Below are 57,671 nucleotides of genomic sequence, written 5' to 3'. Positions count from 1 at the left end.
CGGGCAATTCGGGCATCAACCGCAGCGCCCGGGATTTCACCCAGAAACAGTTCCGGCCGGTGAGCACGGGGTTCGATAACACGCTGATTATCGCGCCTTACTTTGAGCTGGCGGCCGTGGCGCTGGCTGGCGTCGAGTCGCGTAACGACCGCATCAACACCCTGCTCATCATTGCCAAGGGCGAAGCCATTATGCTGGCCAGCACGTTTGCGGTAAAATATCTGGCCAACGAAACCCGCCCCAACGGCGCTGATAACCTGTCGTTTCCGTCGGGCCACACGGCGCAGGCGTTTCTGGCGGCCAGCATCGTGCACACCGAGTTTCGCGACAAAAGCCAGTGGTATGGCGTGGGGGCTTACACCATTGCCACCAGCGTGGCCGCCCTGCGCATGATAAATGACAAGCACTGGCAGAGCGACGTGGTGGCCGGCGCGGGCTTCGGCATCCTCTCCGCCCACCTGGCCTACCTGAGCCACCGCAACCGCTGGGGCCGCAAAAGCATCGGGCGTGACATTGGCATGTCGCCCGCCTATTTCGGCAGCGGCGCCACGGGCATGACGGTGACCTGGCAGCCGAAAAAGTAGCGTCTGTCATTGCGAGTGGAGCGCAGCGGAATGCAGCAATCTTTCCTCTCGATGCGACGAACTTAAAAGATGTGAAAAGGCCCCGGCACTCTGCAGTGTCGGGGCCTTTTTATTTTCAAAAAAAGGACTTGTCATGTTGCTTGGCTGGTTGCGTTGAGAGGAAAGATTGCCGCGCTCCACTTCGTCCCGCTCGCAATAACAGATGCCCGCTCCTACCCTGCTGCCTCCACCCACACCGGCACGGCCGACAGCGCGGCATTGCCTGTCAGCTCATCGAGCCGGGCGTCGTCCGTCAAATCGTTGATACTGACCCCGGCGTGGAATTGCGCCACGGCCAGTTGCGTGCCGGAGCGGGCGTGGCCGTAGCCGTGGGGCATGCTGGCCACACCCGGCATGAGGATGGGCGTGATTTCGACGGGCAGTTCCACCACGCCCACGCGGGAGCGCACGCGCACCGGCTGGCCATCGGTGAGGCTGCGGGCGGCCGCGTCGGCCGGGTTCATTTGCAGGGTGCAGCGGTTGCGGCCCTTGATGAGGCGCGGCAGGTTGTGCATCCAGGAATTGTTGGAGCGCAGCTCGCGCCGGCTGATGAGTAGCAGCTGACTCTCGGCCGCGACGGGGGCGGCGGCCAGCGTGTGGCGGGCGCGCTGCAGGTCTTCCAGAAAGAGCGGGGCAGCCAGGTTGATGCGTTGGTTTTCGGTACGCAGGGCGGCGGGCAGGCGCGGCTGTAAGGCACCAAAATCAAGGCCGTGCGGGTTTTCGCGCAGCTGTTCCAGCGAGAGGCCGGTGCGGCCGTAAGCGCCGTAGCGCAGGCCGAGGTCGAGCTTGGTTTCGGGGTTTTCGGGGGCGGGCGCGGTGGCTGCATCAAAAGATTCGCCGGCTTCGAGGCGCTGGCGCAGGCCTTCGAATATCTCCCAATCGTAGCGCGCCTCAGGGCCTTTGTCAAACAGCGGCTCGGAGTAGCGGCTGGTGTTGCGGATGGCCAGGGCGTGGAAGCTCACGTCGTAATGCGCGGTTTCGAGGCCGGTGGCGGGCGGCAGGATGTAGTGGGCGTGGCGCGTGGTTTCGTTGAGGTAGATGTCAATTGAAACCATAAAATCGAGCTCCGCCAAGGCGGCATCGAGCTGCGCGCCGTTGGGCGTGCTCAGCACCGGGTTGCCGCAACTCGTCACCAGCGCCCGCAGCTGGCCCGCGCCGGGCGTGAGGATTTCCTCGGCCAGACAGGCCACCGGCAGCTCGCCCATGAACTCGGGCGCTTGCCGCACGCGGCTGCGATACCGGTCGTACTTGGTATAGATGCCCGGCTTGCCCAGAATATCCAGCGCGGGCGTGGCAAACATGTAGCCGCCCGGCTCATCGAGGTGGCCCGTGAGCAGGTTCAGCGCATTTATCAGCCACAGGCACAGCCCGCCAAACTCCTGCACCGACACCCCGACCCGCCCGTAAATCACGCCCCGCCCGGCCGCCGCCAGCTCCCGCGCCAGCGTGCGGATTTCATCCGGCGCAATGCCCGTGATGGGGCTGACGTGCTCGGGCGTGAATTCGGCCACCGCCGCTTCCAGCTCCACAATGCCATCGGTGAATTCCGCCAAACGGCCGGGGTTCACCAGTTGCTCGGCGAAGAGCACCTGCGTCATCGCCAGCAGCAGAAATACGTCGGTGCCGGGCCGGATGAAGTGGTGGGCATCGGCTTTGGCCGCGGTTTCGGAGCGGCGCGGGTCCACGACTACCACCTTACCGCCGCGGGCCTGGATGGCCTGTAGGCGCTTGGCCACATCGGGCGCGGTCATCAGGCTACCATTGCTCACCAAGGGGTTGCCGCCGAGAATGAGCCAGTGGTCGGTGCGGTCCAAATCGGGCACGGGCAGTAGCAGCGGGTGGCCGTAGAGCTGCCAGGCCGCGAAATGGTGCGGCAGCTGGTCGACCGACGAGGCAGAAAACAAGCTGCGCGAGCCCAGCGCCCGCAGGAAGCCCGGCGCGGCCAGCTGCGTGCCGGAGTTGTGCACGCTGGGGTTGCCGGCGTACCAGGCGGTGGCGTGCGGCCCGTAGGCATCGCGCTGGCGGCGCAGGCCGGCCGCCACCTCATCGAGGGCGGTTTCCCAGTCAATTTCCTGCCAGCCGGCGGCGGTGCGCTTCAGGGGGCGGCGCAGGCGGTCGGGGTCTTCGTAAATATCCTTCAAACCCACCGCCTTGGGGCAGATGTGGCCCCGACTGAACGGGTCCTGCGCATCGCCGATAATGCTGAGGACCTGGCCGTTTTCGTGTTTGATTTGGAGGCCGCAGATGGCTTCGCAGAGGTTGCAGGCGCGGTAGTGGGTTTCGACAGGCATGGCGGGTGGGAAAAGGAAAGAGCGAAAAAAGAACGTCATGCAGAGCGCAGCGAAGCATCTTTACCGCAATAGTAAATGATTACTGGTGGCGGGCAAGATGCTTCGCTGCGCGCTGCATGACGTTCAAAATTCTTTCAGGCGACAAACGCAACGTTACACCTACGCATCTGTCTTTTTGATTAAGATTCCGTCCCATCTTTACGAATCTGCTTTCCCTATCACCCGAATCCCTACGCTCTTTTGAAACGACGTGACTTTGTGGGACTATCCGGCCTGGCCGCCGGGGCCCTGTTCCTGCCCAACTTTCCCAGCCTGGGCGGCACGCCCGTCGATGCCGCCCGCCTGCTGGAGCCCGGCCTCGACCCCGCCCAGAAAAAACGCCTGGCCGACGCGGCCCTGAACGCCGCCAAAGCTGCCGGCGCCAGCTACGCCGACGTGCGCATCGGCCGCTACCTCAACCAAAGCATCTTCACCCGCGAAAAGCAGGTGCAGAACATCGCCAGCGGCGAGAGCTTCGGCTGCGGCGTGCGGGTGCTGGCCAACGGCACCTGGGGCTTCGCCGCCACCAACAGCGTAACCGAAGCCGGCCTCGCCAAAGCTGCCCAGTTGGCCGTGGCCATCGCCAAAGCCAACTCGAAAGTGCAGAAGGAGAAGGTGCAGTTGGCCCCGCAAAAAGGCTACGGCGAGGTCACCTGGCGCACGCCCATCAAGCAAAACGCCTTCGAGGTGCCGGTGGCGCAGAAGGTGGAATTGCTGCTGGCGGCCAATGCCAAAGCCACCGACAACGGCGCCAGCTTCGTGAATTCCTCGCTGTTTCAGATTAACGAGCAGAAGTATTTTGCCAGCACCGACGGCTCCTACATCGACCAGGACGTGCACCGAATCTGGCCCACGTTTTCGGTCACGGGCATCGACCGCAGCAGCGGCAAATTCCGCTCGCGCGACGCGCTAAGTGCCCCGATGGGCCTGGGCTACGAGTACCTCACGCCCCAGGCGGCCGACAAAATTCCGGGGGCCAGCGGCACCGGCCTCATCGGCTACCGCAACTCCTACGACATGCTGGAAGATGCTGCCCTGGCCGCCAAGCAAGTAAAGGAAAAGCTGACCGTGAAATCCGTAACCGCCGGTAAGTACGACCTCGTGCTCGACCCCAACCACCTGGGTCTCACCATCCACGAAAGCATCGGCCATCCGCTGGAGCTCGACCGCGTGCTGGGCTACGAGGCCAACTACGCGGGCACTAGCTTCGCCACGCTGGAGTGGAAAGCCAAGCAGATTCCCTACGGCTCGAAGCTGGTGAACATCGTGGCCGACAAACTGCAACCGGGCTCGCTGGGCGCAGTGGGCTACGACGACGAGGGCGTGAGAACCAAGCGCTGGGACCTCATCAAGGACGGCGTTTTGGTCAATTATGAGAAAATCCGCGACCAGGCCCACATCGTCGGCCAGACGGAATCGGACGGCTGCTGCTACGCCGATTCCTGGGATTCGGTGCAGTTCCAGCGCATGCCCAACGTGAGCCTGCAGCCCGGCAAAGCCAAGATGAGCGTCGACGACATGATTAAGAACGTCGACAAGGGCATCTACATCGCCGGGCGCGGCTCCTACTCCATCGACCAGCAGCGCTACAACTTCCAGTTCGGCGGGCAGGTATTCTACGCCATCGAAAAAGGCCAGATTGCGGGCATGATTGAGGACGTGGCCTACCAGGCCAACACCCAGGAATTCTGGAACTCCTGCGCCGCGATTTGCGACGAATCGGACTACCGCCTGTTCGGTTCTTTCTTCGATGGCAAGGGCCAGCCCAGCCAGGTTTCGGCCGTGAGCCACGGCAGCAGCACGACGCGCTTCAACGGCGTGAACGTGATAAATACGGCCCGAAAAATCGGGTAATAGAACGTCATGCTGAGCGCAGTCGAAGCATCTCTACTGCGCAAGTAAATCAAGGCTATTGCAACGAAGCGGTAGAGATGCTTCGACAAGCTCAGCATGACGTTCTGAAATCATCCAGCATTTCTATACAAGAAACTCATGGCCATTCTCTCCAAAGACGAAGCCCAGACCATACTTAAGAAAGTCCTCAGCTTCAGCACTGCCGACGAGTGCGAGGCCACGCTGAACGGCAACACCGGCGGCAACGTGCGCTCGGCCCGCAACACCATCAGCACGGCGGGCGCGAGCGAGAACGTGGCGCTGGCGGTGCAGGCGCGCTTCGGCAAGCGCAGCGGCACCGCGACTTGCAACGAATTTGACGAGGCCTCGCTGCGCCGCTGCGTGCAGCGGGCCGAGGAAATTGCGCGCCTCGCACCGGAGTCGCCGGAATACGTGCCGCTGCTGGGGCCGCAGACCTACCTGGCCTCGCCGGGCTCGTTTGCCCAGCGCACGGCGGCTATTACGCCCGATTATCGGGCCGAGCAGATTGGGGCCAGCATGGCGCTGTGCGAGCAAAAGAAGCTGAGTTCCGCGGGTTTCTTTAATGATTCGGCGGGCTTTGTGGCCAAGCGCAACTCCAAGGGGCTGGAAGCTTACCAGCAGGTGAGCAGCGTTGATTTCTCCATCACGGTGCGCACGGCCGATGGCACCGGCTCGGGCTACGCCATTGCCAACTACACCGATTTGGCCAAGTTCGACGCGGCGCGCCTGACACGCGTGGCGGCCGATAAGGCGGCTTCGTCGGTGGGCGCCAAGGCCATTGAGCCGGGCAAGTACACCGTGATTCTGGAGCCGGCCGCGGCCATTGATTTGCTCAACAACATGATGGGCGCAATGGATGCCCGCAATGCTGACGAAGGCCGCAGTTTCCTGAGCAAGAAGGGCGGCGGCAACAAGAAGGGCGAAAAGGTATTCGACGAGCGGGTGACCATCTATTCCGACCCCACCAACCCCGACGTGCCCGACCTGACGTTTGCCAACGACGGCCGGCCGCAGCAGAAAGTGACGTGGGTGGAAAAGGGCATCGTGAAAAACCTTTACACTTCCCGCTTCTGGGCGCAGAAATCGGGCGTGCCCGACATCCCGCCCCCCGGCGGCTGGATTATGCAAGGCGGCACCCAAAGCACGGCCGAACTCATCAAGGGCACGGCCAAGGGCATTTTGGTCACGCGCCTCTACTACATTCGGGCCGTCGACCCGCAAACGCTGCTCTACACCGGCCTGACGCGCGACGGGACGTTCTACATTGAAAACGGCGTCATCAAATTCCCGGTGAAAAACTTCCGCTTCAACGAAAGTCCCGTGATTATGCTGAATAACCTAGAGGCGCTGGGGAAGCCGGTGCGCCTGAACGGCAGCCTCGTGCCGCCGCTTAAAATCCGGGATTTCACCTTCACCAGCCTTTCGGACGCGGTGTAGCAGAACGTCATGCAGAGTGCAGCGAAGCATCTCGCGTGCCACCACTACTTATTGGTCTGCAACGATTGAATTACTCTTGCACGCGAGATGCTTCGCTGCGCTCTGCATGACGTTCTAAAAATCTTCTCGACCTTATGAAAAGACGCGACTTTGTGGGCCTCACCGGCCTGGCTACCGGGGCCCTGTTCCTGCCCAGCTTCCCCAGCGTGGGCGGCATCCTCGTCGACCCCGCCCGCCTGTTGGAACCCGGCCTCGACGTGGCCCAGAAAAAACGCCTGGCCGATGTGGGCCTGAACGCCGCAAAATCGGCTGGCGCGAGCTACGCCGACGTGCGCATCGGCCGCTACCTCAACCAGAGCATCTTCACCCGCGAGAAGCAGGTGCAGGGCATCGCCAGCACCGAAAGCTTCGGCTGCGGCATTCGGGTAATTGCCAACGGCACCTGGGGCTTCGCCAGCACCAACAACGTGACCGACGCGGGCATCGCCAAAGCCGCGCAGCTGGCCGTGCAGATTGCCAAGGCCAACTCGAAAGTGCAGAAGGAAAAGGTGCAGCTGGCTCCGCAACGCGGCTACGGCGAAGTGAGCTGGAAGGCCCCGATTCAGACCAATGCCTTTGAGGTGCCCATCAAAGACAAGGTGGACTTGCTGCTGGGCGTGAACGCCAAGGCCCTGGATTTGGGCGTGTCGTTTGTGAATTCGATTTTGTCGCAGGTGAATGAGCAGAAGTACTTTGCCAGCACCGATGGCTCCTACATCGACCAGGACATTCACCGGATTTACCCCTCGTTCGGCGTTACGGCCATCGACCGGGCCAGCGGCAAGTTCCGCTCGCGGCAGGCGCTGAGTTCGCCCGTGGGCATGGGCTACGAGTACCTCACGCCCAAAGCCGCCGACAAGGTGGCCGGCCCCGCCGGCTCCGACATCATCGGCTACAAAAACAGCTACGACATGCTGGAGGACGTGGCCGCCGCCGCCAAGCAGGTGAAGCAGAAGCTGACCGCTAAGTCGGTAGTGCCCGGCAAGTACGACCTCGTGCTCGACCCGCACCACCTGGGCCTGACCATTCACGAATCGGTGGGCCACCCGCTGGAACTCGACCGCGTGCTGGGCTACGAAGCCAACTATGCGGGCACTTCGTTTGCCACGCTGGAATGGAAGGCCAAGGGCATCCCCTACGGCTCGAAACAGGTGAACATTGTGGCCGACAAGGTGACGCCCGGCACGCTGGGCGCGGTAGGCTACGACGACGAAGGCGTGAAAACCAAGCGCTGGGACCTCATCAAGGAAGGCCGGCTGGTGGACTATGAGAAAATCCGCGACCAGGCGCACATGGTGGGCCAGAAGGAATCGGACGGCTGCTGCTACTCGCAGAGCTGGCAGGACGTGCAGTTCCAGCGCATGCCCAACGTGAGCCTGCAGCCCGGCAAAGACCGGCTGAGCGTGGACGAGTTGGTGAGCAAGGTGGATAAGGGCATTTACATCGCCGGCAACGGCTCGTTCTCCATCGACCAGCAGCGCTATAACTTCCAGTTTGGGGGCCAGGTGTTCTACGCCATCGAAAAAGGCAAAATCACCGAAATGCTGGAAGACGTGGCCTACCAGGCCAACACCCAGGAATTCTGGAACTCGTGCGCCGCCACCTGCGACGAGCGCGACTTCCGCTTCTTCGGCGCCTTCAACGACGGCAAGGGCCAGCCCAGCCAGAGTTCGGCCGTGAGCCACGGCTCGGCCACCACGCGCTTTAACGGCGTGAACGTGATAAATACGGCGCGGAAAATCGGGTAAATCATTAAGCTGTTAGCTTGTAGCTGTTGGCTGTTAGCTTCGTTTCAGAAGCCCAGTCACTACGAAAAGCTAACAGCCAACAGCTACAAGCTAACAGCTCTAATAACATGGCCATTCTCTCCAAAGACGAAGCCCAAACGATACTTAAGAAAGTCCTCAGCTTCAGCACTGCCGATGAGTGCGACGCGACGCTGAGCGGCAATATTGGCGGCAACGTGCGCTCGGCCCGCAACTCCATCAGCACGGCTGGCGCCAGCGACAATGTTTCGCTGGCGGTGGAAAGCCGCTTCGGCCGCCGCGCCGGCGTGGCGACGTGCAACGAGTTCGACGACGCCACCCTGCGCCGCTGCGTGCAGCGCGCCGAAGAAATTGCCCGCCTCGCCCCCGAAAGCCCCGAATACATGCCGCTGCTGGGGCCGCAGCAGTACCTCGATGGCAGCCGCTCTTACTCCGCTGCCACGGCCGGCATCACGCCCGATTACCGCGCCAACCAAATCGGAGCCAGCATGGCGCTCTGCGACCAGCGCAAGCTCAGCTCGGCGGCTTTTCTGGACGATTCGCACGGCTTCGTGGCCAAGCGCAACTCGAAGGGGCTCGAGGCCTACCAGCAGACCAGCAACGTGACCTTTTCGGTGACGGTGCGCACCCCCGATGGCACCGGCTCGGGCTACGCCTCGGGCGACTACGTGGATGCAGCCAAGATGGACGCTGCCCGCTTTACTAAAGTGGCCGCCGACAAAGCATCTTCCTCAGTGAAGGCGCGGGCCATTGAGCCCGGAAAGTACACCGTGATTCTGGAGCCAAACGCGCTGCTCTCGAACGTGGATACTTCGCTGCTCGGCGCACTCATGGGTTCACTCGACGCGCGCAACGCCGACGAGGGCCGTAGCTTCCTCAGCAAGAAGGGCGGCGGCAACCGCAAGGGCGAGAAGCTGTTCGATGAGCGGGTAACGATTTACTCCGACCCGCTGAACCCGGATATCAGCGACCTCACCTTCAGCGGCGACGGCCGGCCGCAGCAGCGCACCACCTGGATTGAGAAGGGCGTGGTGAAGAACCTCTACTCCAGCCGTTTCTGGGCCCAGAAGGCCGGCATCCCCGACCTGCCCCGGCCCAACGGCTGGATTATGGAAGGCGGCACGCAAAGCACGGCCGACCTCATCAAGGGCACGGCCAAAGGCATTCTCGTCACGCGCCTGTGGTACATCCGCCCCGTCGACCCGCAGACGCTGCTCTTCACCGGCCTCACCCGCGACGGCACGTTCTACATCGAAAACGGCCAAATCAAGTTTCCGGTGAAGAACTTCCGCTTCAACGAAAGCCCGGTGATTATGCTCAACAACCTCGAAGCCATCGGCAAGCCGGTGCGCCTGAATGGCAACCTGGTGCCGCCGCTGAAGATTCGGGACTTCACGTTCACGAGCCTGTCGGACGCGGTGTAAACTGAACGGTCTTGCCAAGGAACGTCATGCTGAGCGCAGCCGAAGCATCTCTACCGCCGCAGTAATCCTTTTGATTGGATTGCATTGCGCGGTAGAGATGCTTCGGCTGCGCTCAGCATGACGTTCTGTTTTAAGGAGGCCTGATGCTTTTAGCGCCACCGCGCTTTGCCAGGCAACGACCGGTTCATCTGCCGCATCTGCCGGCTTGCGCACGCGCTGCACGCCCTTATCTTGCGGTCTCCTCTTTTCTGCTATGAAACTTCTTGTATTTGCCGGCCTGCTACTAGCCGTTTCCATCCGGCCCGTAGCCGCACAACAGCGCCTCAACGGCAAAATTCTGGATGCTGCCACCGGCCAGCCGGTGCCCTACGCCAGCGTTGCGGTGCTGAATACCACGGCCGGCACCACCAGCAACGCCGAGGGCGAATTTGAACTGAAAGCGTCGCTGCCGGGCCGGCTGGTAATTTCGGAGCTGGGCCACCGGCGCGACACCGTGGCCGTGGCGGCGGCTACCGCGACGCCCCTGCTGGTGCGGCTGCAGCCGGCGGCCGTGGCGCTGCCGGAGGTGACGACGGGCAGCTACCTCAACGAGCTCATTGCGCAGGCCTACCGCCAACTGCGCAAAACCTACCCCCAAAAGCAGTACGGCCAGGCATTCTACCGCCAGGTAACGCGGCTCGAAGGAGATGCCACCGAAGTGCAGGAAATGGTGTGGGACGCGGCCAGCAGCTGCGCAGGCGTCGAGGGCACGGCCCTGGCCCAGGCCCGCTTCGCCAAAAAAAAGGCGCTGCTGAGCTTCAACAATTTTTCGGTGTACACCAAGCAATACGTTGTGTACAACCCCGCCGATGACAGCACTCAAAAAAGCCTTATTGGCTTACACAGCGACCAATACCTGCGTTTGAAGTTACTGGGCGTGACGCAAAGCGGCCCGCAGGAGCTGGTCGAAATTGGGTTCGAGAGCAAGGCCGAAAGCACCACCCGACGCGCCCGCGGCAGCATGGTTATCGACCAAGCCACGCACCAACTGCTGCGCCTGCGACTGGAAACGACAGGGCTGAAAACCAAGTCGAACAACCCCATGTTCAAATTCAAGGACGAAGTGGTGCAGTTGGAATGGGTATTTCAGCCCCAGCCGGGCGGCGCGGCCACCCTTGACCACCTGAAAGTGGATTACACCACTAATCTGGGCCGCGTAATGAAGCCCGACCTACCGATTCACGTGGCCTCGTTTGCTTATTTTTATAACGGCCGGCCCACCCCAAAGGCGGACATCACCTACGCCCCCGCCAAAGGCGGCGAAGTGGACCTGGCAACCATCAAAAAAACCACCTACGACCCCGCTTTCTGGCAAAACAACGCGGTGGTGAAACGCACCCCGCTCGAAGAGCAGGTGATGAAATCCTTCGAGCAGAAGGGCGCTTTCGGCACCATGCTCACGCCGTAGCTGTAGCGTGGACTTTTAGTCCGCGCGTTGGCGAAAGGCTTACTCAACTTTCAAACCCTGCGCGGACTCGCAGAGTCCACGCTACACTTTTTTCTCTGCAATCTATGAAAAGACGCGATTTTGTGGGCCTCACCGGCCTCGCCGCCGGTGCCCTGTTTCTGCCGAGCCTGCCGGGCTTCGGCCACACGCCCGTCGACCCCGCCCGCCTGCTGGAGCCGGGCGCCGATGTCATCGTGAAAAAACGCCTGGCCGACGCGGCCCTGAACGCCGCCAAAGCCGCCGGGGCCGACTACGCCGACGTCCGCATCGGCCGCTCGCTGAACCAGTACGTGTTCACCCGTGAGAAGCAGGTGCAGAACATCGTAAGCACCGAGAGCTACGGCGTAGGCATTCGGGTGCTGGTAGCGGGCTGCTGGGGCTTCGCCTCCACGAGCGTGGTGACGGAGGCCAACCTGGCCGCCACCGCCCGCGAGGCCGTGAGCATCGCCAAAGCCAACCGCCTGGTGATGAAGGAGCCCGTGCAGCTGGCGCCCCAAACCGGCTACGGAGAGGTTAGCTGGAAAACGCCCATCCAGCAAAGCGCCTTCGAGGTACCCATCAAGCAGAAAGTGGATTTGCTGCTGACCGCCAACGCCGCCGCGCTCGATGCGGGCGCCAACTACATCAACTCGGCCCTGTTTCAGGTAAACGAGCAGAAATATTTCGCCAGCACCGACGGCTCCTACATCGACCAGGACATTCACCGGCTCTGGCCCACGTTTTCGGCCACGGCCGTGGATACGAAGTCGGGCAAATTCCGCTCGCGCGAGTCGCTGAGCGCGCCGGTGGGGCTGGGCTTTGAGTACCTCACGCCCAGCGCGGCCGAGCAGGTGCGCGGGCCGCAGGGCACCGATACCATCGGCTACAAGCTGCGCTACGACATGCTGGCCGACGCGGCGCTGGCCGGCAAGCAGGCGAAAGCCAAGCTGACGATGAAATCGGTGACGCCCGGCAAGTACGATTTGGTGCTCGACCCCGGCCATCTGGGCCTCACGATTCACGAATCGGTGGGCCACCCCACGGAACTGGACCGCGTGCTGGGCTACGAGGCCAACTTCGCGGGCACCAGCTTCGCCACGCTGGAGTGGAAGGCCAAAAACCTGCCCTACGGTTCCAAAGCCGTGAACATCGTGGCCGACAAGCTGCAGCCCGGCTCGGTGGGCAACGTGGGCTACGACGACGAGGGCGTGAAAACCCGCGAGTGGGACCTCATCAAGGAAGGCAAGCTGGTGAACTACCAGAAAATCAGGGACCAAGCGCACATTGTGGGCCAGAAGGAGTCGGACGGCTGCGCCTATGCCCAGAGTTGGGAAGACGTGCAGTTCCAGCGCATGCCCAACGTGAGCCTGCGCCCCGGCACCGCCAAAATGAGCCCCGACGAAATGGTGAAGGGCGTGGACAAAGGCATTTACATCGCCGGCGCCGGCTCGTTCAGCATCGACCAACAGCGCTTCAACTTCCAGTTTGGCGGGCAGCTGTTCTTCGCGATTGAGAAAGGCAAAATCACCGAGCCGCTGGAAGACGTGGCGTATCAGTCGAACACCCAGGAATTCTGGGGCGCCTGCCAGGGCTCGTGCGACCAGTCGGACTACCGCCTGTTCGGCACCTTCTTCGACGGCAAGGGCCAGCCCTCGCAGGTGTCGTCGGTGAGCCACGGTTCGGCCACCACGCGCTTCAACGGCGTGAACGTCATCAATACGGCCCGCAAAGTTTAGCCTTCCCTTTCCCCACATTTCTGCAAATCATTATGGCTATTCTCTCCAAAGACGAAGCCCAGGCTTTACTGAAAAAGGTCCTCAGCTACAGCACAGCCGATGAGTGCGCGGTGTCGCTGAACGGGCGCACCACCGGCAACATCCGCTACGCCCGCAACAGCGTGAGCACGGCCGGCTCGCAAAACTCCGTGTCGCTGGCCGTTGAAAGCCGGTTTGGCAAGCGCAGCGGCGTAGCCACCTGCAACGAGTTCGACGATGCTACCCTGAAACGCTGCGTGCAGCGCGCCGAGGAAATTGCGAAGCTCGCTCCCGAAAGCCCCGAATACGTGCCCCTGCTCGGCCCGCAAACCTATGTGAGCCCGCCCTCGGCCGCCACCACCCTGCTCACGGCTGCCACCCGCGCCCAGGCCGCCGCCGACAGCATGGCCCTGTGCGCCGCCAAGAACCTCACCGCCGCCGGCTTCCTCGACGGCGGCACCCGCTTCCAGGCCCTGCGCAACTCCAAGGGGCTTGAAGCCTATCAGCAGAGCACCAACACCGACTTTTCGGTGACGGTGCGCACCGCCGACGGGCGCGGCTCGGGCTACGCCATTGCCGACGTGACGGACCCCGCCAAGCTCAATGCCAAAGCCCTGACCCAGCGCGCCGCCGACAAAGCCCTGGGCTCGGTGAACGCCAAGGCCATCGAGCCGGGCAAGTACACCGTGATTCTGGAGCCGGCCGCGCTGATGGACGGCGGCGACCTTTCGCTGCTCGGCGGGCTGATGTATGGGCTCGACGCCCGCTCGGCCGACGAGGGGCGTAGCTTCATGACCAAGAAAGGCGGCGGCAACCGCAAGGGCGAAAAGCTGTTCGATGAGCGGGTGAACATCTACTCCGACCCGATGAACGCCGAGGTGCCCGGCAGCGCCTTCGACGGCGACGGCTTGCCCACGAAGCGCCTGAGCTGGATTGAAAAAGGCGTGGTGAAGCAGCTGTACTACTCGCGCTTCTGGGCCGAGAAAAACAAGGTGGCCGCTACGGCCTTCCCCAGCGGCTTCATCATGACGGGCGGCACCCAAAGCACCGCCGAGCTCATCAAGGGCACCGCCAAAGGCATCTTGGTCACGCGCTTGTGGTACATCCGCGAAGTCGACCCGCAGACGCTGCTCTACACCGGCCTCACGCGTGACGGGACGTTTTACATCGAAAACGGGGCCATCAAATTCCCCATCAAGAACCTGCGCTTCAACGAAAGCCCGATTATCATGCTCAACAACATCGAAGCCATTGGCCGGCCCCAGCGCCTGGCCGGCTGCCTGGTTCCACCGCTGAAAATCCGGGACTTCACGTTCACGAGCCTGTCGGACGCGATATAGGGAAGCTCGTTTGTCATCCTGAGCGCAGCGAAGGACCTTCTCACGTCAGAACAACGCGTTCACACGTGAGAAGGTCCTTCGCTACGCTCAGGATGACAGCCGGGCGACGCAACTTTCCGGCCGCTTTCTGCGACTATAACTGCGCAGCCGCTTCATCTGCCACTGCTATTTTTGCTTAATGCCCGCTGCCCCGTTCACTTTTGTGCGCCTGAAATACCACTCCGGCGACTGGGACGCGGTGGACGAGCGCATGCCCGCCAACCTGCTGCACTCGCTGGTGCAATACACCAAAGTGCCCGTCGACCCCAAGGAAAAAGTGGTGGCCCTGGACAGCCCCGAACTGTTCAACTACCCGTTCTGCTATTTGAGCGGGCACCGGCTGGTGCAGTTCTCGGGCGCTGAAAAACAGAATTTTATCCAGTACGTGCGCAACGGCGGCTTCGTGTTCGTCGACGACTGCAACCACGACATCGATGGGCTTTTCGCCCGCTCCTTCGAGGAGCAGATGCGCCAGTGTTTCGGCGCCAATGCCCTGAAGAAAATCCCCAAAACCCACCCCATCTACTCCCAGTTTTTCACCTTCAAAGACGGTCCGCCCAACACCGGATTTGAGTTGAACGGCTGGGGCGACGACCTCGTGCACGACTACCTAAAAGCCGTGGAAATCAAGGGCCGCATCGGGGTACTGTACTCCAATAAAGACTACGGCTGCGAGTGGGACTACGACTTCCGCAACAAGCGCTTTCTGGCGGAGGATAACACCAAGTTTGGGGTGAATATTTTGCTGTACGCTTTGACGTGATGTAGTTGTCAGTTGCTCGTTGTCAGTTATTAGTCCCGACTAAAATTGAACGACCTGACAACTGACAACGAGCAACTGACAACTAACCAATGACCGAACAAGAAGTAAACACGCTCCTCGCCAAGCTGCCGGTGCTGAAGGCTGAAATCGCCAAGGTCATCGTGGGCCAGGAAACTGTGCTTGATGAAGTGCTAGTAGCCCTGCTGGCCGGCGGCCACGCCCTACTCGAAGGCGTGCCCGGCCTAGCCAAAACCTTGCTGGTGCGCACGCTGGCCGCCGCTACCGATTTGCCCTTTCGCCGCATCCAGTTCACGCCCGATTTGATGCCGACGGACATTCTCGGTACCGAAGTGCTGGAAGAGGACCACGGCACCGGCCGGCGCTCGTTCAAGTTCAACCCCGGCCCCATCTTCGCCAGCCTGGTGCTGGCCGACGAAATCAACCGGACGCCGCCCAAAACCCAGGCCGCCCTGCTGGAAGCCATGCAGGAAGGCCACGTCACCTACGCCGGGCAAGAGCACGCGCTGCCCAAGCCGTTTTTCCTGCTGGCCACCCAAAACCCCATCGAACAGTCTGGCACCTACCCGCTGCCCGAGGCCCAGCTCGACCGGTTCCTGCTGTACGTGCGCATCGGCTACCCCACGGCCGAGGAGGAGCTGGCGGTGCTACGCGGCACCACTGGCGCGGCCGGCCAAACGGTGCAGCCGGTGTTGGGCGGGGCCGATATCCGGGCACTACAGACGCTGGTGCGGCAGGTGAGTCTCAGCCCCGAGCTGATGGACTTTGTGAACCGCTTGGTGCGCGCCACCCGACCGGCCACGTCGGAGGTGAAGTTTATTAAGGACTACGGGCGCTGGGGCGCGGGGCCGCGCGCCGGGCAGGCGCTCATCCTGTGCGCCAAGGCGCGGGCGCTGCTGCACGGCCGCTTCGCCGCTACGCTGGAGGATATCCGGACGCTGGCCCCGCCGGTGCTGCGCCACCGGGTACTGTTGAATTTCAACGCCGAAGCGGAAAACCTGACGCCTGATAATGCGGTGGCGGAACTGCTCAAAGCGGTACCTGTTTAATTTTCACGCCGTGTTTCGCCGTGTTGACCGCAGTGCTTCGCGGTGGGCCGTTGAACGACACTGCGGAACACTGCGATTTTAACACTGCGAGACACTGCGTGAAATGCCGTTGCTGACACCTGAACATCTGCACCACCTGCGCAACCTTTCTCTCGCCGCCCGGCAAGCGGCCGAGGGCTTCCTCAACGGCGCGCACGCCAGCCGGCGGCACGGCGCGGGCATGGAGTTCAGCCAATACCGCCCCTACCAGCCCGGCGACGACCTGCGCCGCCTCGACTGGCGCCTGGCCGCCCGCTCGGACCGGTATTATTTGCGCGAGTCGGAAATTGATACCAGCCTGACGGTGCACCTGCTGCTGGATGCCAGCGCCAGCATGAACCACCGCGACGACAACGGCCTCACCAAGCTCGATTACGCCCGGCTGCTGCTCGGGGCCCTGGCCTACCTGGCCACGCAGCAGGGCGATGCCGTGGGCCTGAGCATTCTCAGCCCCGGCGGCCTGCGCCACCTCGCGCCCCGGGCTGATGCCCGCCAGCTGCCCCGCATCTACCACGCGCTGGAAACGGCCGAGGCCACCGGCCACTTTCCCGCGCCCGAAACGCTGGCCCCGCTCACGGCCCGCCGACAGCGCGCCCTTACCGTGTGCGTGAGCGACTTGTACGAGGAAGGCACTGAAATCAACAGCCTGCTCACGCGCCTGCGCGCCACCAGCGGCGATGTGCTGCTGCTGCACCTAATGGCGCACAATGAGTTGGCCTTCAGCTACCAGGGCGCGGTCACGTTTCGGGATTTGGAAACCGGGCAGACTTTGCAAATCGATGCCGGCCCGCAGCGCGCCGCCTACCAGCAGCAGTTGCAGGAGTGGCTGCGCATCACCGCCCAGCAGGCCCGCCGCCAGGGGTTCGACTACCATTTGCTGGATACCGCGCAGCCGTTGGATGCGGCGATGCGGGAATTTCTGCGGCGGCGCAGACTCAGTTAAGAGTTAGAAGTTAAAAGTTAAAACCTCCCAAGCTTCAAGCTCCACCTCGAAACGCAACTCTTAACTCCTAACTCTTAACTTTTAACTCCCTTTGCTCGCTCTGCTTAACCCTGCCGCGCTGCTGGCCCTTGCGGGCTTGCTGGTGCCGGTAGCCATTCATCTCTGGAACCGCCGGCCCGGCCGCGAGGTGGCCGTGGGCAGCCTGCGCTGGCTGGCCGCGGGCGCCAACCGCCGCCTGCGCAACCTGAAGCCGGAGCAGTTGTGGCTGCTGCTGCTGCGCGCCGCGCTGCTGGCGGTGCTGGCGGTGGCGGTGGCCGGCCCGGTGTGGCGCACGGCGCAGTCCAGCAGCCGGGGCGTGGTGCTGCTGAGTCCCGAAGCGGCCAGCCTGCCCGCGTTGGCGGGGTTGAAACCTACCATCGACTCGCTGCGCCGCCGGGGCTACGCGCTGCACTGGCTGGCCCCCGATTTCCCCCGGGTGCCGGGCAAGGCGTGGCAACAGCTGAAAGCTGGTGAAGCTGGCGCAACCACCGATTCTATTGCTGCGTTGGCTGCGGGCCAGGCTTTTGCCTGGGCGCGGGTGCAGCAGGCTACCGCCGTTTTCCCGGGCCAGCCGCTTTACGTGGTCACGAGTGCGGCGCTGCGCAACTTCGGCGGTAGTCACGCACTGCTGCCGGCGGCCGTGACCTGGCAGGCGCTGCCCGATACCACGACCACCTCGTGGGTGGGTGCGGCCGAATTGGTGGGCGACAGCCTGCAGCTGCTGGTGGGCCACAGCAGCGAAACCCGGACGACTTATCAACGAAAAAAGGTACCGGAGGCGCACAACGGCCAACCGTTCCGGGTGCCCGGGCTGGCCACGGTGCGCTTTCAGCCAGATGGCAAAGGCGGCGAATATCTGGTAATCGTGCCGGCCGACAGAACCGCAAAGCCCATTGACCAAATCGGGGTCGATGTTGTGCCGAAGGTCATCGAGATTTACGCCTCCCCGGAATATGCCGCTGATGCCCGCTACCTGCAAGCGGGCCTGCGGGCGGCGGGCGGCGCACTTCCGATTGTGCCGCAGCTGCGCCAGGTGAAAACGCGACCGGATGGCCTGCATGCCGATTGGGTATTCTGGCTGTCGGATGAGCCCCTGCCGCCGGGCTGGCGCGAGGATATGGCCAGCAGCAAGCACCGCATTTGGGTAGAAGCCGCCGCGCCGGGCAGGGCCGATACGGCGCATCTGGCCACCAACGAGCCGGGCGCGGCGGCCGTCGCCGTGTTTCGCCGAGGCGGCCATGCGGCCTTCCAGGGTGGCGAAACGGTGTGGGCCGATGGCCAGGGCCGCGCCATTCTCGCACGCCAGACGCTGGGCCGGGGCAACGTGTACCAATTGCACACCCGGCTGCACCCCGCCTGGAGCACGCTGGCCGACGACCCGCAGCTGCCCGCCCGCCTGCTGGAGCTGCTGCAACCCGAGCCGACCGACAACTTCGGCAGCCAGCAGACCCGGCTGGCGGAAGTAGAAGCCGCGCACGACCGCCGGGCGCTGGCTCCGGCCCAGCTTCCTGCCGTATCGGCAACCCCTGCCGTGCCAGCTTCCACTCTAGCCCGGCCAGCAACTTTCCGCCAAACCGATTTGCGGCCGTGGCTGGTGCTGCTGGTAGGCCTGCTGCTCTTGCTTGAACGGCTGCTGGCCCGTCGTCGGGAAACCCTGGCCCAATCAGTCAATTTATGAGACAGCCGACTGATTTAGTGACTAGTGTCGAGGTGGCCGGTGCCCGGGAGCAGCTGCGGGCGGTGGGACGGCGCTTTGTGCTACGCCGGGGCGTAGCGGTGTTGCTGCCGGCGCTGGCAGCCGCCGTTGTGCTCGTAGCCGGAGCCCGCCACTGGCCGGCCGGCGCGCCCGTGCTGGCAGTGTTAGGCGGCCTGGGTGTGCTGCTGGCAGGCTGGCGGCTGTGGCCGTTGCGGCAGGTATCGCCCACTACCACCGCGCCCCGGCTCGACCGGCAGTTTCCGGAATTGGAGGACAGCACCGGCCTGCTGCTGCGCGATGCTACCGGGTTGAACCTGTTGGAAAGCCTGCAGCAGCAGCGCGTAGCCCGGCAGCTGGCAGCACTGCGCGCCACCGATTCACTTGTGCTGCCCGTTGATTTCCGACCCGCTGGCTGGCTCACGGGTGGTTTGCTGCTGCTGGCGGCAGGGCTATGGTGGTGGCCCGCCGGAATACCCCATCAGGCAAAGCCAACCCGTGTGGCCGTGCATTTTTCTGAACCAGCCAGGCCCAGCAAACCCGGCCAAACGCCGCCACGAATCAGCGAAACCGCACTACGGGTGACGCCGCCGGCCTACACCCGTTTGGCCGCATTTGCACCCGTGCAGGCTTCGTTCCAGTGCCCGCAGGGGGCACGGGTGCGCTGGCAGGTGCGCGTGCGCAATGGCGCGGGCCAAGCGGCCCCGGTACTGGAGCTGGGCCCGCGGCGGCTGGAGCTGCGACCGGTAGCCGGGCAGGCGGGCACCTATTTCACCGAGCAGATTCTGAATGCTTCCACGCTCTACCGGCTACGCTACGCAGGCACGGTGTCCGACGATTACGCCATCGACGTGCGGCCCGACCTGGCGCCGGTGCTGCGCATCACCACGCCGAAGCCTTACACGCTGGTGGCAGCGCTGGGCCAGCGGCCGGAGGTCTCCATCCGGGCCACGGTGCGCGACGATTATGGCCTGAGCCGCGCCGAGCTGGTCATCACCGTGGCCCAGGGCCAGGGCGAGGCCGTGAAATTCCACGAGCTGCGGCGCGATTTGAGCGCGGGCCTGAGCGGGGCGCAGGCCAACCTGAACAGCCTGCTGAACCTGCCCAAGCTGGGGCTGACTTACGGCGACGAGCTGTACTTCTACCTCCTGGCCCGCGACAACAACGGCCACACGGCCCGCACCGATTCTTACCTCGTGCAGTGGCAGGACACCGCCGTGGCCGACAGCGCCCCCGACCTAGGCATGGGCGTGAAGGTGGCCCCCGCCTACTTCCGCAGCCAGCGCCAGATTATCATTGATACCGACAAGCTGCTGGCCGAAAAGCCCCGGCTTGATGCCGCCACCTTCGCCGCCCGGGCCAACGCCCTGGGCTTCGACCAGCAGAGCCTGCGCCTGCGCTACGGCAAATTTCTGGGTGAGGAATCAGAGGCCGGCATCGGGGCACCCGCGCCGCACTCGCCCATTGCCGAAGACGAGGACGCGCCCGCCACCACCACAGCCGAAGCGCCCGAGCACGACGACCACGACCACGCGGCCCCGCCCGTTTCACCATCCAAAACCTCGCCTACGGCCGAAACCGATGCCCTGATGGAGCCTTACATTCACAAGCACGACGATTCGGAAACTGCTGATTTTCTGGAGCCCGCCGTAAAAACCAAGCTCCACGCCGTGCTCGACCAGATGTGGGCCGCCGAGCTGCGCCTGCGTACCGGCCAGCTCGCCGCAGCCCGCCCCTACGAGTACCGCGCCCTGCGCCTGCTGAAGGAAGTGCAGCAGCAAACCCGCGTCTTCGTCAAGAAAGCCGGTTTCACCCCGCCGCCCATGCCCGAGGCCACCCTGCGCCTGACGGGCGAGCTGGCCGGAGCCGCTGCGCCCCAGCGCCAGCAGATGCTGCCCGCGCCCAACCCGCAGCCCGCCATTCGGGCCGCGCTGCGCTGGCTGGCTTCCGCCGAGCAGGGCCAGCCCACCCGCCCCGCCGATGCCGTGGTGCTCGACCAGGCCGGCGCAGTGCTGGCCGGAGCGACCCTCACCCGGCCGGGCTTCTTCCTGCCGGCCCTGCGTGCGCTGCGTGAAATGAGCCAGGCCGTGCGCGCCGGCCGCCCCACCCGCGCCGCCAGCCGCGCGCCAGCCGCCCGCGCCCTCACCGAGCTGCTGGCCACCCCGGCCCCCACCCCCGCCGCCCCGCCCGCCGCCGACCGCCTGGCGCGGCGCTATTTTCAGGAATTAGCCCGCTAGCCCGTTGCCCAGTTTGTCCCCCGCTCCTGCTCTGTACTACGGCCTGCTGGCATTCTGCCTGCTGCTCGGCTTTGGGCTGCTGGTTTTGGCCTGGCGCCGGCCCCGCCAACGGCAGCGCCCGCTGCGGATGCTGGCCGGGGCAGTAGTAGCCGCCAGCCTCTGGCTCACAGCGTTTCCGCCGGTGCGGCAGCTGCCCGCCACTCGCGCCGAGAGTATTCTCCTAACCGAAGGCTACGCGCCCGATACGCTGCGCCAGCTGCTGCGCCAGTTAGGTGCGGGCACGCCGGTGTGGGCGTATGGCAACGTCGAAAAGGCCGCGAAAGCGCGCCCACTCGCCAGCCTGCTCACGCTGGCCGAGCAGCGGCCGGCCCTGCGCCGCCTGCACGTGCTGGGCACGGGCCTGCCCGCCGCCGACCTGCCCATACTGGGCAACGTGGCCGTGCGCCAGCATTCCGACACGCCGGGAGCGGGCTTCCAAACGGCCTACTGGCCCGCGCAGCTGCCGTTGGGCGAAGTGCTGCAAATCGAAGGAGCGGTGAGTCGGCCCAAAGGCGCGGGCCCGGCCTGGGTGGTGCTGCAAGCCGCCGGGGCCGGGCGCGACTCGGTGCAGCTTGCGGCCAATGGCACTGAGGCATTTCGCCTGCACTACCAGCCCAAAACGGCCGGGCTGGCTACCTACGAACTGGTGCTGCGCCGCCCGGGTCAGCCGCCGCTGCGTGAGCCCGTGCCCGTCGAAATCATCACGGCCGCGCTGCCAGCGGTGCTGTTGCTGACGGCCACGCCCTCGTTCGAGTTCAAGTTCTTGAAAAACCACCTGGCCGAAGCCCACTACCCGGTGGCCCTGCGCACCAGCGTGAGCCGGGGCCTGGTGCAAACCGATTTCGTGAACCAACCCCGCGCGGCGCTCGACCGCCTCACGCCCGCCCTCCTGGCCCGCTACGCCGTGGTGGTGGCCGATGCCGCCACGGTTGCGTCCTTAACCGGAGCCGAAACCCAGGCCCTGCAAACGGCCGTGCGCAACGGCCGCCTGGGCCTCATCACCCTGGCCGAGGCTGCGCCGCTGCCCCGCAATGCCCCCGCCCGCACTGATTTTGCGGTGCTGCCCCGCCCGGCCACGCCGGCCAGCCTGCCCGCGCTGGCCTGGCCCGCCGCGCCCGGCGAAGCCCGGGCTCCGCTGCCCGCGCAGCTGCAGCCCCGGCCGAATCTGCAGCCCCTCATCAGCGGGCCGCAGCAGGCTATTGCGGCGGCCCGCCAGCGCTTGGGGCTGGGCGCGGTGGTGGTGTCGGTGGTGCCCGAAACCTTTCGGTGGGGCTTGCAGGGGCACCCTGCCGTGTATGCTTCCTTCTGGAACCGGCTGTTGCGGGCGGTAGTGCCGCCGGCGGCGCCAGTGGCTGCCTGGCAGACGGGCACGCGCTGGCCACGCCCGGGCCAGCCGCTCACGCTGCGCCTGGCGGCCGCCACATTGCCGGCCGAGCTGCCCACCGTGGCGGCGCTGGCCGGCGGCCCCGCCGTGCCCCTGGCCCTGCGTCAGGATTCGCGCCTGCCCGAGTGGAGCACGGCCCGATTCTGGCCGGGCGTGGCGGGCTGGCACCGTGCCAATGGGCCGGGCCGGGTTTCGTTCAGTTTCTATGTGTATCCCGCCACCGCCTGGCAGGGGCCGGAGCTGGCGGCACGCCGGCAGGCGGCCGCGCAATTGGCCACCGCCGCACCAGCCGCAACCACCGCCGAAGGCGCGCAGGATTTCGTATCGGAGCCGTGGCCGGCGGGCTGGTTTTTTGGGCTGTTTCTGCTGGCAGCTGGTTATCTGTGGCTCGAAGAAAAGCTGTAGAGTGCAACCCTTTACGTCTCTCGCTGCAAGGAGGCGCCCGGCGGTTTAAGCTCGGGCCCTTGAGCAGCGGGAAGTGAAGAAGCGTGTCTTCATGCCCAAGCCGGGGCTACTTTCCTGCCTCGTGCGCTACCCGCTTGCGCCACGCCGGGTACTCCACGGCCAGCAGTTCGGCGGGCCAGGTGCCAGCGTAGGCATAGCCGGCGCGGCGCTCGTTTTCGATTTCGCGCAGCTGGTAGTGCACCTGGCTGTCGCGCCCCACGTAGATGGGCCGGTTGGTGCCCAGCTCGTAGAAGCGCGCCCAGAGCACCGCCCCGGGCTGGGCCACGATGACGCGGTCGATGCCACGCGGCTCCTGCGGGGCGGGAATTTCTTTCAGCACGAAGCCAGTCATTTTCACCTGCTCAAACCACGCGACGGCCCCATCCACGGCGGCTTTTACGTCGACGCTGGGCTGCTCCGTATCCATCAGAAAGCGCACGATACCCACCGACTCTTCGCCGCTGAGCGAGGGCAGCTCGAAGGCGCGGGCCTTGGCCGGCAGCAGGCTCACTTCGTCGTATTGGGCGCACCAGGCGGTGGGGCGGCCGTGTTGCACCACCTGGGTTTTCAGGATGCAGGCCAGGCCCCGGGCCACCGCATCCTTGGCCGGACCTACCAAATCGGGGCTCACCAGCGCGTACCGCTCCTCCTGCCGGGCCACGCGGCGCAGCACGGTCAGGGCCCGCACCATGGCATCGTCGTTGTAGGTGATTTCGTGGCGGTAGGAGCTCAGGTCGGGGTAAAATTGGGGGAAGCCGCCGTTGGGGTACTGCATTTTCAGCAGGTAGCGGATGCCGTTTTCAGCCCCTTGGCGGTAGGCTGGGTTATTGGTTGCCTGAAAGGCTTTGAGCAAGTAGTGGATTTCCCGGGTCGTGGCGTCGTTGTCGATGGTCGCGTCGTTCTGGTTTTTGCCGTCGAGCAGGCCGGCGCGGGCCCCGGGGCTGATGCGGTGGGCGTAGCTCACCTTCACCTCGCCCAGGGCCTTGGGCCAGCCGCCCACGGCGCGTTGGTAGAGCAGCATCTTCTCGGCGGTGGTATCAAGCTGGCTGGCGGGCACCGGCGGGGTGGCGCGCACGGCCCCGGTCAGCGGGTTCCAGCGCCCGCCGAAGGTCCAGGCGGCGGTGAGGTCTTTGGCTTTGGGCGCACCCTCGGCGGTGCTCAGGTTATCCTGCATCCAGGCGTAGTCGCCGCCTGCGCGGTGGCAGTTGGCGTAGTACACACGGCGGCCCCACTGTTTCGCGCCGGGGCCCGATACGGCGTGGTAGATGTCGGCATCGGCCATGTTTTTCGCGAACCGGCAATCGACCAGGTAAAACTGCGCTTCCCGATGAAAGCGGCCCAGCTTGAAGCCGTCGTCGCCGCTGAAAGTGCAGTTGCGCAGCACGGTTTTCGAATCGCGGCTACCCGAGCCATCGTGCCAGATGGCGGCCTCCCGGCTGTGGCAGATGAAGCGGCAGTTTTCGGCGTAGGCCCAGCCGCGCGGGCAGTAGAAATCCACGCCGCCCTCCATGGTGCAATCCTTAAAATAATACGCGCCGGCCTCGGTGTCCCAGGGGCTCACCGTGTCGCCGCCCAGCGCCCGAAACGTGCAGTGCCGCACCACGAGGCGCGTGGTGCCGGGCAGGGCGCGCAGGGCCATTTGGTGGCCGGTGTTGCGCACGGTTTTCTTGCCGGTGGGCGCCGTAGGGCAGTCAACGGTGACTTCGTCCGGAGCGTCGAAGCCGTAGCTGTTGACGACGATAAGGTTTTCGAGGGTGATGTCGGGGCAGTTGCGCAGGTTCAGGGTGGCCACGCCCCAGTCGCCGGCCGTGGCCCCGGGGCCGCACAGCCACATATCGCGGGCCTGCGGGTAGGTCAGGATGACGCCTTTCTCGCTCTGCCCTTTCAGCACGAGGTTGGCTTTGCCGTCGAGGTAAATTTTCTCGCGGTAGGTACCGTTTTTGAGAAACACCGTGCGCGGTTTCGCCGCCGCATCGGGCAGGCTGTTGATGGCCTCCTGAATGGTGCGGAACTGGCCGGAGCCATCCGGGGCCACGGTCAGGGTTTGGGCGCGGGCTGGCAGCAGGCCTGCCCACGGCAGCCACAGCGCCAGCAGCAGTTTCAGCAACGGTTTATTCATGGCGGGTCAGGCAACTAGCAGCGGGGATTTCCCCGGCTAAAAGTCCGGCCTGCGACAGCCGCTGGCAAGTATTCGGGCCGCTTTACTTGCGCAATCGTTCCCGGCCACGATGCCAGCCGCCTCCAACAAAAAAGCCCCCGCTTGGGCGGGGGCTCTTTGCTGATTGTAGTAGTGGGCCTAGCGCTGCTCAATGCGGCGCACGGCCTGCGTGCCGTTTTGGTGCACTTCAAGGAAATATACGCCCCGGGCCAGCCCGGCCGGTAGGCGCAGCTGGTGGTCGGCGGCCAGGGCCGTGGGGGCCAGTACCAGGCGGCCGGCCAAATCGCGCAGCGCCACCGTAGCCGGGGCGGCGGTGGGCAGCGCCACCGTCAGGCGGTCGGTGGCAGGGTTCGGAAACACCGCCAGGCCCGGCAGGGCAGTGGCGGCGGCCGTAGCCGACGCCAGGTTGAACGGCGTGGTGCTGGTAGCCGTGCCGCCGGGGGTAGTCACCGAAATCAAGCCGTTCACGCTGCCCGTGCCGGTGGGCACCGTCAGGGTAATTGCATTCGCATTTACCACCGTGAAGTTGGCAACCGCAAACGAGCCGATGCGCACCGCCGTGGCCCCCATCAGGTTGGTGCCCGTGATGGTAACGGGGGTGCCCGGGCCGCCCGACGTGGGCGTGAAACTGGTGATGGTGGGCGGCGAAACCACCACGGCCGTTACCGTACCGGTTACGGCCACGTTGAGGGTGGCAGCGCCGGTGCTGGTAAGGGCCACGTTGCCGGCAAAAGAGCCCGCGGTGGTGCCAGTCAGGCGCACGTACACAGGCGTAGCGGCGGCGGTACCAGCCGTCTGCGGCACCGTCACGAGCACGCCGAAACCGCTGGTGGCATTCAGCGAAACCTCATAGCCGGCCGGGGCCGTCACCACGATGCCGGTGGTGAGGCCGGTGCCGCCTACTGTCAGCGTTTGGGTGGCCGAGGGCGTGCCGACCGTGGTATTAAAGGCAATCAGTGTGGCCGGCGTAACGGTAATGGCGGCGGTGCTGGCGCTGCCACAGGCACTGGTGTTCAGCGGGGCATCGGTTGCGGTGAGCGCAACGGCCGTGGTGCCGCCGGTGGGGTTCACGGTATTGGCCCCGCTGGGCCAGACGCCATCCGCATCGGAGGCGCAGCCCACAATCGAGGCATCCACCACCGAGCGCTGCTCGACGCGGCGCACGCCGGTTGTCAGCACATTGGGGATGAGCGTATTCCAGTCGCCGGCGTTGGTGGTGTAGTAGGCAGGCACGCCCGTGAGGGCCGAGCCGGTGGGGTTGATGGCCTCTACCACCGTCAGGCCCAGCGGGCGGCCGGTGCCGGCTTGGTTGTCATACACGGCCACCAGGTTTTTGGGGGTAGCCGCCGAGCTGCCCCGCAGGCCGGTAGCATCGGTGGCAGTGGTGCCGGTGCCCAGGGCCAGCACCGTCAGGGTCTGGTCGAGCGCCAGGCGTTTTTCCACGGTGGCCGGCAGCGCGTCAGTGGCCAGCACAATGCTCATGTACAGCACATTGCCAGCCGTGAAACGCACGTTCCCCGTGTTCACGTAGCCAAACCAGCCCGTGTAGGAGCCGGCGGCGTTGGTGGTGAAGGTGGCGTAGCCCCCGGCCACGCTCAGGCTGGCCGAGCTGGTGTAGGCGTAGGTGGTGGTGGCGGGCGTGGTGCCCGGCGTAATCAGCAGGGGGTTGCCGGCCCCGGTGGCCGTGGTGCCCAGGTCAGTGCTGAGGGCCGCCTGCGTGTAGTAGCGGTACAATGTATTGGCGGTGAGGCCGCTCACCGTAGCCCGATACATCACGGGCAGGCGCGTGGCGGTGCCGCTGCTGGCGTATTGCGGCACCAGCACACCGGTAAAACCGCCCTGGGTAAGGTTCTGGGCGTGGCCAAACACCGGCAGCAGCAACAGCAGCAACGCCAGCAATTGTCGGCCCCTTGATGCGAAGAAGTTATTCATGTAATCGTCTGAAAAAGTGAGAGAAATTTAACGTCCTTATAGGTGTTACCCGTTGCCTGCGAGACGCCGGCCCCCACCCACGTCAGCCGCCCCGAAGGTAAGCCGCTGGATAGCCCGTGGAGGTTACGGCATTGCGACCATTGCGTTGTATAAACAAAGCGGGCCGGCCACTTAGTGGCCGGCCCGCTTGGCAAACATTCTGCTAATAATCAGCCGGTGATGCGCAGCGTGGTTCCGGTTTGGGCCACGGCGTACTGCTTGAGCGCGCGCGGCGACGGCCCGCTGAGTACGGCCCCGCCCACGTCGAAAATTGCGTTGTGGTTGGGGCAGATGAAGCGGCTCTGGCCCTGCGAGAAATACACGCTGGTGCCCTCGTGCGGGCAGGGCGCCTGCAGGGCCACGTAGCCGCCGGCGGCGGTTTTGGCCACAATCACGTCGCGGGTCGAATTGTAGATGTAGCCCACGGCCGCGTTGTTGAGCGGGGCGCTGCTGCTAGCCGTCAGGTCCACGGTGAAGTCGACGTTGGTGGCCCCCACCACGGGGTCGCTGCTGGTGCTGCTGCCGCAGCCGCCCAGGCAGGCCGAGGCAAACAGTGCCGTGGCTCCAAAGCCAAAGAGCTGTAGAAATTCTTTGCGGTTCATTTCAGCGGAAGTTGCCATCGGATGTTGGAATAAAGAAAACTGCACGAATAAATATTGGCCTGCCCATAACGACCGGGCTGGCTGTTTGCTTCCTGAACGGTGCGGCGACGCAAAAAATGCGGCCGTCCGTCAGCCAGCCGATTGCTGCCGCCCCAGCGTCGCCCAGCAACGGTGTTGTTTCGACCAATGCCGCCACCCCGGGCGTCTCAATAGCAAGACCGACTAAACCGGCCACCGTTTAATTCCCCTATCAACCACCCCACGGCTACTCCCAAAGGGGGTAGTGCTCCAGGTGTACTTCCTGCTCGAAGAAGATGCGCGTGCTTTCCTCGAACGAGCGGGTGAAATCGGACACGTAGAAATGATGAGCCGGCGGCGTGGGCGCAGCCGGCGCCAGCAGGCCGGCAGTGGCCAGATACGCTTCGGCCTCGGCCGCCACCACGTCGGAAGCATCGAGCACGTCGACGCGGCCGGCGTAGTAGCGCGCAATCTGCTCCTTGATGAGCGGGTAGTGCGTGCAGGCCAGCACCAGCGCCTCAATGTCGGCCAGTTCGGCTTGGCCCAGGTAGGTGCCGATGATGTCGTCGGAAATCGAGTTTTTGAAGAACCCTTCCTCAATCATGGGCACCAGCAGCGGGGTGGCCAGCGAGTGCAGGTCCACGCCCGCATCGAGGTCGTCGACCTTCTTCTTGTACACGTTGGAATTGACGGTTTGCTTGGTGCCGATGAGGCCCACGCGGCGGCCGGCGTAGGCCCGGCCCAGGTGCGCCACAATGGGGTCAATCACGCTCAGCACCCGGGCTTTGCTGCCCACGTACTCGCGCACCAGCTCGTAGGCGGCGGCTGAGGCCGAGTTGCAGGCGATGATAATCAGCTTGCAGCGCTGGCGCAGCAGCAGGTCGCAAATCTTCACCGAATAGGCCTGAATGGCGGCGGCGCTTTTGTCGCCGTAGGGCAGGTGGGCCGTGTCGCCGAAGTACACGAGGCGCTCGTGGGGCAGGCGCTGGGCCACGGCCCTCGCCACGGTGAGGCCGCCGATGCCCGAATCGAACAGGCCGATGGGGCGGGCGGCGCGGGCGGCAGCCGTTTCGGCGGGGGCTGGGGCGGCAGAAGTTGTCATGGGGCAAAGGTAGCCGGGTTGGCCGCGAACCGATTCCAGCGAATCGTTTGCGATGCAGCGTGAACCGTACGCGGGGCTAACTACTGGCTGTTCACTGAAAACTGTTTGCTGCTCATTATATTTCCGGCCTCTCACCCCTACCCTGCCCCGATGAGCAGCCCTATTCTCGCCGAAATCGACCAGGCCCTGGCCACCCACGATGCCCGCCTGGGCCGGCCCATGGCCATCTACCTGGGCGAGCGCAAGCTCACCCAGCTCACCCTCGATGCCGCCCGCGCCGCCCTGCCCGACCTCAGCACCGACGCCGGCCGCCCCCGCACCTACCGCAACCTTGAGTTGCTGCGCGACGAAGTGAACCTCGACGCCGTGCGGGTGATATAGGCCACAAATCTTCTGTCATCCTGAGCGCCGCGAAGGACCTTGTCACGCCAAAACAAACGGTTCAAACGTGATAAGGTCCTTCGCTGCGCTCCGGATGACAGGCGGTTACTTCGCCCCTACCAACGGCGCCAGCGACGCCCATACTGTGCGGGCCACAATGCGGTGCCCGGCCGGCGTGGGGTGGATGCCGTCGGCCTGGTTCAGGTCGGGATGCCCGCCCACGCCTTCGAGGAGGAAGGGAATGAGCACGAGGTGGTTTTTGGCCGCGATTTCCTGGAACACGGCTTTGAAATCGGTGGAATACGCCTGGCCCATGTTGGGGGGAATCTGCATGCCGGCCAGTACAATTTGCGCGCCCGGGCTGCGCCGCCGCACCGTGTCGACAATACCCTGCAGGTTCTGGCGCGTGGAGGCCAGCGGGATGCCACGCAGGCCGTCGTTGGCCCCGAGCTCCAGCACGAAAATATCGACGGGCTGGCGCAGAATCCAGCCCACGCGGCTGCGGCCGCCGGCAGTGGTTTCGCCGCTCAGGCCGGCGTTTATTACTTCGTAGGGCAGCTTGAGCGAGTCGATTTTCTGACCAATCAGCCCGGCGAAAGCCTGTTCGGGCTCCACGCCCAGCCCGGCGGTGAGGCTGTTGCCAAAGAACAGCAGGCGCTTTTTAGCAGTGGCGGGCGGGGTGGCCGAAGTAGCGGCCGGGGCAGCAGTGGCAGCTGGTTTTTCGGCGGCGGGGCCGGAGTTGCAGGCGGTGAGGGCCAGCCCGAGCAGGGCGGCCAGGGGCAGCATCTTGAGTTTCATAAGCAGCATTTGGGCAGGAAAACGTAAAGCCGGAAAACATGCGGCGGGTTTTCACGTCTTGGGTAACGAACGGGCGGCGGCGCGGTTGTTTCGGCGAGAAAGAACGTCGAAGAAACGTCATGCTGAGCGCAGTCGAAGCATCTCTACCGCGCAAGCAATTCATTTACTATTGCAGTAGAGATGCTTCGGCTGCGCTCAGCATGACGGTCTTTTATTCCATTATTACTTCCCGCTCAACCGCCTACCCCCACACCCTCCTGCCCTAATATGTCCATCCTCCGCGTCGAAAACCTCACCAAAACCTACCCCAGCGCCGGCCAGCCGCTCACGGTGCTGCACGAAGTCAGCTTCGACCTGGCAGCCGGCGACACCTTTGCCATCGTCGGGCCCTCGGGCTCGGGCAAAACCACGCTGCTGGGCCTCTGCGCCGGCCTCGACCGCGCCACTTCGGGCAGCGTGTGGGTCAACGGCATTCAACTCGACAAGCTGAGTGAGGACGAGCGCGCCGCCGTGCGCAACCAGCACGTGGGCTTCATCTTCCAGAATTTCCAGCTGCTGCCCACCCTCACGGCCCTCGAAAACGTGCTGGTGCCGCTGGAGCTGCGTGGCCAGCGCGGGGCCACCCAAACCGCGCTGGAACTGCTCGACCGCGTGGGCCTGGCCGCCCGCGCCAATCACTACCCGGCCCAGCTTTCGGGCGGCGAGCAGCAGCGCGTAAGCCTGGCCCGCGCCTTCGCCAACCGCCCCGCCGTGCTCTTTGCTGACGAGCCCACCGGCAACCTCGACCCCGACACCAGCGAGCGGGTCGTGAACCTGCTATTCGAGTTGAACCGCGAAGCCGGCACCACGCTGGTACTGGTGACACACGACCTGGAGCTGGCCGCCAAAACCCAGCGCACGCTGCGGCTGCGCGGCGGCCGGGTGGTGGAGGAAATACTGGCGTCGGCTAAATAAATTGAACGGCATGCTGAGCGCAGCCGAAGCATGACGTTCCTCATAACTCTACCCAACTCAATTTAATGCATAACACTTCCTGGCTTTTCCGCATGGCGTGGCGCGACAGCCGCCGCAGCCGGGCGCGGCTGCTGCTATTCATGGCCAGCATCATTCTGGGCATTGCGGCGCTGGTGGGCATCAATTCCTTCGGCGACAACCTGGCGCGCAGCGTGGCTGAGCAGGCCCGCGAGCTGCTCGGGGCCGACCTCGTGCTCACCGCCAACCACCCTTTCGATACCGCCCTGGAGCCGACCTTGAGCAAGCTGGGCGCGGCCCGGCAGCAGGAAATGGCCTTTGCCTCGCTGGTGCAGTTTCGGCCCGGCCGGGGCGTGCGGCTGGCCCAGATTCGGGCGCGCGAAAGCGGCTTCTACTACGGCGAGTGGCAGGTGCAGCCGCAGGCGGCGGCCGCGCAGTTTGGCCGGCCCGGCACTCCGGCCAGCGCGCTGGTTGATGACGCGCTGCTGGCCCAGTTCGGGGTGAAAATCGGCGATTCGGTACAAGTGGGGCGGGTGGTGCTACCCATTGTGGGGCGCGTGCTGAAAACGCCGGGGCAATCGGGCGTGAGTTCGGCGGTGGCCCCGGCGGTGTTTATTCCGCTGGCGCAGGTGCCGGCTACCGGGCTGGTGCAGCCGGGCAGCCGGGTGCAGTACCGCCGGGCCTACCGCTTCGCGCCAGGAGCCAACGTGGCGGCCGTCGTCAAGCCCCTGCAGACCCGCCTCGATAAGGCCGAAATCGACTCCGAAACCGTAGCCAGCCGCCAGCAGAGCATGGGCCGCATCTTCGCCGACCTTACCCGCTACCTTGGGCTGGTGGCCTTTGTGGCGCTGCTGCTGGGCTGCGTGGGCGTGGCCAGCGCCGTGAACCTGTACGTGCGCGAAAAGCTGGCCGCTGTGGCCGTGCTACGCTGCCTGGGCGCGAGCGGCAAGCAGGCATTGCTCATTTACCTGATTCAAACCGCCGGCCTGGGGCTGGTGGGCGCCATCATTGGGGCGGCGCTCGGGGCGGCGGTGCAAACGCTGCTGCCGGGCGTGCTGGGCGACTTCCTGCCCGTAAGCATCAGCGTGAGCGTGTCGTGGACGGCCATTGCCACCGGCCTGCTCACGGGGCTGCTGATGGCGGTGCTGTTTGCGCTGCTGCCGCTGCTGAGCATCCGGCGCGTGTCGCCGCTGCGGGTGCTGCGGGTGGCGTTTGAGGACGACACAGCCGCGCCCGACCCGGTGCGCAGCCTCGTGGTGGCCGTTATTGCGCTGTTTGTGTTGGCCTTCGCCTACGGCCAAACGCGCGACTGGAAGCTCACGCTGGGCTTCGGCGCGGGGCTGCTGGCCGCGTTTGGCGCGCTGGCCGGCGTGGGCCGTTTGCTGATTGCGAGCGTGCGGCGCTTCTTCCCAGCCGGCTGGGGCTACGTGTGGCGGCAGGGCCTGGCCAACCTCTACCGCCCCCAGAACCAGACGCTCACGCTGGTCACGTCCATTGGCCTCGGCACCTTCCTGCTGGCCACGCTCTTCCTCACCCAGGCGCTGCTGCTGAGCCGCGTGCAGCTCGCCGACCGCGGCCGCCAGCCCAACCTCGTGCTCTTCGACATTCAGCCCGAGCAGCGCCCCGGCGTGGAAGCGTTGCTGAAAGCGCAAAACCTGCCCCTGATGCAGCGCGTGCCCATCGTCACCATGCGCCTGTCGGCCATCAACGGCACTTCGGTGTCAGAAATCAAGAAGGATACCGCCCGGGGCATTCCGGCCTGGGCCCTCACCCGCGAGTACCGCGTGACCTACCGCGACACTCTGAGTCGGGCCGAAAAGCTCTCGGCCGGCACCGCGCCGCGCCTTGGGCCCGACGGCATTCCGCGCATTTCGGTGGAGGATGGCTACTTGGGCCGCGTGAAGCTCAAGCTCGGCGATACGCTCGATTTCAACGTGCAGGGTGCGCCGCTGCGCACCATCGTGGGCGGCACCCGCTCGGTCGAGTTGGGCCAGGTGCAGCCCAGCTTCCTGGTGCTTTTCCCGAAAAGCGTACTGGAGCAGGCCCCGCAATTTTGGGTCGAAGTAACGCGCACGCCCACCCCGGCGGCGCTGGCTGGCGTGCAGCAAGCGCTGCTGCGCCAGTTCCCCAACGTGTCGGCCATCGACCTGGGCCTGATTCTGGCCACGCTCGATGACATCATCAGCAAAGTGTCCTTCGTCATTCGCTTCATGGCCGGCTTCAGCATCCTCACCGGCTTGCTGGTACTCAGCAGCTCGGTCGTTATCAGCCGCTACCAGCGCGTGCGCGAGAGCGTGCTGCTGCGTACGCTGGGTGCCAGCCGCCGCCAGATTCTGCGCATCACGCTGGTCGAATACGGCTTGCTGGGACTGCTGGCGGCGCTGGCCGGCATCGGGCTGGCGGTGCTGGCGGCCTGGGCGCTGGCAGTATTCGTGTTTGAAGCCAGCTTTGGGCCGGCGGTGCTGCCGCTACTGGGGCTGGCGGCGCTGGTCACGGCCCTCACGGCCGGCATCGGGCTGCTCAATAGCCGCGACGTGCTCCGCCGCTCGCCGCTGGAAGTGCTGCGGGCGGAGGGGTAATCCGCATAAAAGAATACTGCCCTACTTTGCTGAACTTTGGGTAGCAGGCAAGTGCCGCCTGCGAACGATAAATCTGCGCTAGTACCAGTACGAAGCCGCCCTATGGCCTATTTAATCCATCTGGAAAGATTAGCGGCAGACCTTAAAACCGTGCTGCCCATTCGGCCCGACGAGTGGGCCGCCGCGATAGGTGCCGTTGATGACCTGCGGCTGATTGGAACCGAGGGAGAATGGGAAGTTCAGTTGTTCGAAGAAGAAAAACAGGAGTGGCAGGCGCTGTTTTGGCCCGATGCGCTGGGTGGCGCTTACACCAAAGCCCTGCTGCTCTTTGATGACCACACCGCCAGTTCCCCCCGCTTTGTGAAGGCGATGCAGCTGGCGAATTACCTGCAAGCATATATTAGTGGGGAGGACGGCGAATTTTATTACATCCCCGGTTGGCACACCTTTTTTTGGAGCGATTCGGATGAGCTAGATGACGTGAGTGGGGACGAATTGCTGGAGTACCGCCAGCAATTCGGCAGCGATGTAAGCAACCTGCGGGCGCGGCTGGAGGAGCTTCGCACCCGCACAGCGGTAAAGCAGCTCCTAACCGGCAAATTGATGCCGCCGCGCCCGCAACCACCATTGTGGCAGCAATACGGCTGGCTACTGTGGCTTGGCGCTTGCGTGGTGCTGTATTTGATTACCCATTTGTTCCGAAGCTGAAGGCCGCGCCGCCTGCGTGAATAGGGCAGGTACGAGCCAGTTTCATGGCGGAAGTATATTTGGGAATAATCCCTTCGCTTCTATGTCCAGGTCCATTCTATTGATTGCCGCGCTGGTTTGCCAGCTGCCCGCGCTGGCCCAGCAAGCCCCCTCCAAAAAGCCGCTCGACCACTCCGTGTACGACAAGTGGGAAAGCGTCATCAACCCAAAAATCAGCAACAACGGCAAGTACGTGCTGTACCAGGTGCGGCCCCAGCAGGGCGACGGCACGCTGTATTTGAAAACCGCCGACAACCGTCCGCTGGCCCAGATTGCCCGGGGCGACTCGGCCGCGTTTTCGGCTGATTCGAAGTTTGCGGTGTTCCCCATCAAGCCGCCGTACGCGCTGGTGCGGCAGGCCCGCATCAAGAAGAAAAAGCCCGACGACATGCCTAAGGATTCGCTGGGCGTGTACGCCCTCGAAACCGGCAAGCTCACCAAATACGCCAACGTGAAGTCGTGGCAGCTGGCCGAGAAAGCTTCGGTGCTGGCCTTCCTGGGCAATAAGCCGGTGCTGAAAGATGCCAAACCCAAAGCCCCGGCCGACACGCTCAAGAAGCTCACCGATGGCCTGCTCGACGCCAACAAGGCCGGCGCGCCCCTCACCGTGCTGAACTTGGCTACGGGCAAAAGCCGCGAGTTCGCGTCCGTGACGGATTACCAAATCAGCAAGCCGGGTAACCGCGTGGCCTTTGCCGTGCTGGCCCCGAAAGGCAGCAAGGACGTACAGTCGGGCCTGTTTGCGTTTGATGTAGCGGGCGGCTCCGTGAAGAAGCTGAGCAGCGGCAAGGGCACCTACAAGAACTTGGCGTTCGACGACGCGGGCAAGCAGCTGGCTTTCGCGGCCGAGAAGCACCCGGAGAAGGCCCTGGTGAAGCCGTTCAGCCTGTACTACGCCAACTTTGTTGCTGATTCGGCGGCCATCGTGATGCGGCCGGGCGATAAGGCGCTGAAGGCGAAATGGTCGCCGAGCGGGTTTGGCAAAATCCAGTTTAGCGAGAACGGCGAGAAACTGTTTTTCGGCACCGCGCCCGACCCCATTCCGCAGGATACGTCGCTGGTGGACTTTGAACACGCCAAGCTCGACATCTGGAACTACAAGGACGACTACCTGCAGCCCATGCAGCTGAAAACGCTGAAGAAAGACCTGCAGCGCAACTACTTGGCCGTCATCTACCCCAAGCAGGGCAACAAGTTTGTGCAGTTGGAGGACGAATATTTGCGCGACTCCTACCTGCCCGACAACACCAACGCCGAATACGTGCTGGCCGTGACTGATACTGCTAAGCGCATTTCGATGCAGTGGGAAGGCAACACCCGCAAGCAGGCCTACCTCGTCTCGACGCGCACCGGCCAGCGCATTGCCATCAACCCCAAAGCCTCGAAAAGCCGCTTCCAGATTTCGCCCCACGGCGACTACGCCCTGTGGTACGACGACGCGGCCAAGGCTTGGTTTGCCTACTCCGTCGCCACCCGCCAGACCGTGAACCTGACCAGCAAAACCGGCGTGAACTTCGCCGACGAGGAAAACGACTCGCCCACCGACCCCGAACCCTACGGCGTGGCCGCCTGGACCAAAAACGACGAAGCCGTGCTGCTCTACGACCGCTACGACATCTGGAAAATTAACCCCAAAACCGGCGCGGCCACCAACTTCACCGCCGGCCTGGGCCGCCAGCAGAAGCTGCGCTTCCGCTACCGCATCCCGGTGGACAAGCAGAAGTTCATCGAGCCCAAAGACGACCTGCTGCTGCTCACCCAAAACGACGTGACCAAGGAATGGGGCTACTACCGCAAGCCCCTGGCCGGCACCAAAGCCCCCGAGAAACTGGCGATGGTCCCGATGGCCTACTCGAACGTGGAGCAGGCGAAAAACGCCCGCCGCTACCTCTACACGAAATCGAGCGTGAGCCAGCCGGCCGACGTGTACGTGAGTGCAGACCTGCAAAAGGAAACCAAGCTCAGCGCCATCAACGCTCAGCAGAAGGACTACAACTGGGTGACGGCCGAGCTCGTGCACTGGACCACCCCGCAGGGCCACGCCGCCACCGGCGTGCTCTACAAACCCGAAAACTTCGACCCCACCAAGAAGTACCCGATGGTGGCCTATTTCTACGAAAAGCTTTCCGACGGCATCTACCGCTACCAGGCGCCCGCGCCCACGCCCTCGCGGCTCGACCTCATCACGTTTGCCAGCAACGGCTACCTCGTCTTCACGCCCGACATCAGCTACACCGTGGGCGAGCCCGGCCCCTCGGCCGTGGAATACGTGAACTCGGGCGTGGAGGAATTGAAGAAAAACCCCTGGGTCGATGGCGCGCACATTGGTATTCAGGGCCAGAGCTGGGGCGGCTACCAGGTGGCCTACCTCATCACCCAAACCAACATGTACGCCGCTGCCTGGGCCGGCGCGCCGGTCGTGAACATGACCTCGGCCTACGGCGGCATCCGCTGGGAATCGGGCATGAGCCGGCAGTTCCAGTACGAGCGCACCCAGAGCCGCATCGGGGCCACGCTCTGGGAAAAGCCGGAGGCCTACATCCGCAACTCGCCGCTGTTTTCGCTGCCCAAGGTGCAAACGCCGGTGGTCATCATGTCGAACGACGCCGACGGGGCCGTGCCGTGGTACCAGGGCATCGAGATGTTCACTGACCTGCGCCGCCTGGGCAAGCCCGTGTGGCTGCTGCAATACAACGGCGAGGCCCACAACCTCATCAAGCGCGAAAACCGCAAGGACATTTCCATCCGCGAGCTGCAGTTTTTCGACCATTACCTGAAAGGTGCGCCCGCCCCGGTGTGGCTGAGCACCGGCGTGCCCGCCGTGGAAAAAGGCCGCAACTGGGGGCTGGAAACGGCGAAGGGCAACGGGCTTTAAAACTGTAATAGCGTGATAGAAAAGGCCCGTTTACCAATTGGTAAACGGGCCTTTTCGGTTGATTGAAACAATGAAGCTTTCGCTACCGCCGCGACAAGGAGCCGCTGGACAGGAGGCAACCCTATTCTCAAATTTCCACTTCGGGTAATGGCTGACCCAGAAAATTATTGAAAGCGGAAAATCCACCTCTATCAAAATTACTGTCGGTAAGGACTTTCCCACCATATTGAGTGAGCAGCTCTTCTATTTCAACCAGACCAAAGTCCTGCGCCCGTCACTTAGGCGTAACACCGTCCCTGGATAATACATTGGGATTGGCTCCTGCTTTTAAAAGACATTCAACAATGTTGTAGTAACCACCAAAAACAGCCCAGTGCAAAGGTGAATGCCCGAGCACATCAAGTTCGTTCAGGTCAGCGCCTGCTGAAATCAGGCTGCTAACGCCATCAGCATCTGCTTCCAATACCTTCTCGTGAAGCGAGTACTTTTCCATAAGCGCTTATTTGCTGTAATGATACCGGCACTGAATAACGTGCACCAGTCCAGCCTCAAATCGGTAAACCAGTCGATGCTCACCACTAATACGGCGCGACCAGTACCCGGCAAAGTCGTGCTTCAGGGCTTCGGGCTTGCCCGTACCCGTGGTGGGCGTTCGCAGGCATTCTTGTAGCAGCGCGCGAATCTTGCGGGCCGTCGCTTTATCAGTATCGAGCCAATACAAGAAATCCTCCCACGCTGCGGTGTCCCAACTCAGCGTCATTGCGCCGGAAACTCGTGGGTTTCGCGCTGGCCGAGGCGGTCGCGCTCCATCGCGGCCCGCAACCGCGCCGCATTGGCGGGCGAAGCCAGCAGGTGCGCCGTGTCGTCGGCGGGCAGCTCCGCCGCTTTGCCGCGCAGCGTCACGTAGGGCAGCCCGCGCAGCAATTCCAGAATAAAGCCGGCCCGATTCTCGGGCACTTCAAACGTGATTTTCATAGGTAAGCAAAGATAACCAAACCCTGCCAACGTGTGATGGGCACAGATGATTCTGTCCGCCCCCCCCTTCGCCCCCGCCGCGACGGGGCGTGTCGGCAGCCGCGAAAGGGGCTAAAAGAAGCAGCAAAGAGACTCACTCTGTAGTTTTATTACGAATTCACAAGTCGTAATGCTTCAACTATGCCTTCGTATTCAGCAAGATAAAATCCGTCTTGAAGCTGTTGATAATAGCAATGGTATTTGCTTTCAAGTTGGTTATATCTCGGATTGCAGGCCAGCTTAGCAAGAATTATCCCTAAGTTCCCCTCGTATTTCGGTCCCCCGAAAATGCTTTCCCTATTCTCAACATTAATCTCTCTATCAAGCTGCTCAATATTGTTGTACTGCGAGAAAAATGGGATAACAACCTTTTTAAATAACATCATTGTACTCTGATAGCAGCGCTCAATATCTTCTTCATTGCTCAAATCAAATCGATAGCCTTTGCCATCATTGACAAAATCCTCTAGCGAAATGCCGACTGTCGGAGTTGTTTTGTGATACTTCTTATCGAAGTAAGAAGCTTTTTGATATATATTTTCCACTATATCAATGCGGATTAACATTGCAGGATTAATTTCCCAGCTATTGCTACGCACGAGAAAAATCAACTGAAATTTTTCCCAGCCCTCTCCTGACCGCTTGGTAAATTCAGCCAGACTTTTATTGAGCACGAAGCCATAAGGTGCGAGGTCTGATGCTAGACGTTCTAATAAGGCGTTTCGCAATTCTCTATTAGTCATTGGCAGTTTTACTGTGGAAAATAGCGAATAAAGCTAGTGTCTTAAAGTTAGTGGTGCTATAATTCCCCACTCAACCCCGCCCGCCCCGGCCGTACCTTTGCGGCCTATGAACCTGTTATCCGCCGAGAACATCTCGAAGAATTACGCCGACCGCTGGCTGTTTAAAGACCTCAACTTCGGCCTGCAACAAGGGCAGCGCGTGGCCTTTGTGGGCATCAACGGCACCGGCAAAACCACCCTCATGCGCGTGCTGGCCGGCCTCGAAGCCCCCGATACCGGCCTGGTGAGCACCCGCAAGGGCATCCGCGTCACCTATCTGGGCCAGCAGCCCGTGTTCGACGAAAGCCTGAGCGTGGAGCAAACCATCTTCGCCAGCCAGAACGACACGCTCCGCGCCATCCAGGAGTACGAGCACGTGGTGAACGACCCCGACCACAAGTCCGACGACCTCCAGCGCGTGCTCGAACGCATGGACGCCCTCAACGCCTGGGACTACGAAGCCCAGGTGCAGCAGATTCTGGGCAAGCTGGGCATCCTCGGCGAGCTGCTCACGCGCAACGTGAGCCAGCTCTCGGGCGGGCAGCGCAAGCGCGTGGCCCTGGCCCGCGTCCTCATCGAAGAGCCCGACGTGCTGCTCCTCGACGAGCCCACCAACCACCTCGACCTGGCCACCATCGAGTGGCTCGAAAACCGCCTGAACTCGCCCAGCCTCACCCTGCTGATGGTGACCCACGACCGGTACTTTCTCGACAAAGTGGCCAATGAAATCGTGGAGCTCGACAAGGGCCAGATGTACCGCTACCAGGGCAACTACGCCTATTTCGTGGAGAAAAAGGCCGACCGCGAAATGCGCGAAACCGTGGAAGTGGAGAAGGCCCGCCAGCTCTTCAAAAAGGAGCTCGACTGGATGCGCCGCATGCCCCAGGCCCGCGGCACCAAGCAAAAAGCCCGCATCGACGCCTTCTACGTCACCAAGGAAAAAGCCAGCACCAACCTCAACAAGCAGCAGATTGAACTGAGCGTGAAAACCACCCGCCAGGGCGGCAAAATCATCGAAGCCGACGGCCTGAACAAGAAATTCGGCGACAACGTGGTGCTCGACAATTTCAGCTACGTCTTCAAAAAGAAGGACCGGATTGGCCTGGTAGGACCGAACGGCGCGGGCAAGTCCACGCTGCTCAACATGCTCACCGGCAAGCTCCAGCCCGATTCCGGCACCATCGACGTGGGCACCAACACCGTGTTCGGCTACTACACCCAGACCGAGCTGGAATTCGACCCCTCGCAGCGCGTCATCGACATCGTGAAAGAAGTGGCCGAAGTAGTGGAACTCGCCAACGGCGATGTGCTCACCGCCAGCCAGTTCCTCAACCTGTTCCTGTTCCCACCCGCCCAGCAGTACACGCTGGTGAGCAAGCTGAGCGGCGGCGAAAAGCGTCGCCTGCAGCTGCTGCGCGTCCTCATCAAAAACCCCAACTTCCTCATTCTTGACGAGCCAACCAACGACCTGGACCTGGCCACGCTCAACATCCTGGAAGACTTCCTGCTGCACTTCACCGGCTGCCTGCTCATCGTGAGCCACGACCGGTACTTCCTCGACCACCTCGCCGAGCACCTCTTCGTGCTTGAGCCCGGCGGGGCCGTCCTCAACTTCCCCGGCAACTACACCGACTACCGCGAATACCTCGAAGAGCGCGAAGCCGAAGCCGCCCTCATCGAAGAGGAAAAGGCCGCCAAAGCCGCCCGCGCTGCCGCCAAGTTGGCCGCGCCCGCGCCCGTGAGCACCGCCGTAGCCCCGTCGCCGCAGAAGCGCCGCGCCACCTTCGCCGAGAAAAAGGAGTACGAGCAGCTCGAAAAAGCCATGGCGACGCTGGAAACCGAGAAGCAGGATATCACCGCCAAGCTGAACGGCGGCGCGGGAAGCCCGCAGGATTTTGCCGCCTGGGGCGCACGGCTGTCGGTGCTTAATCAGGAGCTGGAGGAGAAGGAGCTGCGCTGGCTGGAACTGGCGGAATTGGGGTAAGTTACTTGCCTATGCCTACTATCAACAAACAGGCCACTGCGATTGTATCGCAGTGGCCTGTTTGCTTTTATTACTGCGCGTATTCCTTAATCGACAGCCTCGACTTCCGCCTTTACCATGGCATTATAGCGGCGCATTCCATTAGCTAGCGGAGCCAAAACCCAGCCTTTTTCTGGCAAATAATGCCACGTTATACTTTTTTTAAATTCAAAATCAGGACGCATAATCTGGCCGATGGCAGTATGGTTATCCATTAGCGCTGAAGGTGCGATAATAGTGTCTGGAACCGCAAAGTCCAGCGCAATAAAAAAGCCTTCTTTGGCTGCTGCAATATTATGCGCACTTAGGTCCGTGGTGTACCATTCGCCGTCTTTAGCAGCTTTAAAGAAAATAATTTCGTGTAGCAAATCTGTTCCCGGCGCATGACCAGCGCCGTCAGCCTTATAAATCCTAAGTCGAAACGGTATGCTCGGCAAGCCATTTTCACCAAGATAAAATGAAACGGCCCGTAGCTTACCGAGCTGCTTACGTTTCTCATTGGGAATAAAAAAAGCGTATTGCGCACCAGGGCTTATGTGCATTTGCTCCTTTTCTGAAATTAGCGAATAGGGACCACTGCAATCTAAGCAGCCATACGTTGCCGGTTTTGATTTATCAATTTTACGATGAGTTAATTCCAGCACCAGATTATGGCAATTATTTGCACTCACGGCTACCGCAAAACGCTCATAATTCAGCGTCATGGCAATTACTGAATCCTGCTCCATTGGTTTCAACCCCACGAGCTGGAAATTGCCATTTATATCTGTAAGCGCACCGGTTCCAGCATTGCGCAAGCTCATTGAAACAAATTCGACGGGCTTTTTAGTCGCTGCGTCCACCACCCGCCCACTAATCCGAATTTCCTGCGCCCGCCCGAGCAGCGGCAGGAGCAGCAGAAACAATAAGCCAATTTGCGGCAGCAGCTTTTTCATGTTTCGAAAGTAACCCCAAAAAGCAGTTGCTGAAAAGCCACTGCCGTAGCAAAAGCGCCTGCTGCTTCACGCGTAACTACTGCGTGCGCCGGCGCACCTGCGCGAATTCCAGCGGCACCACGCGGCTGCCCACGGGTGCCCGCACCACCAGCGCATCGGCCGCGTCGTAGCGGGGGAAGTAGAGGTAGCCACGCACCTGCTGGCCGGGTTCCAGCGTCACTTTGCGCAGGGCGTATTCCTGCAGTTGGGCGGCGCGCTGCTGGAGCACGTCGGCGGCAATGGCGTGCTCGACTTTGTTGGCGGTCGACACCACATTGTAGGCAACGGCCGCGTCGCGGATGCTGGCGCGGCTCTGGTACTGCGCCTGGGTTTCGCGCTTGCCGATGCTGGCCACGTCGGTGGCTAGGCTGGCCGCGCTCAGGGCAATGCCAAACCAGTCGATGCGGGCCGCTTTGGCGGCTTCTTTGTCGGCATTGGCGCGCAGCATCGTTATTTCAGGCTCGGGGTCGAAGGCCGCCACGGGCTTGGGTGGCAGTGGCGGCAGCGGCACGGCCTGGCTGGCGGCGGCCACGGCGGCCGTTACTTCGGTACCGGGCAGCGGCTTGGGGCGGCGGCCTTTGAAATCATAGGCGGGCGCGGGCCGGCGGCTGGCTTCGTACTGAAACGCGGCCGGGTCGACGACCAGCGCGCGCCGGGTGGGGTTGCGGTATTCGGCTTCAAAAACCACCCGGTTGGCCTCGTAGCAAATAAAGCTCAGGCGCACTTCCACGCTGTCGGCCGAGGCCTGGGCCTGCTCGCGGCCTTCCACGAAGAGGTTGGTGGACTGGGCGGGCTTCAGGCCCAGTTGGTAGGTGGGGGCGCAGGCGGTGGCCAGCCCGGCCAGGGCCAGCAGCAGCAGGGGGCGGATGTAAAGAGGCAGCATAAAACCAGAGCTTAGGAGGAAAGGGCTTCAGGCGCAAGATGTAGCCGGCCGCGCCGGGGTTGCACGCCGCTGCGCTGAATCCTTGCTTAAATCTACCCAACAGCCGCTTATTTTACCTAATGCCCAGCTTTACCAGCTGAGGCGCAGCAACGACACGCCCTGGCGCGGCAAGGCAAAATGCAGCACGGCCTGGCCGTTTCTGGTGCTTATCCAGCTGGGCGAAGTCAGCAGCGCCAGCTGGCCGGCCTGCTCCAGGGTGCGGCGCTGGACCGCCGATACCTGCTGCGGCGAGCTCATGGCCAGCCACGCGGCGTAGGAATTGCTGTGCTCCTGGTCGATGCGGTAGTGCTGCAACAGCGCCTGCTGGGCCGTGATGCCCTGCAGCGTGAGGGCCACGTCGGCGGGGGCGGCGGGCAGGTCATCGTTGTGGTAGTTCCAGACCAGCACGGTGGCCGAGCGGCCGCCGGGGGCTACCGTGGCCAGGCCGCCCACATCGGCCCGCTGGGTTTGGGCCTGCCCGAAAATGTCGGGCAGCGTCAGGGCCGTGGGGTTGACGACGGGCACACGCTGCCCGCTCATCATTCCCAGCATCCGAAACACGTTCAGCACCGGCTTGTCGACGCCGTGGGTAGCCAAATCGCGGAATCCGGCAAACCAGGGCTGGTTTTCAAACTCGAACGACCAGCTCACGGCGCCTTCCAGGTTCACCTGGTACTGGTCGGCCAGCTCGTAGAGGCGGGCGTAGGAGGCGGCCGTGTAGCTCGAGTACATCGTGCCGTTGCGGTAGGCGTTTTCGGGGTTGGTTTGCACGCCGCAGGCGGCGCAGCCCTCGGGGTCGTTTTCGCCCAGAATGATGGGCAGCTGCCGCAGCGTGGGGAACGAGGCCACGATTTTGAAGCCCTCGGCCACGTCTTCGAGCTGCACGCCCATGTTCATGCGCACGTGGCCGTCTACCACTTTGGGCGCGCCCTTGGCGTGGAAGGAAATGTAGTCGAGCCGGGTGCCGGTTTTGCCGGTCACGTAGTTGGTGCCGCTCACGCAGTGCTGCAAAAAGCCGCGCAGGTAGTCGGCGGCCTTATTCCAGCGCGGGCCGGTGGTTTCGGGGCCGCCCAGCATGGCGGCGGGCAGGGCGCGGTGCACGGCCGCTTCGGTGTAGTCGTAGAGCTTGTTGTATTCCTCGGGTGTGCCCTGCCAGTAGCCGATGTTGGGCTCGTTCCAGAGTTCCCAGCGCCAGGTTTTCACTTCGGCCTCGCCGTAGCGGGCCACGCAATGCTTCACCCACTGGTAGGCCAGCTCGCCCCACTTGTTGTAGTCGTTGGGCGGGTAGGCCCAGCCCGTGTAAATCTCGTCGTAGGGCCGGCCGGGCGCCCAGTGGTGGCGGTAAGGCGCGGGGTGCGTCGAGAGGGCTTCGGGCATGAAGCTGAACTGCGCAATCGGCTTCATCCCCCGGCTCACGTAGGTGTCGAAAATGCGGTCGGCAATCGTCCAGTCATACACCGGGCGGCCCTTTTTGTCCTCGGTGTACATGTTGGTCGAGCCCCATTTCAAAGCGGCTGTGCCGTCGCCGGTCGTCAGCAGGTTGTGGGCCCGCACGTACACCGGCACCGGGCATAAGGCCGCCAGCTCGCTCAGGAGCTTCGGGCCGTCGGTCATGTACGTGTAGTTGGGCTCGTCGTACCCAAAATAAGCCCACAGCGGCTGCATCGGCTTGGTGGGCTTAGCCAAATCCACAGTCAGCGCTGCCGGCGCGGATACTGGCGTCCCTTGGGCTGTGGCATTGAACGCCAGCGGAGTCAGCAGCAGCCCTTGCAGAAGCGAAAACGGGAAAATCTTAATGTTCATCGAATGGGCTTGCCGCCAACAACGGCCTGATTTCAGACGTTGGCTTGATTAAAGGCAAACTTACACAAACGATTGTGTATATATATACCCGCAGCTGCTTGTTGCCAAAACCCGGCTCATCAGATAATATCCGAACTCACCAAAATGGCGTTATCCCGCCCCATCCCGCAACTCCGGCGGCAACTGAAATTCCCCTGCCGCATCCATCCCAAACGGCCACACGCGGCGCACCGCCGCCAGCGGTACCGGCCCGAACACGTGCGCGAAATGCTGCTCACGACTGGGTACCCACTCGCGCTCCACGCGCACGCCGGCGGCAGCCAGTGCGGCCTCGTCCCATTCCAGCAAAACCAAATCGGCCCGCCTGGCATAGTACCGGCGGGCCGTTTCGAGAATCTGGTGTACTTCGGAGGAATGGATGAATCCCTCGGCCGCGAGGTCGGCGCTGGCGAAAAAGCCGGTTTGCTGGGCGTGCTGCCAGTCGGCGGGCTCGGCGAGGCGGTAAAGGAATTTTGAGTTTTGAGGGCTGAATGTTGAGTTATTCATGCGATTTGGTTTCAGTGCAAACTCAACATTCAACCCTCAAAACTCAACCTTTCCTTACGCTTTCCAGAGCTCCTGCTGTACCTGCTTACCTACCGTGAGCATGATGCGGACGGGATTGGGAATGAGCGTGATGCGGGCTTCTTTGCCGGGATATTTTTCCGAATCAACCCACACGCCTTCCTTGGGCGAAGGCGTGGAGCCGGGCGTGCTGGGCAGGTAGGCGGTGGGCAGCAGCACGTCGGTATCCGATTTCAGGTCGGTGTGCACTTTGTCGAGCGCGGTTTCGAGGAAGTCGCCGTACTCGTCGTTGAAGTCGTCTTCGAGGTCGTGCAGGGCCTCTTCCACGTCGTCGTAGCGGGCGTCGTCGTACTTGAGGGTGTGCAGCTCGGCCTTTTTTTCAATCAGGGCCACGAGGGCGCGGTTCAGTTCTTCGGTATTCATGGGGCGCTAAGGCAGATGATTGGCTACAAAAATGGGAATGATTTGCCAATTACCCGCCGTTTCAGAAACGAACGGGCCCGGCCAGCCGCCCGATGCCAGCCCAAACCGGCCCGCGCCCGTATTTTTACCGCCACAACTCCCACCCCTTAGCTCCTTCTTACTGACGCTTATGCAAACCATGACCTCGCCCGAAGTGCTGGCCCAGCCCGCCCAGGACTTCCTCCCCCTCAAAGGCACCGACTTTGTCGAATTCTACGTCGGCAACGCCAAACAGTCGGCCTACTACTACCAGGCCGCCTTCGGCTACGAGCTGGTGGCCTACGCCGGCCCCGAAACCGGCCTGCGCGACCGCGCCAGCTACGTATTGCAGCAGGGAAAAATCCGCCTCGTGCTCACCACCTCCCTCCTGCCCGACTCGGAAATCACCAAACACGTGGCCCATCACGGCGACGGTGTGAAGGTGATGGCCCTGTGGGTTGACGATGCCCGCAAATCGTGGGAAGAAACCACCAAACGCGGCGCCAAGTCGGCCTTTGAGCCCTACACCATTGAGGATGAGCACGGCTCCGTCACGATGTCGGGCATCTACACCTACGGCGAAAGCATCCACACCTTCGTGGAGCGCACCAATTACACCGGCCCGTTCATGCCCGGCTACGTGGCCAAAACCAGCCTCGTGCCGCAGGGCGCGCCGGTGGGTCTGCTGCACGTCGACCACTGCGTGGGCAACGTGGGCTGGGGCGAAATGAACCAGTGGGTGAAGTTTTACGAGGACGTAATGGGCTTCAAATTGCTGCTCACCTTCGATGACGAGGACATTTCGACCGAGTATTCGGCCCTGATGAGCAAGGTGGTTTCGAATGGCAACGGCTACGTGAAATTCCCCATCAACGAGCCCGCTGAAGGCAAAAAGAAGTCGCAGATTGAAGAATATCTCGACTATTACCACTCGCCCGGCGTGCAACACATCGCCATCGCCACCAACGACATCCGCAGCACCGTAACCGAGTTGCGCCGCCGCGGCGTGGAGTTCCTGAGCGTGCCTGGCGCCTACTACGAAGACCTGCTGGAGCGCATCGGCGCGATTGACGAGGACCTGGAATCGCTGAAGGCGCTGAACCTGCTCGTCGACCGCGACGAGGAAGGCTACCTGCTCCAGATTTTCACCAAGCCCGTGGAAGACCGGCCCACGGTGTTCTACGAAATCATCCAGCGCAAAGGCGCCAAGAGCTTCGGCAAGGGCAATTTCAAAGCACTGTTCGAGAGCATCGAGCGCGAGCAGGCGCTGCGTGGCAATTTGTAGGCTGACGCGGCTTCGACTGCGCATTGCCTGAACAGAACGTCATGCTGAGCGTAGTCGAAGCATCTCGCGTGTGGTAGTAATTCTCTTTTTCACCGATTGAGTTACTGCTCCACGCGAGATGCTTCGACTACGCTCAGCATGACGTTCTTTTTTCTATCGACTCCTGTTTCTTTTATTTCGATGCTCAGAATCTCGTTGCTGCTTGGGCTTCTGCTGCTGCTCACCGCCGCGCCGTCCGCCCGCGCCCAGCGCGTGGAGCCGGCCAAACCCACTCGCGCCCACCCCAAACGCCAAGCCCGGCTTGATGCGGCCGTGCCCGAAACCTCGGCCCTGCTCTATACCAACGGCGCACTCTGGACGCTGAACGACGGCGACAACCCGCCCGCCATTTTCCGGGTTGATACCGCCAGCGGGCGCGTGGTGCAACGGGTGCGCATTGTGAACTTCCCGAATACCGACTGGGAAGAACTGGCCGCCGACAGCCGCTACTTCTACATCGGCGACTTCGGCAACAACGCCGGCCGGCGGCGCAATTTGCGCGTGCTGCGCCTGCCCCGCCCGACCCCCACCGATACCACGGCCACGGCTGAGGAAATTGCTTTTGCCTACCCTGAGCAAACGGATTTTGAGCCCGGCACTTACCGCCACAACTTCGACTGCGAAGCCTTTTTCGTGGCCCACGACTCGCTGCACCTGTTCTCGAAGCGCTGGGCCGACGGGCACACGCGCCACTACACGCTGCCCACCCAGCCCGGCCGCTACGTAGCCCGCCCGCACGAAATGCTGGATGCACAAGGGCTGGTCACAGCCGCGTCGCTCAGCCCCGACGGGCGCACGGCGGCGCTGCTGGGCTACACCAAAACCGGCCGCGTGTTCCTGTGGGTGCTCACCGATTTCGAGGGTAATAATTATCTGGCGGGTCGGGCGCGGCGGTTGCGGCTGCCGGGGGCGCTGCGCATCGGGCAGGTAGAGGGGCTGTGCTTTGTGGGTCCGGCGCGGGTGTTTATTTCGAACGAGCGACTGGTGAAGCACATTGCGTTGGTAAAGCAGCGCCTGTACCGACTGGATTTACGACGCTGGTTGGTGCGGTGAAACAGTGGGCCACCTGTCATCCTGAGCGCAGCGAAGGACCTTCTCACATTGAAACGACTTGTGCTTGCGTGATAAGGTCCTTCGCTGCGCTCAGGATGACAGAATGAGTATTCACCGACTCTCTTCCCGAACTTTCCGGCCAACCTCTTTCCTTTGCGGCCGTTTCGCTTCTGACCGCACCTTAACCTCCGCCTCCGCTCATGCCCATTACTCCCGAAATTCAGCGCAACATCGATTCCTGGCTCACGCCGGCCTACGATGCCCAGACCCAGCAGGCCATCCGCGATATGCAGGCCGGCGGCCAGGAAGATTCCCTCACCGACGCCTTCTACCGCACCCTGGAGTTTGGTACCGGCGGCCTGCGCGGCATCATGGGGCCGGGCAGCAACCGCATGAACCGCTATACGCTGGGCATGGCCACCCAGGGCTTGTGCAACTACCTGTTGCAGAGCTTTCCCAACCAGGAAATTAAAGTGGCCATTGCCCACGACTCGCGCAACAACAGCACGGAGTTTGCCGAAATAGCAGCCGGCATTTTCTCGGCTAACGGCATCACCGTTTACCTGTTCGAAAGCCTGCGGCCCACGCCCGAGCTGTCGTTTGCCATCCGCGAGCTGGGCTGCCAGAGCGGCTGCGTGATTACCGCCTCGCACAACCCCAAGGAGTACAACGGCTACAAGGTGTACTGGAACGACGGCTCGCAGGTAGTGGCCCCGCACGATGCCAACATCATCATCGAAGTCAACAAAATCACCAGCCCCAGCGAGGTGAAGTTTGAAGCCGACCCGTCGAAAATCATCAAAATCGGGGCGGATGTTGACACGAAGTATTTCGCTGCCGCCAAAAAGCTCAGCATCGACCCCGCCGCCATTCAGCGCCAGCACGATTTGAACATCGTGTACACGCCCATCCACGGCTCGGGCATCACGCTGGTGCCGGGCCTGCTGCGCGAGTTCGGCTTCACCAACGTGAACGTGGTGCAGGCCCAGGCCACGCCCGACGGCAACTTTCCCACCGTGCAGTCGCCCAACCCCGAGGAGAAAAGCGCCATGCAGCTGGCTCTCGACCAGGCCAAAGCCACCAACGCCGACATCGTACTCGCCACCGACCCCGACGCCGACCGCGTGGGCGTGGGCGTGAAAAACGACCAGGGCGAATGGGTGCTGCTCAACGGTAACCAGACGGCCGCCGTGCTCACCAACTACCTGCTATCGGCCCGCCACCGTGCCGGCCAAAGCACTCCGCAGGATTTCATCGTGTACACCATCGTGACCAGCGAAATCCTCGGCGACATTGCCCGCCACTACCAGGTGAAGAGCTACCGTACACTCACCGGCTTCAAGTACATCGCCGGCCTCATCCGCGACCTCGAAGGACAAGAAAAATACATCGGCGGCGGCGAGGAAAGCTACGGCTTCCTCATCGGCGATTTTGTGCGCGACAAGGACGCCATCTCGGCCTGCGCGCTGGTGGCCGAAATGGCCGCCGTGGCTAAAGACCGGGGCCGCACCCTCTACCAGGAAATGGTGGAGATGTACGCCCAGTACGGCCTTTACGTGGAGGATTTGATTTCCCTCACCAAAAAAGGCCAGCGCGGGGCTGAGGAAATTCAGGAGATGATGGCCGCCCTGCGCGCCAACCCGCCCCAGCACATCGCAGGCCTGAAAGTGGTGGAAATCCGGGACTACAAAACCGGCAAAATCCACGACCTAGCCACCGGCCTCACCACTGAAACAGGCGTGGAAAGCTCCAACGTGCTCCAGTTCCTCACCGAAGACGGCAGCAAGATTTCGGCCCGCCCCAGCGGCACCGAGCCCAAAATCAAGTTCTATTTCAGCGTAAAGCAACCGCTGAAATCGGTGGTGGATTTTGATTTGGCGCAGCGCCTGGGCCACGAGAAAATCAAGGCGATTATTGCGGATATGAAGCTGCAATAGCGCAAGGTCTCGCAAGGTTAAAAGAGGTTTCGCAAGGTTTCATGCTTGCGAAACCTCTTTTTTTTAGTCGATGCTTTCTCGCTGTCTTAATTTGCTTTTGCTTATTTCTACCCCGTTCACGTCCCCCCTTCAACTACCTTTTGTATGCACGAGAACGAAATTGCTGGGCACATCATGCGGTCAGCTTTTAAGGTGCATACGGCATTGGGGCCCGGTCTTTATGAATCGGTTTACGAGGCGGCACTGACGCATGAGCTGCGCAAACTGGGGCTACTGGTCGAAACGCAAGTTGCGCTCCCCGTTATCTATGATGGAATCAAGCTGGAAGTAGGCTTTCGACTTGATATGCTGGTTGAGCAAAAAGTTGTCGTTGAGCTGAAATCAGTAATGGAACTGGCTCCAATGCACAGCAAACAGCTCCTCAACTACCTACATCTGTCGCATCTGAAGCTGGGCCTGCTCATCAATTTCAATGTATCGTCCCTACGCGACCACATTATTCGGCTTGTTAACGGTTTGTAAAAAGCCTGCCTCACAAAAGCATAAGCCGCAAGAGGAAAACCTCGCGAAACCTCTTTTAACCTCGCGAAACCTTGCGCTACAGGCGAACCCCAATGCCCGGCCCCACCATGTAAAACCACTTCCGCACGCCCAGCAAAAAGCCGCCGCCCAGATAGAGCGGAAACGTAAATTTGGCTTCGCGCCGCGTGGGGTACACCGAGCCCAATATTACCACGCCCAGGTCGCGGCCGGTACTGCTGCTGCCCAGGTTGAAGGCGTTGAGGGCCACGAAGCCCGCGCCGATTTTATACGGGCGCAGGCGGTTGATTTTATTGGGGCTATAAAAGCTGAACTGTGCCAGTGTGGCCAGCGAAATACCTCCCAGGTCGCCGTAGCCGTCGTCGCCCTGTTTGCGGGTGAGCAGGCCGGCGGGGAAGCTCACGTCGATGTCGAACTTGTAGCGGCGCTTGAGCACCAGCTCTACAGTTTGGGTGTAGCCGGGGTCGGCGTACTGGCTGCTTTGATGCTTCACCGTCACGATAATACGGCTCCACTCGTCGAGGTCGTAGGTTTTGCGGCCCAGCAGCGAGTTGAGGCTCAGCGGGTCGGTGCGGCACTGCTTGTCCTGGTAGAAGGCGGCGCGGGCCGACTGGTCGCCGGGGCAGATGACGACGTTATCGACGCTGCGCTGCTCCACCAAATCGCCTTTGCTATTGAGCGTGCGGATTTCGAAGCTCAGATACTGCTTGCCGTAGAGCTGCTCGTTGCCGTCGATGGCGTTGGGGTTGAACTGGAACACGACGTCGCGGATGGTGCCGTCGTACAGAATCGGACCGTTGAGACGAGTAATGGGCCGGGCCCCGTCGCCGTACACCACCGACACGAAATCGAGCGAGTGCGGCCGCTGGTATTCGCGCACGCTCAGGGCGTAACCGGTGGGCTGGCCGGCGTTGAAAATCGTGCTCTTGCGCTTGTCGAAGCTCACCGGCACGCGCACCCGGTACACCAGTCGCGCATCGGTACGCACCGAGGAATCGGACGGAATCACCGGCAAATCCTCGAACGAGATGCGCGCTTTTTGCAGGCCCTCGCCTTCGAGGCGCACGTCCACGGTTTCGCCGGGGCTCACGCTCAGGCCGGGCGTCCAGTCGCCGCCGCGGTGCAGCACCTGCACGTTGCGGATGGTGGCCTGCGGCGTGATGTCGAGGTTGGTGAGGTAGCGGGCCACGTCGGCCTCCTTGATGTAGAGGTAGCCTTCGGTCTGGCGGTGCGTGTTGTAGGGCCGCAGGAAGCACAGCACCCGGTCGTTGCTCAGAAACTGCCGGATGAACAGGTCGGCAATGAGCTCGCCGCCGGGCTCCTCCTGGTCCTCGATGCGGTAGGTGCGGCGCAGCTCAAAGCTGCGGCCGTTGTCCAGAATCAGCTCCACGCCTTTGCGGCGGCTGGCCTCGTCCATCGTCACGCTGCGCTTGTCGGGCGAGAGAAAACGCAAGCGACTGGCTTTCACGTTGAATTCCTGGCGCAGCACCGGCAGCTGGTAGCTCAAGTGGCCGCCGGGCCCCAGCGTGGGGCGCTCGGTTTGCAGTTTCAGGGCCAGCGTGCGGGGGCCCAGCTGGTTGGGCAGTATGTGCAGACGCAATACGCCGTTGGCATCGGCCACGAGGCGGTAGTCGAAATCGGCGCCGCGCACCCACTCGCCGGTGGCGTGTACGTTGCGGGCATTCGAACTGGTGAGCTCCAGCACCTTTTCCTCGCCCACAAACAGTTCGTTGTCGTTCACGCGCAAATCCACCGAGGTGCGGGCCAGCGGCAGCAACGGCACCACCTGCCGCAGCGGAGCCTTGCCCACCGAGTCGGCCGCCTGCTCCACCACCAGGCGCAGGAAGCGGCTGCTGGTCAGGTTCTGGAATTTGAGGCGGGTGCGGAAGCTGCCGTCGGCTTCCTTGCTCAGCGAATCGAGCAGCTGGTAGTCGGGGCTGCGGCGCAGACGCAGCGGGCGGTTGGGGGCCACGGCGGCCGGGTACAGGCGCAACTCGGCAGTTTCATCGTCGCGCCGGTACCAGAAATACAGCGCCGGGCCGCCGGCCTGCGCCACGGTGTTGCGGCTGAGCAGGTAGGTGGCGGTATCGGTGCGCAGGCTGGCCTCACGCAGCACGGGCGGGCCGGCCGGGGATGTTTGAGCCACCACACAATGCGGCAGCGCTCCCAGCAAAATCCAAAAAAAGGCCCAAACCAGACAAGCGGACAGCGAACGAGACATCCCAACGGGCGGGCGAGAATACGGCCCGGCGTCCGCAAAGGTCGCGCTTAAGTGGGGCGGTTGCCAAGTGTTTTGTCCAATATTCAGCAGCGCAAGGTTGCGCGAGGTGAAGAGAGGTTTCGCAAGGTTGGATGGAAGGACAAGAAAACTTCGCGAAACCTCTTCTCACCTCGCGCAACCTTGCGCTACGACTTCTCGCGCCGCCGTGTGCCCAGCAGCAGCAAGACCAGCAGCAGGAAGCCCGTCGCGCCCAGGCTCCACCACGTTATTTCGGGCACACCGCGGTGGTAGGGCATGTCGGGCGAATAGCGGCCCAGCAGCGTGAGGCCCGAAAACAGCAGCCCGCCCACACTCAGCAGCGCCAGAATGGTGCGGCTCACGAGTTGGTCGGCTTTGCGCAGCAGCGTGGTGTAACCCACCAAATCGAATTTCAGCCGCAGCTCGCCCTTGCTGATTTTGCGCACAATCTGGCGCACGTCGGCGGGCAGCGTCTGCAGCAGCGCCAGCAGCTGGGTGCCCGTGTATTCGGCTTCCGTCAGCAGGTTTTCGCGGGAGTATTGTTCCCGGATAATCTTCGCGCCGTAGGGCCGCACAAATTCGAACGTATTGAAATTCGGGTGCAGCACCTTACCGATGCCCTCCAGAATAACCAGCGCCCGCAGGATGAGGAACACCGCCCCAGGCACCTGCAGCTTGTAGGTGTAGATGATGCCCTGGAGCGCGTCGGCCAGGTCGCTCATACTCATCTCCTTCACATCGAGCATCGCGAAATCCTCAATCAGCTGGCTGAGGTCCGACTCGAAGGCGCGCATGTCGGGAATTTCGGCCGTGAGGGCCAGCCGCCTGAAATTCAACGCCATGCTGCGCGCATCCTGCCGCGCCATGCCGATGAATACGCCCGCAAAGGCGTATTTCTGCTGCTTGGTGAGGCGTCCCACCATGCCGAAATCGATGAGTACGATGGTGCCATCGGGGCGCACCAGCACATTGCCCGGGTGCGGGTCGGCGTGGAACACCCCGAACTCAAAAATCTGCGTCAGGTAAATGTCCATGCCGTTTTCGGCCACCGTGGCCGGGCTCAGGTCCCACTCCTGCAATTGCGCCTTGTCGGTAATCTTGCAGCCGCTCACGAACTCAATCACCAGAATGCGCGCCGTGCTCAGCTCGCGGTAGGGCTTGGGCACGTAAAACGTCGTGTAGTCTTCGTAGAGCTTGCGAAACTGCTCCATCGAGCGCGCCTCCGCCGTGTAATCCAGCTCTTTGCTCATGCTGCGCTCGAAGGCGTCCACGATGTCCTGCGGGTTGGCTAGGCCCTGCTTTTGCAGGAAACCCGCCGTGAGGCGCACCAGCTCGTGCAGTAGGGCGAGGTCCGATTTTACCTTCTGTTGCACGCCGGGGCGCTGCACCTTCACCACCACTTCCTCGCCCGTCAGCAGCCGCGCCCGGTGCACCTGCCCGATGCTGGCCGAACCCAGCGTCACGTCATCAAACTCGCTGAAGACCTCCGAAATCGGCCGGCCCAGCTCCTCCTCGATAATCTGGCGGGCCACGGCCGTATCGAACGGCGGCACGTTGCTTTGCAGTTTCTCAAACTCGTCAATCAGCGCCTCGGGCAGCAAATCGGCCCGGTTGCTCATGGCCTGGGCCAGCTTGATGAACGTAGGGCCGAGTTCCTCGATAATCAGGCGCACCCGCTCCCAGCGCGTGGTTTCGAACACCTGGCGGTCAGCCCGCTGCCAGCTCAGCCGTCGGCTCTGGCTGATAAGGCGACGCAGTGGCGTAGTCGTCACCACATCCTCGAAGCCGTAGCGTAGCAGCACCTCGGCCACCTGCCGGATGCGGGCCAGATTGGAAATCGTATTTTTAAACATCAACCGCAGATTAGAACCGCAGATTTACGCAGATTAAACTGATTTCGCAGACTTAGCCCGGCATCCTACGGCAGCTGGTGCGCCCTGGAGCGCGTATTTATACCGAAAAACCCCGCCTGCGTACCGCAAACGGGGTTTTACACTATCGGACAGATTACTACGAGTTGCTCTCGCCGCTGCCCGAAGCCGGTGCGGCAGCGGTAGCCGCGGGTTTGGCGGCGGCTTTTGCGGCGGGCTTCGCGGCTGGTTTGGCAGCAGGCTTAGCAGCCGCTTTGGCGGGCGCTTTGGCGGCCGTGGCAGCCGGTTTTGCAGCAGCCTTGGCAGCTGGTTTTGCGGCGGGCTTGGCAGGAGCTTTTGCGGCCGAATTGGCTGCGCCAGCCATGGCGGCGGTCGATTTCTGGGCGGTGCCGGCGGCGGCGCTCACGCGGTCGGCTACCGTTTTTACAGCCCCGGCGGCGCGGCTGGCGGCCTGGTTGGCGGTGCTGCGGGCGGCGCTCACTACGCTCGATGCTTTAGCTGCGGGTTTGGCGGCAGCTTTGGCAGCGGGCTTTTTAGCGCCGGCTTTGCCTTTGGCGGGCTTGTCGTCGCCGAGGCCCACGGTGCTTTTGGCGCGCTCCACGATGCCCTGGAACTGCTTTTCGAGCTCGGCGCGCTTGGTTTCACCGCTTTTCAGCAGGTCGTCCACGATTTTCTTGCCCTCGGCCTGGGTCATCTTGTTGTCCTTCACCAGCTTGTCGATGGTGCTTTGAACCGATTTGCTGCCTTGGGCAATGTAGCCAACGCCAGCATTTACGAACTTCTTAAACAAATCTTCCATGACGACGAAACAGTTTTTGGTGAAGGTGAAGAAGGGAATTTATTGATTAAAAGCCGGTTATCAAACCAAAGTAGTATGCAAGCCGACTAAATTATGCTGCAAACCTACGAAGGCTTCACAACATAGTTGGGCCGTGTACGCCGGATTTTGTCAAAAGTGGCCGAAAATCAGCAAAAAGAGAATTTATTTTTTCGATTTCGTGAATATTCGGCTTTGGCAGTAGCTCCGCGCAACCGGTTCAATGCCAGCCTACGCGGCCCGGCGGCGGGCGGTCACACGACGCGGCACCACGGGCAGCTGCACCACCGGCACCTCCTGCGCGGCCCAGGTATCAACCAGAAATTCGGCCACCTGGTCGAGGGCCTGGCGGGCTTCGGGCACCACGCGCCAGAACAGATGCCACCAATGCACCAGTCCTTCGAAGGGCTGCACCACCACGGGCACGCCGGCAGCGCGGGCTTTGTCGGCAAACTTCAGCACATCATCGTAAAGCACTTCGGCCGTCGAAATCTGGATGAGCAGCGGCGGCAGGCCGTGCAAATCGGCCTGCGCGGGCGAAAGCAAGGGGTGCGTAAGCGGCGTCTTGTGCGCGTAGAGCGGGCCCCAGGTGCGCATTTGCAGGGCTTCGAGCAGGAGGCCTTCTTCGCGGCAGATGCGGCGCAGAGCGGCGGTGGGCAGGTTCAGGTCGGTCCAGGGCGAGAGGCCGACGCCAGCGGCGGGCAGCGGTTCGCCGGCATCGCGCAGGGCCAGCAGCAGCGCGAGGGCCAGGCCACCACCGGCCGAGTCGCCGCCCACCACAATGTCGTGCGGCTGGTGGCCCTGGCGCAGCAGCCAGCGGTAGGCCCGCCGGGCATCGTCGAGCGCAGCTGGGAACGGGTGGTCGGGCGCTTTGCGGTAGTTGATGGTGAGCACGTTGAGGCCTGTGCGCTGGGCCAGGCTGCCCACCAGGCTGCGGTGGGTATTGAGCGAGCCCAGTACGTAGCCACCACCGTGCAGGTAAAGTAGTACGCGCGTGGGGTGCGCCGTGCGCGGCCGCAGCCACTCAGCTTCGAGCCGGTTATCGAGCTGAAAACTCTCCAGATTTACCTTCCAGGGCATGAACTGGAAGAGGGCCCCAGCCTCCATTGCCAGGCGAATGGCACCCACGCTGGGCTTGCGCCGGGCCAGCGGCACCGCCGCCGCGACGAGAAACTGCTTGAGCAGCAGGTGTTGGAACGAGGGCATGCGGGTGGGATTTGGGAGGGAGAGTGTGGGGTGCGCAGGATGCGCGGCGGGTGTGGGCAACCAGAACGTCATGCAGAGCGCAGCGAAGCATCTCGCGTGCTGCCACTAATTCAATCGTTGGCTACGCCGACCTTCGGTTCAACAGTTTTGATTACTACCCCACGCGAGATGCTTCGCTGCGCTCTGCATGACGTGCTTTCAATCTGTTGTCAACCAAACCTAGCTACTTCGGTAAGCCTTCTGCTTTTGGCCCAGCTTATTGCCTTTGTAGCCTTTGATGGCCAGCGGAATCCAGCCTAGCAACGGGATGAAGTAGGCCAGGGTTATGGGGTTGCGCCAGAGCATGCGCAGCCAGGCGCCGGGCTTGTCGAGCTGCATGCGGAAGTTGCGGCGGCCCTCCTTCACGTAGAGGCGCTCAAACTCGGTGAACACCGCCGGCCAAGCGAAGGGCAGGAAGAACGGGAAGAAGCGGCGGTTTTCCTTGATGCGCTGCCAGAGCTCGCCCCAGCGGTAGGGCTGCTGGCCGTGGGCAGCCACGGCGGCGTCCATTTCGCCCTGCATCTGCCGGCGGATTTGCTCGCTCAGGGCCAGGTATTCTTCGCGGCTCAGTTCATCAACGGTTTTATCGGTGAGGTCGGCGGGGCGGATGCGGGTGCCCATCACGAAGACGAGCTTAGCCGGAAAAGCCAGGTAAAAGGCCCAGGGCTGCACCAAAACCAGCAACAGCAACAGCGTGAGCGGTAGAAACGGGATGCCAATTTTCTTGGTCAGGTTGTTAATCCAGTCCCAGCTGTAGGCGTAGGGGTTGAGGTATTCGGCATTAATGGTGTAGAAGGGCACGATGTCGGTGCCGTGCTGCAGAGCCAGACGCACCATGCTGGTAGCCAGGCGCTGCAGCTCGTACTTGCGGTTGAACCCTTTGCCAATGCCGGGCACGCCCTCGGGATACAGCATCAGGTTGTGGTCCTGGTAGTACATCATGGTTTCGAAATTCAGCGTCGTGGCATCCACGCAGCCGCATTTTTTCCAGAAGTCTTTTACCAGGTAGGGGTTCATCAGGGCCGTTTGCGAGAGCAGCGGGGCCGAGAGCGGGCGCGGCAGGTCGCGCAGCGACTCGTGCTTGGGCAGGTAGCGAAACAGGTGCGACAGGGCCACAATGGCATCCCAGGGGAAGGCCATGCCGGAGTGGTTGCTGGCGAAAATCAGCGGCCGGTCGGG

General features: G+C 62.8%; 44 protein-coding genes (2 of these 44 only partly in view). 24 read left to right on the top strand and 20 right to left on the bottom strand.

Annotated features, from left to right (window positions below):
- Positions 1 to 584, top strand: partial view of a phosphatase PAP2 family protein gene (locus MON38_RS06905; protein WP_241935425.1) — the 3' portion only. The gene continues 223 nt to the left of window position 1, outside the view; the window shows 584 of its 807 coding nt (coding positions 224-807); the start codon falls outside the window, past its left edge; the stop codon is at positions 582 to 584.
- Positions 585 to 796: 212 nt separating this feature from the next.
- Here the strand turns inward: MON38_RS06905 and MON38_RS06900 are convergent, their stop codons facing one another.
- Complete coding sequence (locus MON38_RS06900; RefSeq protein ID WP_241935424.1) at positions 797 to 2,914, bottom strand: molybdopterin-dependent oxidoreductase; 2,118 nt, start codon at positions 2,912 to 2,914, stop codon at positions 797 to 799.
- 240 nt (positions 2,915 to 3,154) lie between these two features.
- Here MON38_RS06900 and MON38_RS06895 point away from each other — a divergent pair, with 240 nt between their 5' ends.
- The 13 genes from MON38_RS06895 to MON38_RS06835 all read left to right on the top strand — a co-directional run bounded on the left by MON38_RS06895 (position 3,155) and on the right by MON38_RS06835 (position 22,701).
- Entirely contained in the window at positions 3,155 to 4,807 is a 1,653-nt protein-coding gene (locus tag MON38_RS06895) for a TldD/PmbA family protein (protein ID WP_241935423.1), read from the top strand.
- A gap of 138 nt (positions 4,808 to 4,945) precedes the next feature.
- A complete protein-coding gene (locus MON38_RS06890) occupies positions 4,946 to 6,265 on the top strand; it encodes a TldD/PmbA family protein (protein WP_241935422.1) in 1,320 nt (439 codons plus the stop codon).
- 134 nt (positions 6,266 to 6,399) lie between these two features.
- Positions 6,400 to 8,052, top strand: a complete 1,653-nt coding sequence (locus MON38_RS06885) for a TldD/PmbA family protein (RefSeq protein WP_241935421.1) — start codon at positions 6,400 to 6,402, stop codon at positions 8,050 to 8,052.
- Positions 8,053 to 8,159: 107 nt separating this feature from the next.
- Entirely contained in the window at positions 8,160 to 9,494 is a 1,335-nt protein-coding gene (locus MON38_RS06880; RefSeq protein ID WP_241935420.1) for a TldD/PmbA family protein, read from the top strand.
- A 253-nt stretch (positions 9,495 to 9,747) separates the two neighbouring features.
- Complete coding sequence (locus MON38_RS06875; RefSeq protein ID WP_241935419.1) at positions 9,748 to 10,941, top strand: carboxypeptidase-like regulatory domain-containing protein; 1,194 nt, start codon at positions 9,748 to 9,750, stop codon at positions 10,939 to 10,941.
- Between the two features lie 104 nt (positions 10,942 to 11,045).
- Complete coding sequence (locus tag MON38_RS06870) at positions 11,046 to 12,695, top strand: TldD/PmbA family protein (RefSeq protein WP_241935418.1); 1,650 nt, start codon at positions 11,046 to 11,048, stop codon at positions 12,693 to 12,695.
- 32 nt (positions 12,696 to 12,727) lie between these two features.
- Complete coding sequence (locus MON38_RS06865) at positions 12,728 to 14,053, top strand: TldD/PmbA family protein (RefSeq protein WP_241935417.1); 1,326 nt, start codon at positions 12,728 to 12,730, stop codon at positions 14,051 to 14,053.
- A 178-nt stretch (positions 14,054 to 14,231) separates the two neighbouring features.
- Positions 14,232 to 14,855: a DUF4159 domain-containing protein gene (locus MON38_RS06860; RefSeq protein WP_241935416.1), complete on the top strand. Its 624-nt coding sequence runs from the start codon at positions 14,232 to 14,234 to the stop codon at positions 14,853 to 14,855.
- A gap of 89 nt (positions 14,856 to 14,944) precedes the next feature.
- A complete protein-coding gene (locus MON38_RS06855; RefSeq protein WP_241935415.1) occupies positions 14,945 to 15,922 on the top strand; it encodes an AAA family ATPase in 978 nt (325 codons plus the stop codon).
- Between the two features lie 103 nt (positions 15,923 to 16,025).
- Entirely contained in the window at positions 16,026 to 16,904 is an 879-nt protein-coding gene (locus tag MON38_RS06850) for a DUF58 domain-containing protein (protein WP_422388674.1), read from the top strand.
- A 91-nt stretch (positions 16,905 to 16,995) separates the two neighbouring features.
- The gene (locus MON38_RS06845; RefSeq protein WP_241935413.1) at positions 16,996 to 18,621 is read left to right on the top strand and encodes a BatA domain-containing protein; all 1,626 of its coding nucleotides are present in this window, start codon (positions 16,996 to 16,998) and stop codon (positions 18,619 to 18,621) included.
- On the top strand, positions 18,618 to 20,873 hold the full coding sequence (locus tag MON38_RS06840) for a DUF4175 domain-containing protein (protein WP_241935412.1): 2,256 nt from the start codon (positions 18,618 to 18,620) through the stop codon (positions 20,871 to 20,873). The genes MON38_RS06845 and MON38_RS06840 overlap by 4 nt, the downstream gene beginning before the upstream one ends.
- 4 nt (positions 20,874 to 20,877) lie before the next feature.
- Positions 20,878 to 22,701: a hypothetical protein gene (locus MON38_RS06835; protein ID WP_241935411.1), complete on the top strand. Its 1,824-nt coding sequence runs from the start codon at positions 20,878 to 20,880 to the stop codon at positions 22,699 to 22,701.
- A gap of 106 nt (positions 22,702 to 22,807) precedes the next feature.
- Here the strand turns inward: MON38_RS06835 and pelA are convergent, their stop codons facing one another.
- The 4 genes from pelA to murI all read right to left on the bottom strand — a co-directional run bounded on the left by pelA (position 22,808) and on the right by murI (position 28,591).
- On the bottom strand, positions 22,808 to 24,859 hold the full coding sequence (pelA, locus tag MON38_RS06830) for a pectate lyase (RefSeq protein ID WP_241935410.1): 2,052 nt from the start codon (positions 24,857 to 24,859) through the stop codon (positions 22,808 to 22,810).
- Positions 24,860 to 25,036: 177 nt separating this feature from the next.
- Complete coding sequence (locus tag MON38_RS06825; RefSeq protein WP_241935409.1) at positions 25,037 to 26,830, bottom strand: T9SS type A sorting domain-containing protein; 1,794 nt, start codon at positions 26,828 to 26,830, stop codon at positions 25,037 to 25,039.
- 209 nt (positions 26,831 to 27,039) lie between these two features.
- Positions 27,040 to 27,489, bottom strand: a complete 450-nt coding sequence (locus tag MON38_RS06820; protein WP_241935408.1) for a QcrA and Rieske domain-containing protein — start codon at positions 27,487 to 27,489, stop codon at positions 27,040 to 27,042.
- A gap of 247 nt (positions 27,490 to 27,736) precedes the next feature.
- The gene (gene murI, locus MON38_RS06815; RefSeq protein WP_241935407.1) at positions 27,737 to 28,591 is read right to left on the bottom strand and encodes a glutamate racemase; all 855 of its coding nucleotides are present in this window, start codon (positions 28,589 to 28,591) and stop codon (positions 27,737 to 27,739) included.
- 150 nt (positions 28,592 to 28,741) lie between these two features.
- Here murI and MON38_RS06810 point away from each other — a divergent pair, with 150 nt between their 5' ends.
- Positions 28,742 to 28,972, top strand: coding sequence for a hypothetical protein (locus MON38_RS06810; protein WP_241935406.1), 231 nt, complete (start codon positions 28,742 to 28,744; stop codon positions 28,970 to 28,972).
- Between the two features lie 105 nt (positions 28,973 to 29,077).
- Here the strand turns inward: MON38_RS06810 and MON38_RS06805 are convergent, their stop codons facing one another.
- A complete protein-coding gene (locus tag MON38_RS06805) occupies positions 29,078 to 29,770 on the bottom strand; it encodes an arylesterase (protein ID WP_241935405.1) in 693 nt (230 codons plus the stop codon).
- Between the two features lie 267 nt (positions 29,771 to 30,037).
- Here MON38_RS06805 and MON38_RS06800 point away from each other — a divergent pair, with 267 nt between their 5' ends.
- The 4 genes from MON38_RS06800 (at position 30,038) to MON38_RS06785 (ending at position 36,943) form a co-directional block, all read left to right on the top strand.
- Positions 30,038 to 30,724 (top strand): ABC transporter ATP-binding protein, encoded by a 687-nt coding sequence (locus MON38_RS06800; protein WP_241935404.1) that lies wholly within the window; start codon positions 30,038 to 30,040, stop codon positions 30,722 to 30,724.
- A 65-nt stretch (positions 30,725 to 30,789) separates the two neighbouring features.
- The gene (locus MON38_RS06795; RefSeq protein ID WP_241935403.1) at positions 30,790 to 33,321 is read left to right on the top strand and encodes an ABC transporter permease; all 2,532 of its coding nucleotides are present in this window, start codon (positions 30,790 to 30,792) and stop codon (positions 33,319 to 33,321) included.
- Positions 33,322 to 33,423: 102 nt separating this feature from the next.
- On the top strand, positions 33,424 to 34,029 hold the full coding sequence (locus MON38_RS06790) for a hypothetical protein (protein WP_241935402.1): 606 nt from the start codon (positions 33,424 to 33,426) through the stop codon (positions 34,027 to 34,029).
- Between the two features lie 82 nt (positions 34,030 to 34,111).
- Positions 34,112 to 36,943, top strand: a complete 2,832-nt coding sequence (locus MON38_RS06785; protein WP_241935401.1) for an alpha/beta hydrolase family protein — start codon at positions 34,112 to 34,114, stop codon at positions 36,941 to 36,943.
- Positions 36,944 to 37,217: 274 nt separating this feature from the next.
- Here MON38_RS06785 and MON38_RS06780 read toward each other — a convergent pair whose 3' ends face one another.
- The 4 genes from MON38_RS06780 to MON38_RS06765 form a co-directional block, all read right to left on the bottom strand.
- Entirely contained in the window at positions 37,218 to 37,436 is a 219-nt protein-coding gene (locus MON38_RS06780; RefSeq protein ID WP_241935400.1) for an ankyrin repeat domain-containing protein, read from the bottom strand.
- 6 nt (positions 37,437 to 37,442) lie between these two features.
- On the bottom strand, positions 37,443 to 37,703 hold the full coding sequence (locus MON38_RS06775; protein WP_241935399.1) for a Txe/YoeB family addiction module toxin: 261 nt from the start codon (positions 37,701 to 37,703) through the stop codon (positions 37,443 to 37,445).
- On the bottom strand, positions 37,700 to 37,918 hold the full coding sequence (locus tag MON38_RS06770; protein WP_241935398.1) for a hypothetical protein: 219 nt from the start codon (positions 37,916 to 37,918) through the stop codon (positions 37,700 to 37,702). Before MON38_RS06770 ends, MON38_RS06775 begins: the two co-directional genes overlap by 4 nt.
- A 149-nt stretch (positions 37,919 to 38,067) precedes the next feature.
- Positions 38,068 to 38,700, bottom strand: coding sequence for a hypothetical protein (locus MON38_RS06765; protein ID WP_241935397.1), 633 nt, complete (start codon positions 38,698 to 38,700; stop codon positions 38,068 to 38,070).
- A gap of 106 nt (positions 38,701 to 38,806) precedes the next feature.
- Between MON38_RS06765 and MON38_RS06760 the strand changes: the two genes are divergently transcribed.
- Entirely contained in the window at positions 38,807 to 40,723 is a 1,917-nt protein-coding gene (locus MON38_RS06760) for an ABC-F family ATP-binding cassette domain-containing protein (RefSeq protein ID WP_241935396.1), read from the top strand.
- Positions 40,724 to 40,809: 86 nt separating this feature from the next.
- Here the strand turns inward: MON38_RS06760 and MON38_RS06755 are convergent, their stop codons facing one another.
- The 5 genes from MON38_RS06755 to MON38_RS06735 form a co-directional block, all read right to left on the bottom strand.
- Positions 40,810 to 41,697: a carboxypeptidase-like regulatory domain-containing protein gene (locus MON38_RS06755; protein WP_241935395.1), complete on the bottom strand. Its 888-nt coding sequence runs from the start codon at positions 41,695 to 41,697 to the stop codon at positions 40,810 to 40,812.
- Between the two features lie 76 nt (positions 41,698 to 41,773).
- Complete coding sequence (locus MON38_RS06750; protein WP_241935394.1) at positions 41,774 to 42,619, bottom strand: hypothetical protein; 846 nt, start codon at positions 42,617 to 42,619, stop codon at positions 41,774 to 41,776.
- Positions 42,620 to 42,748: 129 nt separating this feature from the next.
- Positions 42,749 to 44,461 (bottom strand): GH39 family glycosyl hydrolase, encoded by a 1,713-nt coding sequence (locus tag MON38_RS06745; RefSeq protein WP_241935393.1) that lies wholly within the window; start codon positions 44,459 to 44,461, stop codon positions 42,749 to 42,751.
- A 150-nt stretch (positions 44,462 to 44,611) separates the two neighbouring features.
- Positions 44,612 to 45,007, bottom strand: a complete 396-nt coding sequence (locus MON38_RS06740) for a DUF952 domain-containing protein (RefSeq protein WP_241935392.1) — start codon at positions 45,005 to 45,007, stop codon at positions 44,612 to 44,614.
- Between the two features lie 54 nt (positions 45,008 to 45,061).
- On the bottom strand, positions 45,062 to 45,448 hold the full coding sequence (locus MON38_RS06735; RefSeq protein ID WP_208173554.1) for a hypothetical protein: 387 nt from the start codon (positions 45,446 to 45,448) through the stop codon (positions 45,062 to 45,064).
- A 169-nt stretch (positions 45,449 to 45,617) separates the two neighbouring features.
- Here MON38_RS06735 and hppD point away from each other — a divergent pair, with 169 nt between their 5' ends.
- From hppD to MON38_RS06715, 4 genes are all read left to right on the top strand, one after another.
- On the top strand, positions 45,618 to 46,751 hold the full coding sequence (gene hppD, locus MON38_RS06730) for a 4-hydroxyphenylpyruvate dioxygenase (protein WP_241935391.1): 1,134 nt from the start codon (positions 45,618 to 45,620) through the stop codon (positions 46,749 to 46,751).
- Between the two features lie 180 nt (positions 46,752 to 46,931).
- Positions 46,932 to 47,843: a hypothetical protein gene (locus tag MON38_RS06725; protein ID WP_241935390.1), complete on the top strand. Its 912-nt coding sequence runs from the start codon at positions 46,932 to 46,934 to the stop codon at positions 47,841 to 47,843.
- Positions 47,844 to 48,043: 200 nt separating this feature from the next.
- Positions 48,044 to 49,780 carry a phospho-sugar mutase gene (locus MON38_RS06720; protein WP_241935389.1) on the top strand — a complete coding sequence of 579 codons (1,737 nt, stop codon included), beginning with the start codon at positions 48,044 to 48,046 and terminating at the stop codon, positions 49,778 to 49,780.
- 144 nt (positions 49,781 to 49,924) lie between these two features.
- Positions 49,925 to 50,302: a GxxExxY protein gene (locus tag MON38_RS06715; RefSeq protein WP_241935388.1), complete on the top strand. Its 378-nt coding sequence runs from the start codon at positions 49,925 to 49,927 to the stop codon at positions 50,300 to 50,302.
- Between the two features lie 76 nt (positions 50,303 to 50,378).
- Here MON38_RS06715 and MON38_RS06710 read toward each other — a convergent pair whose 3' ends face one another.
- The 5 genes from MON38_RS06710 to MON38_RS06690 all read right to left on the bottom strand — a co-directional run.
- The gene (locus MON38_RS06710) at positions 50,379 to 52,466 is read right to left on the bottom strand and encodes a hypothetical protein (RefSeq protein ID WP_241935387.1); all 2,088 of its coding nucleotides are present in this window, start codon (positions 52,464 to 52,466) and stop codon (positions 50,379 to 50,381) included.
- Between the two features lie 260 nt (positions 52,467 to 52,726).
- Positions 52,727 to 54,412 (bottom strand): ABC1 kinase family protein, encoded by a 1,686-nt coding sequence (locus tag MON38_RS06705; protein ID WP_241935386.1) that lies wholly within the window; start codon positions 54,410 to 54,412, stop codon positions 52,727 to 52,729.
- A gap of 157 nt (positions 54,413 to 54,569) precedes the next feature.
- Entirely contained in the window at positions 54,570 to 55,229 is a 660-nt protein-coding gene (locus MON38_RS06700; RefSeq protein ID WP_241935385.1) for a phasin family protein, read from the bottom strand.
- Between the two features lie 249 nt (positions 55,230 to 55,478).
- The gene (locus MON38_RS06695; protein ID WP_241935384.1) at positions 55,479 to 56,453 is read right to left on the bottom strand and encodes an alpha/beta hydrolase; all 975 of its coding nucleotides are present in this window, start codon (positions 56,451 to 56,453) and stop codon (positions 55,479 to 55,481) included.
- Positions 56,454 to 56,672: 219 nt separating this feature from the next.
- Positions 56,673 to 57,671 carry the 3' portion of a lysophospholipid acyltransferase family protein gene (locus MON38_RS06690; RefSeq protein ID WP_241935383.1) on the bottom strand. Its footprint extends 183 nt past the window's final position, so only the last 999 of its 1,182 coding nucleotides appear in the window; its start codon lies off the right edge, out of view — the gene reads right to left on this strand; it ends in the stop codon at positions 56,673 to 56,675.

This window comes from Hymenobacter cyanobacteriorum, from assembly GCF_022631375.1.
Classification (GTDB): Bacteria; Bacteroidota; Bacteroidia; order Cytophagales; family Hymenobacteraceae; genus Hymenobacter; species Hymenobacter cyanobacteriorum.
The sequence above is the reverse complement of the archived record's forward strand: the minus strand, read 5'-3'. Positions and strand labels throughout refer to the sequence as shown.

What these genes read in the sequence shown, in the direction of transcription:
- MON38_RS06880 (WP_241935420.1), top strand. Translation starts at nt 8,160, where the DNA reads ATGGCCATTCTCTCCAAAGACGAAGCCCAAACGATACTTAAGAAAGTC.
- MON38_RS06825 (WP_241935409.1), bottom strand. Translation starts at nt 26,830, where the DNA reads ATGAATAACTTCTTCGCATCAAGGGGCCGACAATTGCTGGCGTTGCTG.
- MON38_RS06755 (WP_241935395.1), bottom strand. Translation starts at nt 41,697, where the DNA reads ATGAAAAAGCTGCTGCCGCAAATTGGCTTATTGTTTCTGCTGCTCCTG.
- MON38_RS06785 (WP_241935401.1), top strand. Translation starts at nt 34,112, where the DNA reads ATGTCCAGGTCCATTCTATTGATTGCCGCGCTGGTTTGCCAGCTGCCC.
- MON38_RS06765 (WP_241935397.1), bottom strand. Translation starts at nt 38,700, where the DNA reads ATGACTAATAGAGAATTGCGAAACGCCTTATTAGAACGTCTAGCATCA.
- MON38_RS06790 (WP_241935402.1), top strand. Translation starts at nt 33,424, where the DNA reads ATGGCCTATTTAATCCATCTGGAAAGATTAGCGGCAGACCTTAAAACC.
- MON38_RS06735 (WP_208173554.1), bottom strand. Translation starts at nt 45,448, where the DNA reads ATGAATACCGAAGAACTGAACCGCGCCCTCGTGGCCCTGATTGAAAAA.
- hppD (WP_241935391.1), top strand. Translation starts at nt 45,618, where the DNA reads ATGCAAACCATGACCTCGCCCGAAGTGCTGGCCCAGCCCGCCCAGGAC.
- murI (WP_241935407.1), bottom strand. Translation starts at nt 28,591, where the DNA reads ATGACAACTTCTGCCGCCCCAGCCCCCGCCGAAACGGCTGCCGCCCGC.
- MON38_RS06890 (WP_241935422.1), top strand. Translation starts at nt 4,946, where the DNA reads ATGGCCATTCTCTCCAAAGACGAAGCCCAGACCATACTTAAGAAAGTC.
- MON38_RS06780 (WP_241935400.1), bottom strand. Translation starts at nt 37,436, where the DNA reads ATGGAAAAGTACTCGCTTCACGAGAAGGTATTGGAAGCAGATGCTGAT.
- MON38_RS06750 (WP_241935394.1), bottom strand. Translation starts at nt 42,619, where the DNA reads ATGCTGCCTCTTTACATCCGCCCCCTGCTGCTGCTGGCCCTGGCCGGG.
- MON38_RS06695 (WP_241935384.1), bottom strand. Translation starts at nt 56,453, where the DNA reads ATGCCCTCGTTCCAACACCTGCTGCTCAAGCAGTTTCTCGTCGCGGCG.
- MON38_RS06850 (WP_422388674.1), top strand. Translation starts at nt 16,026, where the DNA reads ATGCCGTTGCTGACACCTGAACATCTGCACCACCTGCGCAACCTTTCT.
- MON38_RS06760 (WP_241935396.1), top strand. Translation starts at nt 38,807, where the DNA reads ATGAACCTGTTATCCGCCGAGAACATCTCGAAGAATTACGCCGACCGC.
- MON38_RS06885 (WP_241935421.1), top strand. Translation starts at nt 6,400, where the DNA reads ATGAAAAGACGCGACTTTGTGGGCCTCACCGGCCTGGCTACCGGGGCC.
- MON38_RS06705 (WP_241935386.1), bottom strand. Translation starts at nt 54,412, where the DNA reads ATGTTTAAAAATACGATTTCCAATCTGGCCCGCATCCGGCAGGTGGCC.
- MON38_RS06865 (WP_241935417.1), top strand. Translation starts at nt 12,728, where the DNA reads ATGGCTATTCTCTCCAAAGACGAAGCCCAGGCTTTACTGAAAAAGGTC.
- MON38_RS06875 (WP_241935419.1), top strand. Translation starts at nt 9,748, where the DNA reads ATGAAACTTCTTGTATTTGCCGGCCTGCTACTAGCCGTTTCCATCCGG.
- MON38_RS06770 (WP_241935398.1), bottom strand. Translation starts at nt 37,918, where the DNA reads ATGAAAATCACGTTTGAAGTGCCCGAGAATCGGGCCGGCTTTATTCTG.
- MON38_RS06700 (WP_241935385.1), bottom strand. Translation starts at nt 55,229, where the DNA reads ATGGAAGATTTGTTTAAGAAGTTCGTAAATGCTGGCGTTGGCTACATT.
- pelA (WP_241935410.1), bottom strand. Translation starts at nt 24,859, where the DNA reads ATGAATAAACCGTTGCTGAAACTGCTGCTGGCGCTGTGGCTGCCGTGG.
- MON38_RS06805 (WP_241935405.1), bottom strand. Translation starts at nt 29,770, where the DNA reads ATGAAACTCAAGATGCTGCCCCTGGCCGCCCTGCTCGGGCTGGCCCTC.
- MON38_RS06740 (WP_241935392.1), bottom strand. Translation starts at nt 45,007, where the DNA reads ATGAATAACTCAACATTCAGCCCTCAAAACTCAAAATTCCTTTACCGC.
- MON38_RS06800 (WP_241935404.1), top strand. Translation starts at nt 30,038, where the DNA reads ATGTCCATCCTCCGCGTCGAAAACCTCACCAAAACCTACCCCAGCGCC.
- MON38_RS06720 (WP_241935389.1), top strand. Translation starts at nt 48,044, where the DNA reads ATGCCCATTACTCCCGAAATTCAGCGCAACATCGATTCCTGGCTCACG.
- MON38_RS06820 (WP_241935408.1), bottom strand. Translation starts at nt 27,489, where the DNA reads ATGGCAACTTCCGCTGAAATGAACCGCAAAGAATTTCTACAGCTCTTT.
- MON38_RS06810 (WP_241935406.1), top strand. Translation starts at nt 28,742, where the DNA reads ATGAGCAGCCCTATTCTCGCCGAAATCGACCAGGCCCTGGCCACCCAC.
- MON38_RS06900 (WP_241935424.1), bottom strand. Translation starts at nt 2,914, where the DNA reads ATGCCTGTCGAAACCCACTACCGCGCCTGCAACCTCTGCGAAGCCATC.
- MON38_RS06870 (WP_241935418.1), top strand. Translation starts at nt 11,046, where the DNA reads ATGAAAAGACGCGATTTTGTGGGCCTCACCGGCCTCGCCGCCGGTGCC.
- MON38_RS06745 (WP_241935393.1), bottom strand. Translation starts at nt 44,461, where the DNA reads ATGAACATTAAGATTTTCCCGTTTTCGCTTCTGCAAGGGCTGCTGCTG.
- MON38_RS06775 (WP_241935399.1), bottom strand. Translation starts at nt 37,703, where the DNA reads ATGACGCTGAGTTGGGACACCGCAGCGTGGGAGGATTTCTTGTATTGG.
- MON38_RS06795 (WP_241935403.1), top strand. Translation starts at nt 30,790, where the DNA reads ATGCATAACACTTCCTGGCTTTTCCGCATGGCGTGGCGCGACAGCCGC.
- MON38_RS06840 (WP_241935412.1), top strand. Translation starts at nt 18,618, where the DNA reads ATGAGACAGCCGACTGATTTAGTGACTAGTGTCGAGGTGGCCGGTGCC.
- MON38_RS06860 (WP_241935416.1), top strand. Translation starts at nt 14,232, where the DNA reads ATGCCCGCTGCCCCGTTCACTTTTGTGCGCCTGAAATACCACTCCGGC.
- MON38_RS06715 (WP_241935388.1), top strand. Translation starts at nt 49,925, where the DNA reads ATGCACGAGAACGAAATTGCTGGGCACATCATGCGGTCAGCTTTTAAG.
- MON38_RS06855 (WP_241935415.1), top strand. Translation starts at nt 14,945, where the DNA reads ATGACCGAACAAGAAGTAAACACGCTCCTCGCCAAGCTGCCGGTGCTG.
- MON38_RS06725 (WP_241935390.1), top strand. Translation starts at nt 46,932, where the DNA reads ATGCTCAGAATCTCGTTGCTGCTTGGGCTTCTGCTGCTGCTCACCGCC.